General features: G+C 68.8%; 42 protein-coding genes and 1 pseudogene. 23 read left to right on the top strand and 20 right to left on the bottom strand.

Translation table 11 applies throughout. The annotated features are described in order from the left end of the window. The 4 genes from A5697_RS18290 to A5697_RS18275 form a co-directional block, all read left to right on the top strand. Positions 1-2481 (top strand): discoidin domain-containing protein (locus A5697_RS18290; protein ID WP_156673353.1); only part of this gene is annotated, 2481 nt, incomplete at its 5' end. Between the two features lie 87 nt (positions 2482-2568). Then, positions 2569-4011 carry a lipase maturation factor family protein gene (locus A5697_RS18285; protein WP_068011605.1) on the top strand — a complete coding sequence of 481 codons (1443 nt, stop codon included), beginning with the start codon at positions 2569-2571 and terminating at the stop codon, positions 4009-4011. A 128-nt stretch (positions 4012-4139) separates the two neighbouring features. Further along, complete coding sequence (locus A5697_RS18280; protein WP_068011604.1) at positions 4140-4568, top strand: hypothetical protein; 429 nt, start codon at positions 4140-4142, stop codon at positions 4566-4568. Positions 4569-4619: 51 nt separating this feature from the next. Further along, positions 4620-4991 carry a hypothetical protein gene (locus A5697_RS18275; RefSeq protein ID WP_156673352.1) on the top strand — a complete coding sequence of 124 codons (372 nt, stop codon included), beginning with the start codon at positions 4620-4622 and terminating at the stop codon, positions 4989-4991. Between the two features lies 1 nt (position 4992). On the opposite strand, the gene A5697_RS18270 is transcribed toward A5697_RS18275, so the two are convergent. Next, positions 4993-6639, bottom strand: coding sequence for an acetolactate synthase large subunit (locus A5697_RS18270; protein WP_067947566.1), 1647 nt, complete (start codon positions 6637-6639; stop codon positions 4993-4995). Between the two features lie 79 nt (positions 6640-6718). On the opposite strand from A5697_RS18270, the gene A5697_RS18265 reads away from it, so the two are divergent. After that, positions 6719-8137 (top strand): NADP-dependent succinic semialdehyde dehydrogenase, encoded by a 1419-nt coding sequence (locus tag A5697_RS18265; RefSeq protein ID WP_067947564.1) that lies wholly within the window; start codon positions 6719-6721, stop codon positions 8135-8137. A gap of 5 nt (positions 8138-8142) precedes the next feature. Here the strand turns inward: A5697_RS18265 and A5697_RS18260 are convergent, their stop codons facing one another. The 3 genes from A5697_RS18260 to A5697_RS18250 form a co-directional block, all read right to left on the bottom strand. Further along, entirely contained in the window at positions 8143-9084 is a 942-nt protein-coding gene (locus A5697_RS18260; protein WP_068011603.1) for a R2-like ligand-binding oxidase, read from the bottom strand. Continuing rightward, a complete protein-coding gene (locus A5697_RS18255; protein WP_067947561.1) occupies positions 9081-9773 on the bottom strand; it encodes a TetR/AcrR family transcriptional regulator in 693 nt (230 codons plus the stop codon). Before A5697_RS18255 ends, A5697_RS18260 begins: the two co-directional genes overlap by 4 nt. A gap of 109 nt (positions 9774-9882) precedes the next feature. Beyond that, positions 9883-11589, bottom strand: coding sequence for an acyl-CoA dehydrogenase family protein (locus tag A5697_RS18250; protein ID WP_068011602.1), 1707 nt, complete (start codon positions 11587-11589; stop codon positions 9883-9885). 125 nt (positions 11590-11714) lie between these two features. On the opposite strand from A5697_RS18250, the gene A5697_RS18245 reads away from it, so the two are divergent. From A5697_RS18245 to A5697_RS18225, 5 genes are all read left to right on the top strand, one after another. Continuing rightward, complete coding sequence (locus A5697_RS18245) at positions 11715-12695, top strand: phosphotriesterase (RefSeq protein WP_068011601.1); 981 nt, start codon at positions 11715-11717, stop codon at positions 12693-12695. Continuing rightward, positions 12688-14169, top strand: coding sequence for an AMP-binding protein (locus A5697_RS18240; protein ID WP_068011600.1), 1482 nt, complete (start codon positions 12688-12690; stop codon positions 14167-14169). The genes A5697_RS18245 and A5697_RS18240 overlap by 8 nt, the downstream gene beginning before the upstream one ends. Positions 14170-14452: 283 nt before the next feature. Continuing rightward, positions 14453-14752, top strand: coding sequence for a hypothetical protein (locus tag A5697_RS27315; RefSeq protein WP_231972102.1), 300 nt, complete (start codon positions 14453-14455; stop codon positions 14750-14752). 1183 nt (positions 14753-15935) lie between these two features. Next, positions 15936-16349 carry a hypothetical protein gene (locus A5697_RS18230; protein WP_067947554.1) on the top strand — a complete coding sequence of 138 codons (414 nt, stop codon included), beginning with the start codon at positions 15936-15938 and terminating at the stop codon, positions 16347-16349. A gap of 243 nt (positions 16350-16592) precedes the next feature. Then, on the top strand, positions 16593-17069 hold the full coding sequence (locus A5697_RS18225) for a YbjN domain-containing protein (RefSeq protein ID WP_068011599.1): 477 nt from the start codon (positions 16593-16595) through the stop codon (positions 17067-17069). On the opposite strand, the pseudogene A5697_RS18220 reads toward A5697_RS18225, so the two are convergent. Beyond that, positions 17066-18305, bottom strand: a pseudogene (locus tag A5697_RS18220) (acyltransferase family protein). The gene A5697_RS18225 and the pseudogene A5697_RS18220 sit on opposite strands and share 4 nt — an antisense overlap. A gap of 120 nt (positions 18306-18425) precedes the next feature. Here A5697_RS18220 and A5697_RS18215 point away from each other — a divergent pair. After that, positions 18426-19703, top strand: coding sequence for a DUF3068 domain-containing protein (locus A5697_RS18215; protein WP_197501059.1), 1278 nt, complete (start codon positions 18426-18428; stop codon positions 19701-19703). Between the two features lie 8 nt (positions 19704-19711). Further along, positions 19712-21412, top strand: a complete 1701-nt coding sequence (locus A5697_RS18210; protein ID WP_068011597.1) for a hypothetical protein — start codon at positions 19712-19714, stop codon at positions 21410-21412. Here the strand turns inward: A5697_RS18210 and A5697_RS18205 are convergent. Continuing rightward, positions 21396-22550: a glycosyltransferase family 4 protein gene (locus A5697_RS18205; protein ID WP_068011596.1), complete on the bottom strand. Its 1155-nt coding sequence runs from the start codon at positions 22548-22550 to the stop codon at positions 21396-21398. The genes A5697_RS18210 and A5697_RS18205 overlap by 17 nt on opposite strands. 144 nt (positions 22551-22694) lie before the next feature. On the opposite strand from A5697_RS18205, the gene A5697_RS18200 reads away from it, so the two are divergent. From A5697_RS18200 to A5697_RS18190, 4 genes are all read left to right on the top strand, one after another. Next, positions 22695-23462 (top strand): class I SAM-dependent methyltransferase, encoded by a 768-nt coding sequence (locus A5697_RS18200; protein ID WP_068011595.1) that lies wholly within the window; start codon positions 22695-22697, stop codon positions 23460-23462. Between the two features lie 95 nt (positions 23463-23557). Then, the gene (locus A5697_RS18195; RefSeq protein WP_067947532.1) at positions 23558-25027 is read left to right on the top strand and encodes an aldehyde dehydrogenase; all 1470 of its coding nucleotides are present in this window, start codon (positions 23558-23560) and stop codon (positions 25025-25027) included. Positions 25028-25324: 297 nt separating this feature from the next. Further along, complete coding sequence (locus A5697_RS28610) at positions 25325-25456, top strand: hypothetical protein (RefSeq protein WP_255360740.1); 132 nt, start codon at positions 25325-25327, stop codon at positions 25454-25456. 89 nt (positions 25457-25545) lie between these two features. Next, complete coding sequence (locus A5697_RS18190) at positions 25546-26112, top strand: TetR/AcrR family transcriptional regulator (protein WP_067947586.1); 567 nt, start codon at positions 25546-25548, stop codon at positions 26110-26112. Between the two features lie 4 nt (positions 26113-26116). Here the strand turns inward: A5697_RS18190 and A5697_RS18185 are convergent, their stop codons facing one another. The 6 genes from A5697_RS18185 to A5697_RS18160 all read right to left on the bottom strand — a co-directional run bounded on the left by A5697_RS18185 (position 26117) and on the right by A5697_RS18160 (position 32353). Beyond that, entirely contained in the window at positions 26117-26413 is a 297-nt protein-coding gene (locus tag A5697_RS18185; RefSeq protein ID WP_067947530.1) for a hypothetical protein, read from the bottom strand. Beyond that, on the bottom strand, positions 26410-27903 hold the full coding sequence (locus tag A5697_RS18180; RefSeq protein ID WP_067947526.1) for a class I adenylate-forming enzyme family protein: 1494 nt from the start codon (positions 27901-27903) through the stop codon (positions 26410-26412). Before A5697_RS18180 ends, A5697_RS18185 begins: the two co-directional genes overlap by 4 nt. A gap of 60 nt (positions 27904-27963) precedes the next feature. Continuing rightward, positions 27964-28740, bottom strand: a complete 777-nt coding sequence (locus A5697_RS18175; RefSeq protein WP_068011609.1) for a crotonase/enoyl-CoA hydratase family protein — start codon at positions 28738-28740, stop codon at positions 27964-27966. Between the two features lie 119 nt (positions 28741-28859). Continuing rightward, entirely contained in the window at positions 28860-30269 is a 1410-nt protein-coding gene (locus A5697_RS18170; RefSeq protein WP_067947524.1) for a wax ester/triacylglycerol synthase family O-acyltransferase, read from the bottom strand. A 44-nt stretch (positions 30270-30313) separates the two neighbouring features. After that, positions 30314-31495, bottom strand: coding sequence for an alpha/beta hydrolase (locus A5697_RS18165; RefSeq protein WP_068011594.1), 1182 nt, complete (start codon positions 31493-31495; stop codon positions 30314-30316). A 189-nt stretch (positions 31496-31684) separates the two neighbouring features. Then, the gene (locus tag A5697_RS18160) at positions 31685-32353 is read right to left on the bottom strand and encodes a methyltransferase domain-containing protein (protein ID WP_067947522.1); all 669 of its coding nucleotides are present in this window, start codon (positions 32351-32353) and stop codon (positions 31685-31687) included. 290 nt (positions 32354-32643) lie between these two features. Between A5697_RS18160 and A5697_RS18155 the strand changes: the two genes are divergently transcribed. Further along, entirely contained in the window at positions 32644-33543 is a 900-nt protein-coding gene (locus A5697_RS18155) for an alpha/beta hydrolase (RefSeq protein WP_067947521.1), read from the top strand. 7 nt (positions 33544-33550) lie between these two features. On the opposite strand, the gene A5697_RS18150 is transcribed toward A5697_RS18155, so the two are convergent. The 3 genes from A5697_RS18150 to A5697_RS18140 are packed head-to-tail and all read right to left on the bottom strand — an operon-like array spanning position 33551 to position 37074. Next, on the bottom strand, positions 33551-34855 hold the full coding sequence (locus tag A5697_RS18150) for an amidohydrolase family protein (protein ID WP_068011593.1): 1305 nt from the start codon (positions 34853-34855) through the stop codon (positions 33551-33553). Beyond that, the gene (locus A5697_RS18145) at positions 34849-36039 is read right to left on the bottom strand and encodes a CoA transferase (protein ID WP_068011592.1); all 1191 of its coding nucleotides are present in this window, start codon (positions 36037-36039) and stop codon (positions 34849-34851) included. The genes A5697_RS18150 and A5697_RS18145 overlap by 7 nt, the downstream gene beginning before the upstream one ends. A gap of 18 nt (positions 36040-36057) precedes the next feature. Beyond that, on the bottom strand, positions 36058-37074 hold the full coding sequence (locus A5697_RS18140; RefSeq protein WP_068011591.1) for a MaoC family dehydratase: 1017 nt from the start codon (positions 37072-37074) through the stop codon (positions 36058-36060). Positions 37075-37296: 222 nt separating this feature from the next. On the opposite strand from A5697_RS18140, the gene A5697_RS18135 reads away from it, so the two are divergent. Then, positions 37297-38457: an acyl-CoA dehydrogenase family protein gene (locus A5697_RS18135; RefSeq protein WP_067947513.1), complete on the top strand. Its 1161-nt coding sequence runs from the start codon at positions 37297-37299 to the stop codon at positions 38455-38457. 112 nt (positions 38458-38569) lie between these two features. Beyond that, the gene (locus tag A5697_RS18130) at positions 38570-39013 is read left to right on the top strand and encodes a CD225/dispanin family protein (RefSeq protein WP_067947511.1); all 444 of its coding nucleotides are present in this window, start codon (positions 38570-38572) and stop codon (positions 39011-39013) included. A gap of 7 nt (positions 39014-39020) precedes the next feature. Here the strand turns inward: A5697_RS18130 and A5697_RS18125 are convergent, their stop codons facing one another. Together A5697_RS18125 and fadD4 are read right to left on the bottom strand one after the other, a co-directional pair. Then, positions 39021-39968, bottom strand: a complete 948-nt coding sequence (locus A5697_RS18125) for an enoyl-CoA hydratase/isomerase family protein (protein WP_067947510.1) — start codon at positions 39966-39968, stop codon at positions 39021-39023. A gap of 3 nt (positions 39969-39971) precedes the next feature. After that, positions 39972-41489: a fatty-acid--CoA ligase FadD4 gene (gene fadD4, locus A5697_RS18120; protein WP_068011590.1), complete on the bottom strand. Its 1518-nt coding sequence runs from the start codon at positions 41487-41489 to the stop codon at positions 39972-39974. Positions 41490-41728: 239 nt separating this feature from the next. Between fadD4 and A5697_RS18115 the strand changes: the two genes are divergently transcribed. Beyond that, positions 41729-42760, top strand: a complete 1032-nt coding sequence (locus A5697_RS18115) for a sensor domain-containing diguanylate cyclase (protein WP_231972103.1) — start codon at positions 41729-41731, stop codon at positions 42758-42760. Here the strand turns inward: A5697_RS18115 and A5697_RS18110 are convergent. From A5697_RS18110 to A5697_RS18100, 3 genes are all read right to left on the bottom strand, one after another. Further along, positions 42757-44586: a phosphoenolpyruvate carboxykinase (GTP) gene (locus tag A5697_RS18110; protein WP_067947508.1), complete on the bottom strand. Its 1830-nt coding sequence runs from the start codon at positions 44584-44586 to the stop codon at positions 42757-42759. The genes A5697_RS18115 and A5697_RS18110 overlap by 4 nt on opposite strands. A 148-nt stretch (positions 44587-44734) precedes the next feature. Next, complete coding sequence (locus A5697_RS18105; protein ID WP_068011607.1) at positions 44735-46312, bottom strand: hypothetical protein; 1578 nt, start codon at positions 46310-46312, stop codon at positions 44735-44737. Next, complete coding sequence (locus A5697_RS18100) at positions 46309-47403, bottom strand: hypothetical protein (protein ID WP_068011589.1); 1095 nt, start codon at positions 47401-47403, stop codon at positions 46309-46311. Before A5697_RS18100 ends, A5697_RS18105 begins: the two co-directional genes overlap by 4 nt. 170 nt (positions 47404-47573) lie before the next feature. Between A5697_RS18100 and trmB the strand changes: the two genes are divergently transcribed. The 3 genes from trmB to A5697_RS18085 all read left to right on the top strand — a co-directional run bounded on the left by trmB (position 47574) and on the right by A5697_RS18085 (position 52056). After that, positions 47574-48365 (top strand): tRNA (guanosine(46)-N7)-methyltransferase TrmB, encoded by a 792-nt coding sequence (gene trmB / locus A5697_RS18095; protein ID WP_231972101.1) that lies wholly within the window; start codon positions 47574-47576, stop codon positions 48363-48365. Positions 48366-48374: 9 nt separating this feature from the next. After that, positions 48375-49079, top strand: a complete 705-nt coding sequence (locus A5697_RS18090) for an NYN domain-containing protein (RefSeq protein WP_067947573.1) — start codon at positions 48375-48377, stop codon at positions 49077-49079. Between the two features lie 61 nt (positions 49080-49140). Beyond that, positions 49141-52056, top strand: coding sequence for an MMPL family transporter (locus A5697_RS18085; RefSeq protein WP_068011588.1), 2916 nt, complete (start codon positions 49141-49143; stop codon positions 52054-52056). Positions 52057-52061 lie beyond the last annotated feature (5 nt).

Genomic DNA, 52061 nt, shown 5'->3' with positions numbered 1-52061 from the left:
CTGGCGGGCTTTGTCGCCGACAGCGGACTGCGTCCGCGCTACCCGGCCGTAGAGGTTTACCGGGTGGAGGTCGCCGGTGATCCGGGCGCCCCGTACTTCGCGGACGTCGACCGGTTGCCCCGGGTGGACGGCGGACCGGAGGCGCTGCTGCGCCTCGACGAGCGGCGCCGGCTGCAGGGCCTGCCGCCGCTGGGCCCCGCGCTGATGACCGCCGACGCGCGCGGCGCCGGATTGCCGGTGCCCTCGGTGACCATCACCGACACCCCGGTGGCCCGCGAGACCGATTACGGCCGGGTGGACCAACATTCGTCGGCCATCCGGGCCGCGGGCGACGCACGGCATACCTACAACCGGGTGCCCGACTATCCCGTCCCCGGGGCCGACTTGGTCGTCGGCGCCTGGAGCGGCGGCCGGATCACCGTGTCGAGCTCGTCGTCGGACTCCACCGCGATGCCCGACGTCGCGCCGGCGACCTCCCCCGTCGCCGCCATCGACGGCGACCCGGCGACCGCGTGGGTGTCCAACTCGCTGCAATCGGCGGTGGGCCAGTGGCTGCAGGTCGATTTCGACCACCCGGTCACCAACGCGGCGATCACCCTGACACCCAGCGCGACGGCCGTCGGCGCGCAGGTGCGCCGCATCCTGATCGAGACCGCCACCGGCAGCACCACCTTGCGGTTCGACGAGCCCGGCAAGCCGCTCGCCGCCGCGTTGCCCTACGGCGAGACGCCGTGGGTGCGGATCACCGCCGCGGGCACCGACGACGGGTCCCCGGGCGTGCAGTTCGGCATCACCGACCTGTCGATCACCCAGTACGACGCGTCCGGATTCGCCCACCAGCTCGACCTGCGGCACACCGTGCGCGTCCCGGGGCCGCCGCCCGGCGCGGCGGTCGCGGGCTGGGACCTGGGTTCCGAGCTGCTGGGCAGGCCGGGCTGCGCGTCGACGCCGGAGGGCGTGCGCTGCGCGCCGTCCATGGCGCTGACACCCGAAGAGCCGGTCAATCTCAGCCGGACGCTGACCGTTCCGGCACCGATGTCGGTGACCCCGTTGGTGTGGGTGCGGCCGCGGCAGGGGCCCAAGCTGGCCGACCTGCTCGCCGAGCCGAACACCACCAGGGCACGGGGCGACTCCGACCTGGTGGACGTCCTCGGCTCGGCGTATGCGGCGACCGACGGCGACCCGGCGACGGCATGGACGGCACCGCAGCGGGTGGTGCAGCACAAGACCCCGCCCACCTTGACGCTCACCCTGCCGCGGCCCACCGAGGTCACCGCGCTCCGGCTGGCGCCGAGCCGGTCGGCGTTGCCCGCCCATCCGACGATGGTGGCGGTCAACCTGGGCGACGGCCCGCAGGTGCACGCGTTGAAGCCCGGTGAACCGCAGACACTCCCACTGCATCCCCGGGTGACCGACAGCGTCACCGTCAGCCTGTTGGACTGGGAAGACGTCATCGACCGCAACGCGCTGGGTTTCGACCAGCTCAAGCCGCCGGGGGTGGCCGAGCTGTCGGTGCTCGGTGCCGACGGCACCCCGATCGCGCCCGCCGACGCTGCCCGCGATCGCACGCGCGAGATCGCCGTCGACTGCGATCACGGCCCGGTCATCGCGGTCGCGGGACGGTTCGTGCACACGTCGATCAGCACCACCGTCGGCGCTCTGCTCGACGACGAGCCCGTTGCGGCCCGGGCGTGCGACCGCGACCCGATCGCGTTGCCGGCGGGGCAGCAGGAGTTGCTGATCAGCCCGGGCGCCCAGTTCGTCGTCGACGGCGTTGCGCTGTCCCCGCCGGCCGCGGCCGCCGCCGCGCCCGGCCCCGTCGGGGTTCCGGCGTGGCGGGTGTGGGGCCCGGACCGTCGCGAGGTGCAGGCTCCGCCGTCGGCCACGTCGCGGGTGCTGGTGGTCCCGGAAAGCATCAACCCCGGATGGGTGGCGCGCACCAGCGCCGGGGCGCGGCTGACCCCGGTCGCCGTCAACGGGTGGCAGCAGGGCTGGGTGGTGCCGCCGGGCGATCCCGGCACGATCACGCTGACCTTCCCGTCCAACGCGCCGTACCGGGTGGGGCTGGGGTTGGGGCTGGCCTTGCTGCCGCTACTGGCCATGCTCGCGCTGTGGCGCACCAGAGGCAGGCCGGCCGACGACGCGCCCGCCCAGCCGTGGCGGCCGGGGCCGTGGGCGGCGGTCGCGGTGCTGGCCTGCGGGGCGGTGATCGCCGGCGTGGTCGGGGTCGTGGTGGTCGGCGGCGCCCTGGGCCTGCGGTACGCGCTGCGCCGCCGGCGCGTGGACGGGGCCACGATGGTCCTGAGCGCGGGCGGGCTCATCCTGGCCGGCGCCATGTTGTCGCGGCATCCCTGGCGGTCGGTGGACGGCTACGCGGGCCATTCCGCGAATGTTCAGCTGCTGGCGCTGATTTCGCTCGCGGTGGTCGCCGTTTCCGCGGTGACGATGGGCGATGCGGCGGGCCGCGCCCGCGACGAATAGCGGTCGGGGGTATTGGCTGACGGTTTACCGGCTGCTTGACTGGATATGCGGGTCTGTGTGACCGCCACCGTCCAAGGAGTTACGGCCATGGGCTGGTTTTCCGCTCCCGAATATTGGCTCGGCAGACTGGTGCTCGAGCGGGGCGCCGCGGTCGTCTACCTGCTCGCGTTCGTCGCGGCCGCGGCGCAGTTCCGGGCGCTCATCGGGGAGCACGGCCTACAGCCGATTCCGCGGTTCTTGGCCGGGCAGTCGTTTTGGCGGGCGCCCAGCCTGTTTCATCTGCGTTATTCCGATCGCCTGTTCTCGATGGTCTCCTGGTTCGGCGCCGCGCTGTCGGCGGCGATCGTCGCCGGCGCGGCCGACGCGGTGCCCGTCTGGGCGGCCATGCTGATGTGGCTGGCGCTGTGGGTGCTCTACCTGTCGATCGTCAACGTCGGGCAGACCTGGTATGCGTTCGGGTGGGAATCGCTGTTGCTGGAGACCGGTTTTCTGCTGATCTTCCTCGGCAACGACCAGGTGGCGCCGCCGGTGCTGACCTTATGGATGGCCCGGTTGCTGCTGTTCCGAGTGGAATTCGGCGCCGGGTTGATCAAGATGCGGGGCGATCCGTGCTGGCGCGACCTGACGTGTTTGTACTATCACCACGAAACGCAGCCGATGCCCGGGCCGTTGAGCTGGTTCTTCCACCATCTGCCCAGGCCGCTGCACCGAATCGAGGTGGCGGGCAACCATTTCTCGCAGTTGGTGGTGCCGTTCGGATTGTTCGCGCCACAACCGGTGGCCGGCATCGCCGCCGCGATCATCGTCGTCACCCAGCTGTGGCTGGTGGCGTCCGGTAACTTCGCCTGGCTCAATTGGGTGACGATCTTGTTGGCGTTCAGCGTGATCGACGACTCGTGGGTGGGTTCGGTTGGTTTGCATGATCGTCCGGCGTTCCCGGCGACGCCGGTGTGGTTCGCCGCGTTGGTGATCGCGTTCGCGGTGGCGGTGTTGTTCATGAGTTACTGGCCGGTGCGCAACATGCTGTCCTCACGGCAGCGAATGAACATGTCGTTCAACGCTTTTCACCTCGTCAACACCTACGGCGCGTTCGGCAGCATCGGGCGCGTCCGCCGCGAGGTGGTGATCGAAGGCACCGAGGACACCCGCCTCAGCGACCAGACGGTGTGGAAAGAATACGAATTCAAGGGCAAGCCCGGCGGCGTGCGCCGGCTCCCGCGCCAGTGGGCGCCCTACCATCTGCGCCTGGACTGGCTGATGTGGTTCGCCGCCATCTCGCCCGGCTACGCGCAGCCATGGCTGACCCCGTTTCTGCAGCGGCTGCTGCGCAACGATCGGCCCACGCTGCGCCTGCTGCGGCACAATCCATTTCCGGATTCACCACCGCGCTATGTGCGTGCGCAGCTCTACGAGTATCGCTTCACCACCCCCGCCGAACTGCGCCGCGAGCGGGCCTGGTGGCATCGGACACTGATCGGTGGCTACGTCCGGCCGCTGGCGCTGAAGACGGCGACGTCACAGCACGGCTGACCGAGGCCGTGTCGCCATCGTGGGGCGAGGGCGCGAAAGTTTGCCAAATGCCCATCGAACTGAACGTCGACGGTGTATAGCGGTCACTGTGAGCTACGTAGGTATTAGCTCAGCAGGAGGATGGGACCATGGCCACCACACGGATGATCGGCGCAGCCGCCATGTTCGCCGGTTTGGCTGTCGTCACCGCTGGTGCCGCGTGGGCCGACACGACGATGAGCGGCCACTACACCTGGACCTCGACAACCCCTCGGGGCTCGGCGATGTCCGGCGACTACTACTTCACACCCTGCGGCGACGGATGCGCTTCGGTGGCAACCACACCCGGTGGACAGGCCGTTGCCCTGGCGCGGCTGATCAACGGGCAATGGACGATGGAAGGCACCTGGGCCATCCGGTGTGCCGACGGTAGCTCCGGTCCCAATGAGCCGTACCACCACACGTGGGATCCGAATACCCTGGAAGGCACCAGCACCCTGACGTATAACGTGCCGGCCTGCGGCCACCCACCGGGATATCAACAGACCAATCACCTTCAACTCAGGCAGGTGCCCTGACGCGAAATGCCAGTCTTGTCAAGGACTTACGCCACGGTAAAGGAGTCGAGCATGAGAACAGCCCTCGTAGGGTTGGCAACGGTGCTGGCCCTCTCCGGCTTCCTGTGGACCGCCGACCTGATGCTGGGCGCCGGCACCGCCCACGCCGTCTGCTCCACGAACAACGGCGGCAACCAGCCGCCGGAGTGCGCCCCGCCCGAGGGACCGCCGGGCTGCTACACCTCACACATCTGCAGCCAGATGTGGTGCCCGAACCTGGGCGAACTGCGGCGGATGCCGGACTGGGACAGAAACGTCTGCCACACCTATTACTTCGCGCCCGACTCGGGCCTGCCCGCCCTGATGGTCCAGGGACAGCCGCCGGGATTACGGCTGCCGCCCAACACCGGCGTCTGCCCGCCGCTCGCCTGGATGTGCCCGTGAATTACAGCGTCTCGTCCAGCTCGCCGAGCCGGTCGGTCAGCCGCAGGTTCTCCGAGTAGTCGACCGGGCAGGAGATCACCGACACCCCATCGTCGTCGAGTGCGGCCCGTAGCGTCGGCAACAGTTCCTCCGCACTGTTGATCCGATACCCCTTGGCGCCAAAGCTTTCCGCGTAGGTCACCACATCGGGGTTGCCGAACTTCACGTAGTAGTGGGCGCCGAGCTCGAGATCCATTTTCCACTCGATCAGGCCGTAACCGCCGTCGTCCCAGATCAGCACGACCAGTGGTATACGCTCGCGGACGGCGGTCTCGATTTCCTGCGAGTTCATCAGGAACGCGCCGTCCCCGACGACCGCCAGCACCTTGGACTCGGGACGCGCCAACTTGACACCCAGCGCGCCGGGTAACGCAAACCCCATGGTGGACAACCCATTTGATACCAGGCAGGTGTTGCACTCATACGTCGGGTAGAGCCGCGCCATCCACATCTTGGTGGCGCCGGTGTCCACCAGGACGACGTCACTGCGGCCCAGCGCGGCGCGGGTATCGGCCACCACCCGCGCCGGAGCGAGCGGATAGCGCGAATCCTCTTGCCCCCGTGCGAATTCCTCGGCCAGCAGGCCGTGGCCGGGCACCTCGGGATCGGCCTCGTAGGCGTGGCCGTCGAGCCCGTCGGTCAATGCGTCCAACGAGGCGCTGATGTCGCCGATGATCCCGACGTCCACCGAATAGTGCGCGTCGACCTCGGCCGGGAACCGGTGGATGTGGATGATCTTCTTGTCCGCCTGCGGGTTGATCCGGACGGGGTCGAACTCCTGCAGCTCGTACCCGACCGCAATGACCACGTCGGCGTTGTCGAAGCCGAAGTTGACGTAGTCGTGCCGCATGAACCCCAGGGTCCCGATGCTGTTGGGATGGTCGTCGGGCATCACGCCCTTGCCGTGGAAGGTGTTGGCCACCGGGATACCGAATTGCTCGGAGAACCGGACCAGCGCCGCGGTCGCGTTGCCGCGGGCGGCGCCGTGCCCGGCCAGCACCACCGGCCGCTTCGCCTGGCGCAGGATGTCGACCGCGCGCTCCACCTGACCGGGTGCGGGCGCATCGGGGCGGACGACGTTGCGCGGCAACGGCGTCAGGTCGTAGTCGGTCTCGTCGGCGTCGATGTGCTCGGGCACCGCGAGGTAGACCGCCGCCGGGCGTTCGGTCTCGGCGACCTTGAACGCCTTGCGGAACATCTCGGGGATGGCCCGCGCCGTGGGGACCCCGGCCGCCCACCGAGTGATGGGCGCGAACATCGACACCAGGTCGACGTACTGGTGCGACTCCTTGAACTCCCGGTCGTGGCCCACCTGCGCGGAGATCGCGACCAGGGGGGTGCTGTTGGTGGTGGCGTCGGCCACGCCGAGTTGCATGTTGATCGCGCCCGGCCCCAGGGTGCTCGACACCACCGCGGCGCGGCCGGTCACCCGTCCGTACATCTCGGCCATGAAGGCCGCGCCCTGCTCGTGCCGGGTGAGCACGTAGCGGATGCTCGACGACGCCAGCGCCTGCACGAAGCGGATGTTCTCCTCCCCCGGCAGCCCGAAGACCACGGAAAGGCCCTCGTTTTCCAGGCACTTGACCATCAGCTCGGCGGCTTTACTCATCCGGCACCTCCCTCGAGGGAACGATAGTGGCAGGCTGGGTGTTGGAACTTTTACCAACCCCGAAGCGAAGGATGTCAGCGTGCCCATCGCCACCATCAACCCGGCTACCGGCGAGACAGTCAAAACCTTCACCCCGGCAACCGACGAAGAAGTCGATGCGGCCATCGCCGCCGCCTACGCCCGGTTCCAGGACTACCGCCATAACACCACCTTTGCCCAGCGCGCGGGGTGGGCAAACGCCACCGCCGATCTGCTGGAAAAAGAGGCCGACGACGTCGCCGCGATGATGACCCTGGAAATGGGCAAGACCTTGAAGTCGGCCAAGGCCGAAGTGCTCAAGTGCGCCAAGGGCTTTCGCTATTACGCGGAGAACGCCGAAAAGCTGCTGGCCGACGAGCCGGCCGACGCAAAAGCGGTCGGCGCCAAGCGGGCCTACACCCGCTACCAACCGCTCGGCGTGGTCCTGGCCGTGATGCCGTGGAACTTCCCGCTGTGGCAGGCGGTGCGGTTCGCCGCACCGGCGCTGATGGCCGGCAACGTCGGCATCCTCAAGCACGCCTCGAACGTCCCGCAGACCGCGCTCTACCTCGCCGACGTCATCGCCCGCGGCGGGTTCCCGGAGGGCTGCTTCCAGACACTGCTGGTCTCGTCCAGCGCCGTCGAGCGCATCCTGCGCGACCCGCGGGTGGCGGCCGCCACCCTGACGGGCAGCGAGCCGGCCGGGCAGTCGGTCGCCGCCATCGCCGGCGACGAGATCAAACCCACCGTGCTCGAGCTCGGCGGCAGCGACCCGTTCATCGTGATGCCGTCGGCGAACCTGGACGAGGCCGCCAAGACCGCGGTGACCGCGCGCGTCCAGAACAACGGCCAGTCCTGCATCGCCGCGAAGCGGTTCATCATTCACACCGACATCTACGACGCGTTCGTCGACAAGTTCACCGAGCGGATGCAGGCGCTCAAGGTCGGCGACCCGACCGACCCGGACACCGACGTCGGGCCCCTGGCCACCGAGTCCGGCCGCGACGACATCACCAAGCAGGTCGACGACGCGGCCGCGGAGGGCGCCACGATCCGGCTCGGCGGCAAGCCGCTCGACGGCCCGGGGTGGTTCTACCCGCCGACGGTGGTCACCGACATCACCAAGGACATGGCGCTTTACACCGAAGAGGTGTTCGGCCCGGTGGCGTCGATGTACCGGGCGAAGGACATCGATGAAGCGATCGAGATCGCCAACGCCACCACGTTCGGGCTGGGCTCCAACGCCTGGACCAACGACGAGGCCGAGCAGCAGCGCTTCATCGACGACATCGAAGCCGGCCAGGTCTTCATCAACGGCATGACGGTGTCCTACCCCGAGCTGGGGTTCGGCGGCGTCAAGCGGTCTGGTTACGGCCGCGAACTCGCCGGCCTCGGTATCCGCGCCTTCGTCAACGCCAAGACCGTGTGGGTCGGCGACGTCGACGCCGGGGACGCAGCCGGCGGCAGCAAGGTCGAGTAACCGCCTCAGGCGGACGCGGCCGCCAGGGCCTTCTCGTCCTCGTCGGCGAAGGTGTCCTCCAGATGCAGCGGAGAGTAGTCGAGGTCGATCTCTTCGAGCGGCCGCCCCCGCGCGCTGGAGATGGTGCCGAAGCGCCGCATGCCCTTGTCGGACGCGTACTGCATGAACTCGTCCACCGAGAGGCCGAAGGGCATCGGGTCGTACAGGGAGAAGCCCTCTTCGATGAGGCGCAGCCCCAACGGCATGAGCTCGTTCATGCGTGTTTCGAACACGCCCCAGTTGGCATCGTCGGCGGCGACGTGGCGACGGCAGGTGAAGGTGCCCCACGCCATGTGGCGGCGCTCGTCGTCGCCGATGCGCCGGACCAACTCCTGCATGCCGGGCAGGATGCCGCGCTCCACGCAGATCTTGTGCCAACCGAAGTAGCCCGTGAGCGCCAGCATGCCTTCGACCATGTGGTTGTAGGTGACCGAGGCCCGCACTTGGGCGGCCGGTGACGGGTCGACCGACAAGGCGTTGAGGCAGTCGGGCAGCTCCTCGTAGAAGATGGTCCGGTAGGTGGGGATGTCGTCGAGGTACTGGTGCAGGTCGTCGGTGACGCCGACGGCGTCGAGCCACATGCGGAACACCTGAACGTGCTTGGCTTCCTCGAACGCGAACTGCGTCAGGTACATCTCGTCGCCCAGCCGGCCCTCGACCCGCATCGCGGACATGAACGGCTGAATGTCCTCGGTGACCGCTTCCTCGCCGGCGATGAATTCCGCGCACAGCCTGATGGCGTAGTGACGTTCGTCCTCCGAGAGCTCCTCCCAGTCGGCGCGGTCGCGGGAGAAGTCGATGTCAGCCGGGTCCCAGAACTTCGCGTTGCCGCCGGCGAACAGCCGCAGCGGCAGGCTGTCCCAGTTGAGTCCCCCTCGAACCATCGAGTTCGTATGCGTGCGTGTCATGAGACCTCCTCGGATCGTTGTGGGGCTGACTGGACGGGCGGGCGCGCTGACGCCGCGAAGGCGGCGGCCAGCACACCGACGAGCCGGCGCACGGCCAGGGCCGGCTGCTCCGGGGTGGGTTCGTCGAGCCCGAGGATCGGGTCCAGGCCGCGCATGTAGGGCGCCAGCGCCAGGTGCGGAAAGATCAAGAGCAGCAACGACATCAGCGCGTCGGTATCCGAGTCGGCGCGCAGATCGCCGCGCGCCTTCGCGTCCCGAACGAGGGGCCGCATCACTTCCAGGTAGTGCCGGTGGATGACGTTCTGCACGCTGACGCGGGCTTCGGTGTCGACCTCGAGGGTCGCCGCGGCGTGCAGCGCGCGCTCGTGCGGGTGGTCGGCGAAGTAGGCCACCCACGCGTCGAGCCAGTCGGTGAGGAAGTCGAAGAACGGCCGGCTCGGGTCCAGCTCCTGGATGCGGTCCTCCATGTACGCGCGCACCCGCTGGCTGGCGATGTCGGCGATGAAGGCGTACAGGTCGCGCTTGTCCGCGAAGTACTGGAACAGGCTGCCTTTGGCGACACCGGCCCGCCGCGCGATGACGTTGAGGCTGCCGCGGGAGAACCCGTGCGCCCCGAACTCGTGTTCCGCGGCTTCGATGATCGCCGCCCGTCGGGCGGGGTCGACCCGCCCCCAAGTCACCGTTGGCAATGCGCCCCCTAACGTCGATGACCACTGGTCATATTACGGTGAGCTGCGTCACAGTCAAGGGTAGGCGCATCGCTTGCGGCCGAGCATCACGCCAGCGTGGCGTTCGCTTCTAAGGCCGCATCTGGTACGCGCCGTTGAGGGGAAGGATGTGCTCCTTCCAGATCTGCGCATAGCAGGAGGGGTCGTGCACCGGGCGGCGGATCATCCGCGTCGCGAATCGGGCTTGGTCGTCCGTCGTCGCGGGTTTGCCGCTCAGCTCCACGGCATAGCCGTTGAAGTCGCGGACCAGCACGGCGAAGATCTCGTCGATCAACGTCTCGTCGACGTCGGACAGCGCGGCCTCCTCGAGGATGAGCTGCGCGTAGGGCACCGTCGCGAACAACTGGCCCACGGCGAACGCGAAGTCGACGTCCCGCTGCTGCGCGGCATCGGGGGTCGCGCTGGCCAGCATGTCGGCGAGCACGTCGATCTGCTTGCGCAGCAATGCCACGTTGGGCAGGTGCCCGAAGCCGTCGAACGGCGCCCGCCAGTCGTGGAAGCGCACCTTGCCCAAACCCCCGGTCGGTCCTTGCGCGAACAGGAACGTGTCATCGGCCGCGTCGTCGCGCCGGCCGATGATCGGCAGGTCGGCGTTGGGGGCGAACAGGAAGTTGGGCATGAACTTGGCGAGCAGCCCGATGTTGATGTGCACCGTGCCCTCGAGCCTTGGCAGCAAACCGATCTCGCGGGTCACGGCCTCGAAGAAGGTGTCCTTCTCCACCCCTTTGGCGGCGATCACGTCCCACAGCGCGATGACGACCCGCTCCCCTTCGCTGGTGATCTTGGCCTTGGTGAGCGGGCTGTACAGCAGGTAGCGCCGGTCATCCGCCGAGGCGCCGCGCATGTAGTCGCAGGCTCGGGTGGCGACCAGCCTCATCGCGACCAGCCGCAGGTAGGCGTCAGTGAGCAACCGCCGCACATGGCTGAAGTCGGTGACGACGGTCCCGTACAGGACGCGGTTGGAGGCGTGGGTGACCGCCTCGTACATGGCGTGGGTGCACATGCCGACCGCGCCCCAGCCCAGGTTGTACTTGCAGACGTTGACGGTGTTGAGCGCGGCGTGGAAGGCCCCGGGACCGCGATGCAGGATGTCGGCCTCGGTGACCGGGTAGTCGCGCAGCGCGTAGTTGGCGACGTAGTTCTGCGAGTTCACCACGTTCTTGATCAGGTCGTACCGGTCGTGCTGGGAGTCGGCGGCGAAGAACACATACTCGTCAGATCCGGCGATCTTGCCGAAGGTGGAGACCATCCGCGCCACGTTGGCGTTGCCGATGTAGTACTTCTCGCCATTAGCGACCCAGCCGTTCTCCGACGGCGTCAGGATCATGTCGGTCTGGTAGACGTCGGCGCCGTGGGTCTGCTCCGACAGGCCGAAGGCGAACACCTCGCCGGCCTCCAGCTGCGCGGCGGCCTTGCGCTTGGCGTCGGTGTTGTCGCTCATCCAGATCGGGCCCAAACCCAGCGCCGTGACCTGGAAGGGGTACCAGTAGCTCAGCCCGTAGAAGCCCACGATCTCGGCGAACTCGCTGATCCGGTAGGTGTCCCAGCGGCAGGCATCCGCTTCTGAGGCACCGTACTCGGACGGCGTCAGCAGCGAGGCGAAGATGCGCTCGCGCCCGATGTGGTCCAAAAAGTCTGAGTACCACACCCGTTCGTGATCATCGGACTTCAGCCGCGCCTTGCCCCGCGACTCGAAGAAGTCCACCGTCGCGGCCATGATCTCCCCCGAGCGACGGTCTGGATATTGACGTTGCAGATGGTTGGGATTGAGCAGCATGACGGGGCTCCCGCGGGGTTCCGGTTCGGACGAGGGTGACGGTACTGCACCGCCGGGGCCGTCGGGGCGGACCGGAATAAATCGGCACTGTTGTCCGACCACCGAGTCGACCTAGCATCAGTCCCGTGTCAGAACTCAATACCGCCCGCGGCGCCATCGATACCTCCGACCTCGGCGTGACGCTCATGCACGAGCACGTGTTCATCATGACCACGGAGATCGCCCTGAACTACCCCGAAGCCTGGGGCGACGAGGAACGCCGGGTGGCCGACGCCGTCGACCGGCTCAACGAGCTGAAGTCCCGCGGGGTGGACACCATCGTGGACCTCACTGTGATCGGGCTCGGCCGCTACATCCCGCGCATCGCGCGCGTCGCCGCGGCCACCGACCTGAATATCGTTGTGGCGACCGGGCTTTACACCTACAACGACGTGCCGTTCCGGTTCCACTACGAGGGCCCGGGCGGCATGTTGGACGGCCCGGAGATCATGACGGAGATGTTCGTCCGCGACATCGAGCAGGGCATCGCCGACACCGGCGTCAAGGCCGGGATCCTCAAGTGCGCCACCGACGAGCCGGGCCTCACCCCCGGCGTCGAGCGGGTGCTGCGCGCCGTCGCCCAGGCGCACAAGCGCACCGGGGTGCCGATCTCCACGCACACCCACGCCGGGCTGCGGCGCGGGCTCGAACAGCAGCGCATCTTCGAAGAGGAGGGCGTCGACCTGACCCGGGTGGTCATCGGCCATTCCGGTGACAGCACCGACATCGGGTACCTCGAGGAGCTCATCGCCGCGGGCTCGTATCTCGGGATGGACCGTTTCGGCCTCGACGTGATCTCGCCGTTCGAGGAGCGGGTGAAGATCGTGGCACAGATGTGCGAGCGCGGGCACGCCGACAAGATGGTGCTCTCGCACGACGCCAACTGCTATTTCGACGCGCTGCCCGAAGAGCTGGTTCCCCAGATGGCGCCGAATTGGCATTACCTGCACATCCACAACGACGTCATCCCCGCGCTCAAGGAGCGCGGCGTCACCGACGAGCAGCTGCACACCATGCTGGTCGACAACCCCCGCCGCATCTTCGAGCGCCAGGGCGCATATGAGTGAGCCGGTCGCGCCGATCGGCACCCAGATCGCCGCGCTGGCCCAACTCGCGCCCGACGAGCCCGCCGTCACCTGTGACGGGCTGACGCTCACCCGCACCGAACTCGACGCCTCCACGAACCGGTTGGCCCGCGCCTACGCCGACCGCGGCGTCGGCGTAGGCGACTACGTGACCATGGTGCTGCCCAACTCCGTGGAGTGGATCCAGGCCGCGGTGGCGTGCTGGAAGCTGGGCGCGGTGCCCCAGCCGCTGTCGGCGCGGTTGCCGGACGCGGAGCTGCAAGGGCTGCTGGAGCTGCGGCCGCCGGCCCTGCTGGTGGGCCGCGAGCATCCCCAAATTCCCAGCGTCCCAGCCGGTTTCACCCCCGGCCCGGAATGCTCCGACGCGCCGCTGCCGGAAGCGGTGTCGCCGGTGTGGAAGGCGATGGGGTCCGGCGGCAGCACCGGCCGGCCCAAGCTCATCGAATCCGGCGGTGACAGCCGGATACCGGCCGCCATCGGCTATCCCCTCGGCGCGCAAGAGGGCGACACCACCCTCGTCCCGATCCCGTTGTCCCACAACACCGGTTTCACCACCGCGACGCTTGCCCTGTTGATGCGCCATCACCTGGTGTTGATGAGCCGGTTCGACCCGGAGCGGTTCCTGCGGCTGATCACCGAACACCGCGTGACCTTCCTGACCACGGTGCCGACGATCATGCAGCGGGCGCTGCCCGTCTACCACGCCGATCCCGGGTCCTACGACCTCTCATCCATCCGGCGGTTCTGGCACATGGGGGCGCCGTGCCCGCCCGCCGTCAAGCAGGCGTGGATCGACCTGCTTGCGCCGGAGAAAGTCTGGGAACTCTACGGCGGCACGGAATTACAGGCGCTCACCTTCATCTCCGGCGACCAGTGGCTGACCCACCGCGGCTCGGTGGGCGTGGTGGTTGCCGGCGAGATGAAGGTGCTCGACGACGACGGCAACCCCTGCCCGCCCGGCGTGGTCGGCGAGATCTACATGCGTCCCGGCGCGGGCAGCGCGCCCACCTACCGCTACGTCGGCGCCACGGCGAAGAGCCGCGACGGCTGGGATTCCCTCGGCGATCTGGGCCATTTCGACGCCGACGGGTTCCTGTACCTTTCCGATCGTCGCGTCGACATGTTCACCGTCGGCGGCCGCAACGTGTACCCAGCCGAGATCGAAAATGCGTTGTCGGCACACCCGGACGTGTTGTCCTGCCTCGTGGTCGGCGTTCCCGACGTCGATCTGGGACAGGTGCCCTACGCGCTGGTGCACGCGGCAGACGGTTCCACGCTGGACGCCGCCGGGGTGCTGGAATTTCTGCGCGAGCACCTCGCGGCGTACAAGGTGCCGCCGACCCCCGACTTCGTCGAATTCGTCGACGCCCCGTTGCGTGACGACGCCGGCAAGGCCCGGCGGTCCGCGGTGCGCGCCGAGATCGTCGCCCGCCTGCAGGCGGCGGAAGCGAGCTGACGTCTGTAGTGCGCCCCACATCGGCCAGAGAATTGGGCTGTTTCGCGCTCGGTGTTTACGAGCTACGCGCTAGATGGTCACCAGTTTGCATATTCGGGGGTTCGGCGTCTCTCACCCTGGTGCGCCATGCCGAAACGGATACACGGCACAACCAGTCGCTCAGTAGCCAGCTTGGCGGATTAACGAGCTGAAAGGTCCCGCGCACGCTGCGAGATGAGGCGGCAATGCATGAGCGGTCACGGTGACTGGCCCACACCGACGTCGGTTGCCTAAACTTTCGCTCGTGCATGAGATATTACGGGTGCATACAGCGGGTTTGCAGGCGATGGCCACCCGCTGGGCCGCCTCTGCTGAGGCACTAAACGCGACGGCGTCGCCGGCCAATCTCGGCTTTTCGTGGCAGCCCAGCACGGCCGCAGTCAATGCCGCCCACGCCGAAGTCACTGTCTTCTCCATGGCATTGGCCACGCGGGTAAGTTCTTGCGCTGCGCACGTCGCTGAAGCAGACACCCGCTACCTTGCCAACGAGGCTCAAGCGGCTAATCGTCTGGCCTCTGTGATGCAACCGGTGACCAGCGTGTAGCGATGGCCGCGATCGCAGGGGTTCCTGGGCTGTCAGCGCTGTTAGCCTGGCCCACTGACCATCTCACGGATGCGGCCGTCCAATGGGAGACCGTTGCCGAGCGCAGCTATGCACTGTCCCACCAGGTCTGGCGGGAAGCCGTCTCGGTCGATTGGCGAGGTGAAGCCGCCGATGCGGTGCGCGTCACGACGCACGCCGACATGCGAACCACCAGCGCGGCAGCCGACCAGCTACAGGCGGCGGCCCGTGTCGCGCGCAACGCATCCTCGGATTTGCACGTGGCCCGCTCCCGCCTCCGCTATGCCGTACAAGTTGCCCAGAGTGCGGGATACGAGGTAGGCGAGGACCTTTCGGTTACCGATCGCCTGAGCGGCGGATCGACCGCACAGCGAGCAGTTCGCCAAGGCGAAGCGCAAACACTCGCCAGCGATATCCGTCAGCGCGCTGCCCAGCTCGTCGCACTGGACCAACAGGTCGCTGGCAAGATTTCCACCGCCCTAGCTGGCATCGGCGCCAGTTTCCCGCGACACCCAGCCCTTGGCAGTCCACCGAAAGACAGCCACGTTTACAGCGTTGACAACCACACCTTTAAAGATGACCCAGCCCGGCCGCCATGGGAGCCACCGCCACCGCCATACCCTCAAGGACCGCCTGCAGGCCCAGGATTGCCACCTGAAGGCCTTCGCCCACCTGTCGAAGGACCACTGACCACAGGACCAGCTAGTAAGCCGAGTGTCGCGTCGAAAGGTGGCCAGAGCTTGTGGGACAAGGACGGTGGCGAGTGGCGATACGACCCCGGCCAGGATTCACGTCACTACCCGCATTGGGATTACAACCCGCACGCACAGAAATTTGATCAGTGGAGAAACGTCGGAATCAACGACCTCCCAACCCATAAGGAAGGGGTAGCTCCGCCGCGCTCGGGCACGGTCGGCACCCCGCCCGCCGCCCCAGCCCCGCAACCCGCACCCCCTGCGCCTAAACCACCAGCGCCAAAGCTCGGTGAGGGGCCGATGATTGGCGGCGGACCCTCCTTCGGACCACAAGTAGTCCCGCCTCCCCACGCCCATCCGCACTGGCTTGGTGAAACCAACATCGAAGAATGGGAGGAAGGTCCGGCCGGCAGCCACTAACACAATCTGGCCATTACGATCTTGTTTAACGGTGAGAAAGCACGGTGCTTATGAGCCTGATCTATGCCGAACTGGCCGAGAAGTTGCACTTCGGCGATGACGCGGTGTTGTTGGCCATGGACGACGCCGGGGTAAGTGAAGTGCGGGCCGCGGTGACCCAAGCGGCGCAGCATGGTTCGGCTCAACTGGACCATGGTGCGACGATTCACCAGTTTTTCATCGAACCCGGCGCAGCTGAGGTTGAGTTCCATGAAGGTCTCGTGGTTTGGCGGCTCGATGCCGCCAAGGCGGAGGAAATCACGGTATTGCTGGACTCAATGGTCGACTCTGGAATCCCCGAAGGCCACCACTATGTGGATATCTCCAAGCCTGCAGACATGCTCGTCCTCTCGCGAAACGAGTACCCCCTGAACCTTCTACCTCCCGAAGCCGTATACCCCCCGCCCGCCCATTCTGCTTTTTGAGGACCGTCGGGTCGGCAGCTACTACGTCTGCCTCGCCGAGATCGCGAACACGCTGGGGCACACGGCCGACGTCTCGGTCCTGGATTCGGTTGGCGTGCAGGCGTTCTGCATGACCCGGGGCGGACCACAAGGTGCCCTATAACGTCGAGTTCGTCCAGCAGACCTGCGGTCGCAACAAGCCGACTCGCAAGCGGCCTGACACGCGCCAAGAATTCTCCAAGCCTGCGGGCTCATCATCTGGCAATGCAGATCGAACCGCTGAGTACCGAGCTGATCGAACGCTACCTGCGATCGCGTGAGTTGCGCTTCTTCCGCAGCGATGACGGCGAGGAGTTCATGATGCTGCCCAGCTACGAGCGCGGCAAGCTGCACGTGAACCTGCGTATCAACGGTTTGCGGCGCGATGTCTTCGAGATCTCGATCAGCCCCGCCGGGCACTACCCCGCCACCGAGCGGACGCGCCTGATGGAGTTGGTCAACGACTGGAATCGCGAAACCCATTGGCCCAAGGCGTTTGTGCGCGAGACCGCCCGGCCCAGCCATGTCAGCGTGGTCGGTGAGAACGCTTACCTGCTGAGCGACGGCATCCACGTCGAGGGGCTGGGTAACCTGGTCCGATCCACCGTCGAGTACGGTGCCGATCTGTTCCAGAAGATCGAGCGCGCAGTCTGCCTGCCGTCCGCCGACACTCTGGAAGAGTGGATGGACCGTACCGGCTAGGGCGCGATCGCGTCCGCCTCGGCGTCCACGGCGTCTGCGGTTTCGGCCGGCCTTTCGCGTTTCTCCCAGTGCCGCAACGCTTCCCGGCAGGGCGACTCTACCAGCCCGTAGCTGACGGCGGCGATCGCCCAGCCGAAGACCATCGTCAGCGCCAACACCGCGGGCATGCGGCCGGTGAACGCGAACGTCCCGAGCACCGGGAACACCATGGCCAGCGCGGCCAGATGCCACACGAACAGGCCGTAAGACCACCGGCCCAGCGTCACCATGCCGGTGCTGCCCAGCAGCCGGTGCGCGGTGTCGACCCGGTCCAGCACCAGTGGGGCGACGAGCGCGAACGCCACCAGCGAGCCCGCGGCCGTCTTCACCGCGAACTGGGTGGCCGTGCCGGGAATCAGGCCCTCCGGGCCCGCCAGCGGGGAGGCCGCCAGCAGGTAGGCCAGCACGGCGACGGCGGCCATCGGCACCCGCCGGCGAGCGCAGCGGTGCGGCAGGCCGACCGGGCTGTGGACCCATTCGGCCAGCAGCATGCCCGCGGCGAACCAGGAGAAGAAGGCCGGCGGCCAATTGAGCGGGTTGGTGCCGGATCCGGAATGAATGGGCACCCAACCCCAGGCCCAGCTCAGCGCCGCCAGCGAGGCGATCGTCGGCACCCGCGCGCCGACCGGCAGCCGCCGCGCCAGCAACGCCAGCAGCGGCAACGCCAGGTAGAAGCTCACCTCGACCGAGAGGCTCCACATCTGGGTCAGCCCGCCGGTCAGGGTGAGCGGCACATAGATCTGGGTGAGGGTCAGGTTGGCCAGCCACACGGTCGGGCTGGCGTGATCCGCGTCGGGCAGCAGCGACAGGATCACGACGACAGCCACCACGTAGGCGGGCATGATGCGCACCACCCGAGACCGCAGATAGTGGCCGGTGCGGGGACGCGGTCCCAGGCCGCGTGCCGCCGCTGCGTGGCCGCGCCACAACAGGAAACCCGACAGCGCGAAGAACACCGCGACGGCGAGATCGAAGCGGCCGAAGAGCCGGCCGGGGACACCGCTGGAGTGCCCGGTCTGGAAAGCGACGTGCGTGACGACCACGCCCATGGCGGCGCAGGCGCGCATCCCCTCCACGGCGGGCAGGAAGCTGCGCGTCCCGCCCACCTGCCGGCCATCGGTCATCCCCACAGTCTGCATCTGATGGGTGGGGAGAACGAATGGGTACACCCGAGGCACCCGTGCGCGATAGCGACAGGTTCGTAAGCCGAGGCCTTACGTTCTGCTGTTAGGGTCGAACGGGTTTGCCTCGGTGCTTGCTCAGGTCGGGGCGGGTCGCGGCTGACGGCGCAAGAGAGCACTAGGAGGGCACAGCAACGTGAACCGAGCAGTCATGTTGCGGTTCGCCGCATGCGGGATCATCGGTCTCGGGGCCGCCCTGCTGATCGCCGCGCTGCTGTTGTCGACGTACACCACCAGCAGGATCACGAAGGTCCCGCTCAACATCGACAGCACGCTGATCAGCGATGGCACCGGGACCGCGCTGGACTCCGCGTCCCTGTCGACCGATCACGTCGTCGTCAACCAGAACGTCCCCCTGGTCTCCCAGCAGCAGGTCAGCGTCGAGTCGCCCGCCAACGCCGACGTGGTCACGCTGCAGGTCGGAACCTCGGTCCGGCGCACCGACAAGCAGAAGGACAGCGGCCTGCTGCTGGCGATCGTCGACACCGTCACCCTCAACCGCAAGACCGCGATGGCGGTCTCCGACGACACCCACACCGGCGGCTCGGTCCAGAAGCCGCGCGCGGTCAACGACGAGAACCCGCCCACCGCGATGCCCCTGCGGCACGACGGGTTGTCCTACCGGTTCCCGTTCCACACCGAGAAGAAGACGTACCCCTACTTCGATCCGATCGCGCAGAAGCCGTTCGACGTCAACTACGACAGCCAAGAAGACGTCAACGGCCTGACCACCTACAAGTTCACCCAGAACATCGGCTACAACGCCGACGGCAAGCTGGTGGCCCCGGTGCCGTACCCGTCACTGATGGCCGGCAACGAGGACGCCAAGCAGACCACCTCGGCGGCGATGTGGGGCGTGCAGGGCGGCGACCCGAACGAGCAGATCACCATGACCCGCTACTACGCGGCACAGCGGACCTTCTGGGTGGACCCGGTCTCGGGCACCATCGTCAAGGAGACCGAGCACGCCAACCACTACTTCGCCCGCGACCCGCTCAAGCCGGAGCTGACGCTGGCCGACTACAAGGTCACCTCCAACCAGGACACCGTGGAATCGCAGGTCAACGCCGCCCGCGACGAGCGCGACCGGCTGTCGCTGTGGTCGCGGGTGCTGCCGATCACCTTCACCGCGGTCGGTTTGATCGCGCTGGTCGGTGGCGGCCTGCTCGCCTCGTTCAGCCTGCGGACCGAGAGCGCGCTGACCGATCCCGGCCTGGACCGGGGTGACCAGGACTTCTTCGGCCGCAGCGGGCTCGAGGAGCCGGTGCCCGGCGCCGAGGCCGAGACCGAGAAGCTGCCCACGCAACGCCCCGGCTCGCGCGACGAGCCCGGCGCGGGCGCGCCCACTCTGGGCTCCGATGAGCCGCCCGAGTCGGGGCCGCCCGAGCCCGCCGGTCCACCCGAACGGGAATAGCCGGCCAGGTGCGCTGGACCCGACCCGGGTACGCGTTGGTCTTGGCGCTGCTGGTGGTCGGGCCGCTGCTCAAGCCCGGTTACCTGCTGCTGCGCGACGCGGTGTCCACGCCGCGGTCGTTTCTCTCCGATACCGCGCTGGGCTTGACGTCGGCGCCACGGGCGACACCGCAAGACTTCGCGGTGGCGCTGGCCTCACATGTGCTGGACGGCGGCGTGGTGGTGAAGGCGCTACTCATTCTTGGGCTCTGGCTCGCGGGATGGGGCGCGGCCCAACTGGTCGCCACGGCGCTGCCCGACGCGGGTGTGGCCGGCCAGCTCGTCGCGACCACGCTGGCGATCTGGAACCCCTATGTCGCCGAGCGGCTACTCCAGGGCCATTGGAGCCTGCTGGTCGGCTACGGCTGCCTGCCCTGGGTTGCGGCGGCGATGCTGGGGCTACGGACGGCCTCCGGCTCGTTCTTCGGGTTGGTCTTCTGGATCGCGCTGGCCGGGCTGACGCCGACCGGTCTGCTGCTCGCCGCGACCGTCGGGCTGGTGTGCGTGGCCGTATCCGGCGGCGGCCGGTCCCGCCGGGTGTGCGCCGCGGTGACGCTGGGCGCCGCGCTGGTCGCGGCGCTGCCCTGGCTGACCGCGTCGGCGCTGGGCCCGTCGTTGCCCTCCCACACGGCGGCGAACACGCTCGGGGTGGCCGCGTTCGCGCCGCGCGCCGAGCCGGGTCTGGGCACCCTCGCCAGCCTGGCCAGCCTGGGCGGGATCTGGAACGGCGAGGCGGTGCCGATCTCGCGGACCACCGTGTTCGCGGTGGCGTCGGCCGTGGTGCTGCTGGGCGTGGTGGCGGTCGGGTTGCCGACGGTGGCGCGCCGCCCCGCGGTGCGACCGCTGGTCGTGCTGGCGGCCGCGGCCGTCCTGGTTCCGGCCGGGCTGGCGACCGGCCCGGGCCTGCACCTGCTGGGCGCGCTGGTTGACGCCGCGCCCGGATTCGGTGTGCTGCGCGACGGGCAGAAGTGGGTGGCGCTCGCGGTGCCGGGCTACGCGTTGGCGGGCGCCGGTGCGGTGGTGGCGCTGAGCCGGTGGGTGTGGCCGGCCCTGACGGCGCCGGTGTGCTGCCTCGCGCTGATCTTCGCGCTGCCCGACCTGGCCTGGGGGGTCTGGGGCCAGGTGTCGCCAGTGCAGTACCCGCGCGGGTGGGCGGCGGTGGCCGCCGCGATCAACGGCCAGCCCGCCGCGGTGGCGGTGTTGCCGGCCGGCACCATGCGGCTGTACTCGTGGTCGGGCCGGGCGCCGGTGCTGGATCCGTTGCCCCGCTGGGTGCGCGCCGACGTCTTGAGCACGGGCGACCTGGTGATCTCGGGGACGGTCATCCCGGGCGAGGGCGCCCGGGCCCGTGCGGTGCAGCAGTTGCTGCTGGCCGGGCCCGACCCGTCCGCCCTGGCCGCCGCCGGGGTGGGCTGGCTGGTCGTGGAGTCCGACACCGCCGGGGACATGGGCGCGTCCGCGCGGACCCTCGATGCGCTGACGCCGGTCTACCGCGACGACGACCTCGCGCTCTACCGCATCGGCGGCCACACCGCCGGGGTGTCCGCCTCCGCCCGCGTGGCGACGCTGATCGCGCATCTGGCGTGGCTGGCGGCGCTGATGCTGGGCGGCGCCGGCGCGGCCGTCGGCGCGTGGCGGCGTCGGCGGATTGGTGCTACACCACGCCGCTGACCGGGTGGCCGGTCCGCACGGCATCCAACACCGCGCGCATGGCGTCGGCGCTTTGCCGCCATGAGAATTCACCGCTTCGGGTGTGCGCCTTGGCGCCGAGTTGATCGCGGAGCACGGGGTCGGAGAGCACCTCTTCGAGACGATCCACCAGTTCGGCGTGGGTGTCCACCAGGATTCCGGTCACCTCGTCGACGATCGAGTCCGACAGACCGCCCGAGGACCGGTAGCCGATAGTCGGCACCCGATGCTGGGCCGCCTCGACGACCGCCAGGCCCCAGCCCTCCTTGCGCGACGGCAGCAGTTGCACCCAAGAGCCTTGCAGCACATGGTGTTTGGTCACGTCATCGACGTGGCCGTGAAACGTCACCGCGTCGGAGATGCCGAGCCGATGGACGTGGTCGACGAGCCGCTGTCGCCACCAGCCGTCGCCGACGATGTCGAGGTGCAGGCCCGGCATGCGCGGCCGCAGCTGCGCGACGGCCTCGAGAGCGTCTTCGATCTGCTTGTGCGGCACCAACCGCGACAGGACCACCACCCGCGGCGTGGCGGCGCGCGGGCCGGACAGCGTGCGCGCCGGGGCCTCGTCGAGGCCGTTGCGCACCACGGCGATCCGCGCGTTGTCGACCCCGAGCGTCACCAGGTCGCGCGCCGACGGCAGCGACACCGTCACGTACTGGTTGCCCCGGTTCAGCCACGGAGACAACGTCGACTCGACGAACCAGCCGAGCCGGCCCAGCACCGGCCCGGCCACCGGCCACTGCTCGCGGTGGCAGTGGTGCACCAGCACGACGACCCGCCGGCCGTACACCAGCCGGGCGAGGAACGGCAGGCCGTTCTGGGTGTCGACGACCACGTCGGGCCGCACCCGCCGCAGCGGTCCGAGGCCCAGCCGCGCCGCCGCCATCGCGAGTAGAGCCCAGACGTAGACGGAATACCGGCCGCCGGCGCGGTCGATGCGCACGCCGTCGACCACTTCGCGCCGTGGAGCCCCGGGGTAGCGGGCGGTGCGCAGCGTGACATCAATGCCGGACGCGGCCAGCTGCGCGCCGATGCGCTGCAAGTAGGCTTCGCTGCCGCCGCCCTGCGGGTGTCCGGTATCGCGCCAGCACAGCAGGAGCACGGAGCGCAGACCAGACATCACCGGTCAGCCTAGCCCGGTGACCTAGCCCAGCGGCGATGCGCTCGCGGGGGCGGCCCGTTCCTTCACTTGGGCCACACTGGCCTCCGCCGGGGACGGACTAGAACTGCCCGACGGCGCGCCCGCGCTGCGTAGGGTTGGCCGGTGGCCGTGACTGACGTCTTCGCGCGCCGGGCGACCCTGTCGCGCGCGCTGCGGCTGCTGTCGGAATTCCGCTTCGAGCAGTCGGAGCCGGCCCGGTTCTACGGCGCGCTGGCGGCCGATACCGCGGCGATGGTCGGCGACCTGTGGCTGGCCGCGACCGGCGAGAGCCCGGCCGGCCGCACCCTGCTCGACGTCGGCGGCGGTCCCGGCTACTTCTCGGCCGCGTTCGCCGACGCCGGAATCCGCTACGTCGGCGTCGAACCCGACCCGAGCGAGATGCACGCCGCGGGACCCACGCCCGCGAACGGCGCCGGGAACTTCGTCCGCGCCTCGGGCATGGCGCTGCCGTTCGCCGACGACTCGGTGGACATCTGCCTGTCGTCCAACGTCGCCGAACACGTGCCGCGGCCGTGGCAGCTCGGCACCGAGATGCTGCGGGTGACCAAGCCGGGCGGGCTGGCCGTGCTCTCCTACACCGTCTGGCTGGGCCCGTTCGGCGGGCACGAGATGGGCCTGACCCATTACCTCGGGGGCGCCCGGGCCGCGGCCCGCTACGCCCGCAAACACGGACATCCGGCGAAAAACAACTACGGGTCGTCGTTGTTCGCGGTGTCGGCGGCCGACGGCCTGCGATGGGCCGCAAGCACCGGGGCCGCGGTGGCGGCATTTCCCCGCTACCACCCCCGATGGGCGTGGTGGATGACCGCAGTGCCGCTGCTGCGGGAGTTCCTGGTCAGCAATCTGGTGCTGGTCCTGCAACCCCAATAGTGAAACGTGTTCTCGTTTCGCGTCGGCTTGGGTAGGGTTGCGCCCATGCGCGCCGGCGACGATGCAGCGCGGAGCAATGAGGAGGAGCGGCGCAGATGGCCGACAGCAAGACCGAATACGACAAGCTTTTCATCGGCGGCAAGTGGACTGAGCCGTCGACCGACGAGGTGATCGAGGTGCGCTGCCCGGCCACCGGCGAGTATGTCGGCAAGGTGCCGCTGGCGGCGGCCGCCGACGTCGACGCCGCGGTGGCCGCGGCCCGCGCGGCCTTCGACAACGGACCCTGGCCCACGACCCCACCGAAGGAGCGCGCGGCCGTCATCGCCAACGCGCTCAAGTTGATGGAGGAGCGCAAGGACCTGTTCACCCAGCTGCTGGCGGCCGAGACCGGCCAGCCGCCGATGGGCGTCGAAACGATGCACTGGATGAGCTCGATCGGGGCGCTGAATTTTTTCGCCGGCCCCGCCGCCGACCAGGTCAAGTGGAAAGAGGTCCGCACCGGCGGCTACGGGCAGAGCATCGTCTACCGCGAGCCCATCGGCGTGGTGGGCGCGATCGTCGCGTGGAACGTGCCCCTGTTCCTGGCCGTCAACAAGTTGGGCCCGGCGCTGCTGGCCGGCTGCACCGTGGTGCTCAAGCCGGCCGCCGAAACCCCGCTGAGCGCAAACGCTTTGGCTGAGGCCTTCGCCGAGGCGGGGCTGCCCGAGGGTGTGCTGTCGGTGGTGCCCGGCGGGATCGAGACCGGCCAGGCGCTGACCTCCAACCCGGGAGTCGATCTGTTCTCCTTCACCGGCAGCTCGGCGGTCGGCAAGGAGATCGGCCGCCGCGCCGCGGACATGCTCAAGCCGTGCACCTTGGAGCTCGGCGGGAAGTCGGCGGCCATCGTCCTCGACGACGTCGACCTGGCCGCCGCGATCCCGATGCTGGTGTTCTCCGGGATCATGAACACCGGACAGGCCTGCGTCGCCCAGACCCGGATCCTGGCCCCGCGCTCCCGCTACGACGAAATCGTCGACGCGGTAAGCGCTTTCGTGCAGGCGCTGCCCGTGGGCCTGCCGTCGGACCCGGCCGCCCAGATCGGTTCGCTGATCTCCGAGAAGCAGCGCGCGCGGGTCGAGGGCTACATCGCTAAGGGCATCGAAGAGGGCGCGCGGCTGGTGTGCGGCGGCGGCCGCCCCGAGGGCCTGGACGGCGGCTTCTTCGTGCAGCCCACGGTCTTCGCCGACGTCGACAACAAGATGACGATCGCCCAGGAGGAGATCTTCGGGCCCGTGTTGAGCATCATTCCCTACGACACCGAGGAGGACGCGATCAAGATCGCCAACGACTCGGTTTACGGCCTGGCCGGCAGCGTGTGGACCACCGACGTGGAACGCGGCATCGCGGTCTCGGAGAAGATCCGCACCGGCACTTACGCGATCAACTGGTATGCGTTCGACCCCTGTTGCCCGTTCGGGGGTTACAAAAACTCCGGCATCGGCCGCGAGAACGGCCCCGAAGGTGTCGAGCACTTCACCCAGCAGAAGAGCGTGCTCATGCCGATGGGCTACACGATCGACAGCTAACGCTCCGCACGCCGAGCGCGCACTCACCGCCAGGGATCAGCAGGAACCTCGCGGTGGGTGCGCGCTCGGCGTTTCGCTTTTGACGGCTGTGCCCGCCGCGGCGAGGCATGACCCGCAAATTATGCAATAAAGCATAGAAACCTGCTTGTTACACGACCGTCAATCAGCGTTCAGGCCCTCTCGCAACGACGTTTCCCGTGGTTCGACGTTTGCATAGGGAATAGATTTGCTTACTGGACCGCTGTCTTATATGCTTCTAAGCATAATCATGGGCTGCACTTAGGCCGGGAGAGAATCATGTGGATCATCGAGCTGAACATCGGCGGCTATCAATTCACCCGCGAGATGCCCGACCTCAAGCGCCGGAATTTCCGCTTCAGCCCCCGCAGCATGCATTGGCCGGTACTGCGGCATTCACACGCTGCATGACGTTAGCCACGGGAGGCACGAGAGTGGCGACCACGAGCGAAACGACGCAAGACCTCACCCCGACGAAGCGCGGCGGCACGCGCAGGAAAATGCTGGCCAGTGCCGCCGAGGTGATGCGTGAACGAGGCGCCGCGGGAGTGACCATCGATGCGGTGCTCGCGCGCAGCGGCGCACCGCGCGGCTCGGTCTACTACCACTTCCCCGACGGCCGCAACCAGATCCTGATCGAGGCGCTGCGGTATTCCGGGGATTCCATCACCGCGATGATCGACGACGCCGCCGAGCAGGGCGCCCGGGTGCTGCTGGCCAAGTTCGTCGAGTTCTGGGAGCGTCTGCTGACCGAGGATGGGTTCAACGCCGGCTGCCCGGTGGTGGCGGCGGCGATCGGCTCGGACGACGACGACGCCCAGCTTTCCGCCGAGGCCGGTGCCATCCTTGGCCGCTGGTGCGCGTCGCTGACCCGGGCGTTCACCCACGACGGATTCGACGAGCCGTGCGCCGCCTCGCTGGCGGTGATGTCGATCGCGGCGCTGGAGGGCGCCATCGTGCTGTCCCGCTCGACCGGCAGCATCGACCCGTTGCGTCAGGTCGGCGATCAGCTCGAATTCCTGATCAAGGCAAGGGAATTCGTGCTCCGCAACAATATCGGGGAGTAACTCCTCAGTCGCTGGCAGGCAGCGGCTTGACCTCTTTGAGCTGCAGCGCGGTCGCACCGACGCTCAGGCTCCCGGCACCCGGCTTGGTCACCAGCACCTCGGCACCGGTCTCGTCGACGTAGCGCTTGCCCATCACGGTGCCCTCGGCAAAGGCCGGGTCCAATTCGCCCGAACGCTCGGCGCCTATCGGCACCATAGGCGCACCGCCACAACGCAAGTCGTCGAGGCTGTCGGCGCTCCTGACGACGATCACCTGCGTGTCACACACCTGGCTGGCCAAGCGGGTTCCGTTCTTGATCATGCCTTCAGCCCTTCTAGCATCTCGATGATCTCCCGGCGAAGTACCTTGCCGGTGGGGGTCGTGGGCAGCTCGTCGCGAAACACTACCCGGTCCGGGGTTCGCGACCCGCGCAAGCTTTTCCGGACATGCTCGCGCAATTGCTCCGGATCCGGTTCCGCGCCGGGGCGGGGCACCACCACCGCGACGATCGCCTGGCCCCACTGCGGGTCCTCGACACCGACCACGGCGACATCCCGCACGTGCGGGTGCTCCACCAAGACCTCCTCGAGCTCGGCGGGCGCGATGTTCTCACCGCCGCGGATGATGGTGTCGTCGCTGCGGCCGCCGATGAACAGGTAACCGTCCTCGTCGAGCATGGCGATGTCTTTGGTTGGGAACCAGCCGTTTTCGTCGAGCACCGAGCCGATCCCGGTGTAGCGGCCGGAGACCTGCTCGCCGCGGACGAACAGCTCGCCGGTTTCACCCGGCCCGAGCACGTTGCCGTCCTCATCGCGGATCTCGATCTCGATGCCGGGCACCGGTTGCCCGACCGACGCCAGCCGCCTGGCGACCTGCGGCGTCTCCGCGGCCTGCGCCGCCCGGTGGTCGTCCGGGGTGAGCACCGCGATGGTCGAGCTCGTCTCGGTCAGGCCGTAGGCGTTGACGAAACCCACGTCCGGCAGAAGTTCGAGGGCCCGGCGGACGAGTGGCAGTCCCACCTTGGACCCGCCGTAGGCCAGGTTGCGCAGCGACGGCAGCTCGTGGCCGCCGGCCTCCAGCGCGGCAACGATGCGGTCCAGCATGGTGGGCACCACGGTCGCGGTGGTCACGTTCTCGGCGTTGATCAGCCGAACCCATTCCTGCGCATCGAAATTCGGCAGGTAGACCATCTTGCGCCCGGCGTACAGGTTCGACAGCGCGGCCCCCACCCCGGCGATGTGATAGGGCGGCACGCAGATCAGCGCGGCGTCGCTCTCGGCGGCCGACTCGAATTCCACGGTGCCGGTCACGTAGCTGGTCAAGTTGTTGTGCGACAGTTCGACGGCCTTGGGTTGCGACGTGGTGCCCGAGGTGAACAGCACGATCGCGACCGAGTCCGGGTCGGCAAACTCCGCGGCCGGCTCGTTATCGCGGGCGGCCGAAAGGAATTCGTCGGTGGTCATCAGCCGCGCCGCAGCGTCGCCGACCATGTCCCGGTAGCGGCTGTCGACGATCACCAGCGGCTCGGGCAGGCGGCCGACGAGCGCCTGGATGCCGTCGGCGGACAGCCGGTAATTGATCGGGGTGAAGGGCAGCCCGGCGCGCGCGGCGGCGAAGATCAGCACCGGCAGCATCGCACCGCCGGTGCCCACGTAGGCGACGTGCCGGGCATTCGATCCTGCGATCACCCCGGCGCCGCCGTCGGCGAGATCGCTGAGCTGCTGCGTCGTCAGCCGTGTGTCGCCGGAGACCACCGCCGTCCGCTCGGGATTGCTCGACGCGGCCATCTCGAGCAGCAGCGAAATGCTCATCCTCGGTCTTTCCGGTTCCTCAGCGGTTTACAAAACTACGCCATAGTGTAACTCGGCCGCTTACGTGCCCGTCCAGCGCGGTGGGCGCTTCTCAGCGAAGGCGATCGCGCCCTCTTTGGCGTCGTTGGACGCGAACACCGGCGCCAGCAGCTTGTTCTGCTCGGCGAACATCTCCTCGGGGCTCCAGCCGCGCGACTCGACGATGATCCGCTTGGTGGCGGCCACCGCCAACGGCCCGTTGGCGGCGATCTTCTCGGCCAGCGCGATGGCCTCGTCGAGCGCCTTGCCCGGCTCGGCCAAGACGTTGACCAGCCCCAGCTTGTGCGCACGTTCGGCCGGCAGGTTGTCGCCGGTGAGCGCGAGCTCCATGGCGATCGCGGACGGGATGCGCTGCGGCAGCCGCAGCAGACCGCCGCCACCGGCGACCAGCCCGCGCTTGACCTCGGGGATGCCGAAGGCGGAATCCTTGGACGCGACGATCAGATCGGTGGCCAGGGCCAACTCGGTTCCGCCGGCCAGGGCGTAGCCCTCGACCGCCGCGATGAGCGGTTTGACGGGCGGGCGTTCGGTGAAGCCCATGCCGCGCCCCTGGACTATGGGGAGCTCGCCGCGCGCGAAGGCCTTGAGGTCCATGCCCGCGCAGAACGATCCACCGGCGCCGGTCAGGATGCCCACCGAAAGACCCGGGTCGCCGTCGAGCCGGTCGACGGCCTCGGCCAGGCCGTTGGCCACCGCGGCGTTGACCGCGTTCTTGGCCTTCGGCCGGTTGATCGTGATGATCAGGATCCGATCCCGTTGTTCGACCAGGACTTCGGGTTCGCCGGCTTCTTCGCTCACGGTGCTCACGTGCCGCACAGCTCCTTAGGGGGTAGGGATGGCTGCTTATCCGACCGATGGTAACGGTCCACGGAAATGGCATTGGCACCAGTCGAGAGTCCCGTTTCCGGGAACAGTCCTCAGGCCGGCGCCATCGCGGCTTCAATGACGGTGAGGTCCTCGGAAAGCCCTGCAGCCCTTCGTATTTCGATGAAGTCGGCGACCATGGCCTCGGTCACCTCGTGTGGATCCTTGAGCGTGGCACCGTCGGACAGCACCGAGATGTTGAGCTGGTCGACGTAGCTCCAGACGGTGATGTTGAGGCCGCTACCGGCGGTCAGCGGGCCCACCGAATAGATCTCGGTGACCAGCGCCCCGCCGACCCGCCCGCGTTCGCGCGGTCCAGGCACGTTGGAGATGTTCAGGTTGAGGATCTTGTTGTGCCCGTCGCGCCCAGACGCCCACCGGAAGAACGCCTGCGTGGGCGCGGGCGGCATGTAGGCCGCCCAGCGGCTGACCAACTCGGGCCCCATCAGCTGGTTGCTTTCCTTGGCGGCGATGGCGTTCTCGTGAGTGCACCGCACCCGCTCCAGCGGATCGTCGGAGTCGGTCGGCAGGCCCACCAGCACGCCGGTGAAGCGATTGCCCGAGATCCGCTCGGGCGAGAAGTCGAAACTCATCGGCACCGACGCCAGCAGGGGCACAGCCGTGCCGTCGTAGCGCAGCAACAAGGTACGTAGGGCACCGGTGGCCATGGCCAGGACCATGTCGTTGATCGTCGCCCCGAGCCGCTTGCCGGTTTCCTTGACGTCGGCCAGCGCCAGGGTGGCGGTGGCGAACCGGCGCTCCGCGTTGATCTTGTGGTTCATGAAAGTCGGTGGCGGTTCGAACGGCCGGCTCAACTCCGGTGACAGCTTGCGCGAGCTGCGCCGGACCCGGCCCAGCCCCTGCGCGGTGTAGCGGATATTCGCGGGGATCCGCCCGACGTGGCGCAGATGATCCGCGAACGCCGAGCCCATCAACTGCCGGGTGGTGGGCGCCGGGTCCGACACGTATGGGCCACCCTCCGGCCCGGGCTGCAGGTCCATGCCGCGGGCCATCAGGTTGGCCGAGGCGACGCCGTCGGCCAGCGCGTGGTGGATCTTGCCCACCACGGCGATCCGGTTGTTCGCCAGGCCCTCGATGAAGTACATCTCCCAGAGCGGGCGGCTGCGGTCCAACGGTGTGCTGGCGATGCGCCCGATGGCCTCGTCCAGCTCGCGCCGGCCGCCGGGCGCGGGCAACCGCATCGGGCGAATGTGGTAATCGAGGTCGACCTCGCAATGCTCCCGCCACATCGGGTGGTGCAGCTGGAAGGGGATCTCGACCAACTGGTAGCAGAATGGTTCGAGCTTGCCCAACCGGCCGCGGATGACTTCGCGAAACGCCTCTACGCCGAAGTCAAGCCGATCGGAATCGAGTTCGATCACAGCGGCTTTGATGGTGTGCATGTGCACGTTCGGTGTCTCGCTGTAAAGCAGAACCGCGTCCCACCCGCTCAGCCGTTTCACCGCTGCCCCTTACCCATAAAGGGACCATACTCAGCAGCGGCAGTTCAGATAACCTCTTTGGCCGCGTTTGTCTTGGTGCGATAGACCTGGTTGAGGAACAGCGAAGTCGCGTGCGCCGCCGCGCCCGCGCGCTCCCCGTCGATGAGGTCGTACCCGTGGCCCGCGCCGGGCAACTCGAGGTAGCCCACCATCGAATGCGAGACCGCCCGCATCCGTTCGACGAAGCTGCGCGCCTGCTCGACCGGAATGACGCTGTCCTTGCTGCCGTGAATCACCAAGAACGGCGGCGCATTTCGATGCACACGCGCCATCGGCGACGCGTCCCGGAACACCTGGGGGTGGCGGTCCATCCGGCGCTGGACCACGACCCGCTCCAGGAAGTCGACGAACCGGTCCCGCTCGCGGGTCGACCGGTCCTCCCAGTCGTAGCGACCGTAGATGCCGACGACGGCGTCCACCGAGGTGTTGGCCCCTTCGGGCAGCTTCGCGTGGTACTGCGGGTCGTCGGGGGTCAGACCGGCCAGTGCGGACAGGTGCCCGCCGGCGGAACAACCCGCCACCGCGACGAAATCGCGGTCGCCGCCGAACTTGTCGACGTTGGCGCGCGCCCACGCAATCGCCGTCTTGACGTCGATGATGTGCCGCGGCCAGCGGTGGTGCGGGGCGACGCGGTAGTCGATCGCCAGGCAGACCCAGCCCTGCTCGGCCAGCCGGGACATCAGGGCCGAACCCTGGCCCATGGCCTTGCCGTGCACCCAAGCGCCGCCCGGGACGAAGATCAGCACCGGCGCGGGGTGCGCGGGCAGGTCCTTGCGGCGCCAGACATCGAGCACCTGAGCGGGGTGGTCGCCGTAGTGAACCGCGCGGCGGTGGAGGTAGCGGCGCTGACGCATCGCCTCCCAAATCGGGGGCGTCCGTCCCGCCGTGGGCCATTCCAGCTCCAGGTCGGCGGCCGACACGATGCCCCGCAGCGCCGCGACGGAGAGGTCCTGAAGGCTGACGTCGTCACCGCGGATCGCTTCGGCGGCGTCCTTCGCCTGACGCGGCTTGGTCATTCCGGAGAAGAATTCGGGGGCGTGCCGCGCGCCCCAGATGCCCATCGCAGTGAGGCCACCCAGCGGTTCGAGGTGCTTACCGACCACCGGCAGCGAAGCACCCGCCGCGCTCAAGGCCAGCGCGTAGTCGCCGGGACGAGCCCGCAGCAACCATTTCGCGCACGATGTCATAGGCGGCCTCCTTGCCGTGGTGTTAGGGCAGCGTACCCCCGGCCCCGGGTCCGAAACTGACGTTTGCGTCGACGCGACAGCCGACATTCGAAAGTCACCCGGCCAGCGATTGCTCGGTGCGAATACCGGCTGCTATAGAGCCACTGTGGAATTTGCTGTCGACGCGGGCGGAGGCCGGTCGCGACACGCTCACATCGCCGCCAGGCAGGCGATCACCCGCCCGCCGATCAGGCGGACGCCGGTCAGCGTCAAACCGACCTGCGCGGCGAGCGCGGCGGCGCTGTCCACGCCCACCGACGCCCACCGGAACCAGGGCCCGATCTCGCATGCGGACTCCAGCCGGACCCAGCGCGAACGGATGCCGATGTTCTCGGCGTCGAACTCGGCCACGCAGTGCCCGCCGCGGGCCAGCAGCTCGGCGGCCCGCCCCAGGATGCGGCGCGGGTCACCGCCGAGGCCGACGTTGCCGTCGACCAGCAACACCGTCTGCCACGACCCCATCGCGGGCAGCGGGTCGAACACGTCGCCCAGCAGGACCGGCGCACCGCCGCGGCCCGCCAACCGGATCGCGGCCACCGAGCGATCGATGCCCAGGGCCGGTATCCCCCGCTGAATCAGCCGGGCGACCAACCGGCCGGGCCCGCATCCCAATTCGATGGTCGGCCCGGTGCACATCTGCGTGACGGCTTCGTCGAAGACTTCGTCGAAGGCGTCACCAGATCCATCACCGGGACACACGTCATCGGGACATCGCACGCCCAGCCAGCGGTGGGCCGGCAGCGGTCGCAGCTCGCCGTCGTCGTGGCGAATCCAACATCGCTCGCCGTCGAGCGCCCGATCGTAGAGATGCCCCAGCATTCACGTCCCTCGCGTCGTGCCCGGCCGGGCGGTCCACGCTCGGTCCCGGTGAGGGACGTTGCGACGACGAAACGCTGGCGCGTACCGTCCTCGCCAGCATTCCACCGATACCCCGATATATGTTCGGCTAATCCACCGCCATTGGAGCACGCACCCCGGCACCGAATGGTTCATTCGCGATCGCTTCGCAGAAGTCCGGTCCCCGCGGTCACGTTGCCTCCCCGAAGTCTGAGCGCCGCATATCAGAGATAGCAGGTCCTCGAGCACTCCGCGTCGGCGATACTGATGCGGTGCCGAACACCGATGTTCACCCCGACCTGCAGCGGATCGCCCGTTTCGCCCCGCGCCGAATCGTCGGCCCCCGCACCCTGCCGATCATGCGGGTGGCGATGGCCGTGCGCGGGCGCCTTGGCAAGCCCGTCCGCGACGTCGAGGTGATCACGCTCGGTTCTGGGGCCGGTGTCCGGCTGTTCCGGCCGGCCGGCGTGGCCGAACCGACCCCCGCGCTGTTGTGGATTCACGGCGGCGGTTACGTGATCGGCACCGCCGAGCAGGACGACCGGCTCTGCAGCGCGTTCAGCCGGCGGCTCGGCGCCACCGTCGCGTCGGTGGAATACCGCCTGGCGCCCGAACATCCATATCCCGCCCCGCTGGAAGACTGCTATTCGGCGTTGACGTGGCTGGCCGCCTTGCCCTCCGTCGACCGGTACCGGGTGGCCATCGGCGGCGCGAGCGCCGGCGGCGGCCTGGCCGCGGCCCTGGCGCTGCTGGCCCGCGACCGCGCCGAGGTGAGCCCGGCGTTTCAGCTGCTGACCTATCCCATGCTCGACGACCGCAGCTCGGCCACCGCCCGCAAGTCCCACTATCGGCTTTGGGACAACCGCAGCAACGAGTTCGGCTGGTCGGCGTACCTCGGCAACGCCGACCCGCAGGTCGCCGTGCCGGGGCGCCGCGATGACCTGAGTGGGTTGCCGCCGGCCTGGATCGGGGTCGGCACGCACGACCTGTTCCACGACGAGGACCTGGCCTACGCCGAGCGGCTGACGGCCGCCGGGGTGCCGTGCCACGTCGAGACCATTCCGGGCGCCTTCCACGGCTTCGACCTGATCATGCCCAAAGCTCAAGTTTCGCAGCGGTTTTTCGACAGCCAGTGCGCCATTCTGCGTTCCGCGCTCGCCGCCGCGCCGTGATCGCCGGTCACATCGCGAAGTAAACGAGCTCGCCGCCGATGATGGTGGCCGCCACCATGCCGGCGTCCAGCTCGGCCAGCGCCGTCTCGGGCGGCTCGCTCAGCACACAGAGGTCGGCCGGCTGTCCGACCGCGACGGCCCGAGTCCGGCCCGGCCGCTCGGGCTCCCCCAGGAACATCGTCAAAGCCTTTCGGGCAGAGACACATTCGTTGGCGTTGAGGACGGTGCCGCTGAGCGTGGTGCGGTAGACCGCGGCGCGCATCGCCGTCCACGGGTCGCCGTGCCCGAAGGGCATGTCGGTGGAGAGCGCCACCGGCACCGTCGCCTCCAGCAGGGAGGCGACCCGCCACAGCTGAGGATGCTCGGCGGCGGGCACATCGGCGAGGTAGTGATCGCCGCGCTCGGCGACGAAGTTGGGCTGCGTCACCACCGTGACCCCCAGGCCGGCCAGATCGGCCAAGTTGTCCTGGGGCACGACGGCGGCGTGCTCGATCCGATCGCGGGGATGGCTGCCGCCCGCCCGCAGGGCCGCGATGGTGACGACTAGTTGGGCCGCGGTCACGCAGTGCACGGCGACCGGCCGGTCCGCGTCGTGCTGCCCGGCGATCCAGTCCGTCAGGGCGTCCAGGTCGAGGCGGTCGTCGTGCAGGATCTTCTTGCCCGGGGACAGGAAACTCGGCCGGGGCCGGAACTCGCCGCGCCGGTGCGCCACCATGAGCGACACCATGTCATCGACGTCGAGGTCCGGGGTGGCGTCGGTGACGCCGGTGACGCCGGTCGCGGTGATTCGCCGGCTCAGTTCGGCGAGGTCGCTTTCGCGCCGCGCCAGCAGGTCCGACCAGCCGTGGTCCGCGCTGCGCAGGCGCCCGTCGGGATGGTCGGCCAGCCCGACCCGGCCCAGCGCCTCGGAGTTGAGGATCCATAGCGCCCCACTGCGGTGCTGGATACGCACCGGGGCGCTGCGAACCATCGCGTCGAGGGCGCTCCGGTCCAGGTCGCCGGCCACCGACTCGTGGTAGCCGACGGCACGAATCCACCCATCGGGACCCGGCGTCGCATTCGACAGCAGTTGTGTCAGTTCGGCTTTGGTGCTGACCCCGGGCGGCCCGACGAGGAACGAATCCAGCGCGGATGCCGCCGAACGCACATGCACATGGTGATCATGCAGGCCGGGCAGGACGGTTCCGCCACCGGCGTAGAGCACGCCCTCGCCCCGCTCGGCGAGCAGGCCGTCACCCATTTCTTCGATCTGGTCGCCGACCCGGAGATCGGTGATCGTCCCGTCCAGCAGCGTGGCACGCCGAATCAACATGGCGCGCAACCTCGTTCGTACACCATTGCGCGCACAGCCCGGTTGTCGGCGCCCAGCCGCGCCGCGGGCCGGCCCGGCGGCGGAACCCGCGGGGGCGGGGCGGGCAGATCCGAGAGCGACGCTTGGGTCGGCAGCGCCGCATAACCGGCGGCGACGGCGGCCATCGAGACCTCGACCAGCTCGCCGCCACCGCGGCCCAGCGATTCGGCGACGGCCCGAGCGGCCTCCAGCCCCGTCAGCGGATCGGCGATGGCGTCGCCGCAGAACACCGGTCCGTCGGCGGCGACGCCGACCAGGCCGCCGCCCACCGCCGCGTCATCGCCGAACGCCGGCCTGCCGTCGGCATATCCTGTGATGCGCAACCAGATTCGGCCCCTCCCCGGCGAAAGATCGTCGGGTCCCAGCCGGCGCCGCGTCAGCGCCGCGGGGCGCGAGCCCTCGATCACCACATCGGCGGCGGTGAGCAACTCACGCAATTCGGCGGCCTGGGCGTCGAAATCGACACAGTACGAGAGCTTTTGACCGTTCATCCAGTCGAAAAACGCCGGGTTTCCGCCGCGGGTACCGTCCGGGCGGCGCGGGCTCTCGACCTTGACGACGGTAGCGCCGGCGCACGCCAGCAGCTGGCCGCACAGGGGGCCCGCCCACATGGAGGAGAGGTCGGCGACCAGTAACCCCGCGACGGCGCGCGCCGGTCCGCGGCCGCCCCACGGCCGTGTTCGCGGCGCGGCGGCCGTCGCTTCACCCAGACCCGCCGCGGGGATGTCGAGCAGCGTCGCCCGCTCGACGATAGCGCGGACCGGTTGCGTTGTGGCCCAGTGCCGCAACGCCGGCCACGGCTCGCAGGCGATCTCATCGGTCTGCACCAGCGCGGGAACGGCGGCGGCGTCGTCGGGGCGCGACAGCGTGATCGCACACCAGCCGTCGGCGGCGGCCAACAGCCGGGTGGCCCCACCGGCGGACAGCCGGCCGCCGCGGGTCAGGCCCAGCAGCGCGGCCCGCCCGGCCAGCAGGCCGGTGGCATCGACGGTGATGCCCCAGCGCTCTGCGACGGCCGCGGCCACCCGCCGGGCGTGGGTCAGCACGTTCGCGCGGGAGAAGTCGGGCGGCCCGTCCGGCAGGCCGGTCAGATAGGCCAGCCCGCTGCTCCCCCACATCGACGTAGCCGAGCTCACGTCCCCCATTGTGCTCGTGTTGCGCCGCTAAAACTGCAGCGCGCTGAATCGCCAGTCCAGCACCGCGCGGTCGGGTTCACCCGCGACGTCGCTCGCGGCGTAGACCAGTGCCCGCAGCCCCAGCACGCCCCCCTGGCCGGTCGGCGCGGCGGACTCGACCTGCAATTCGCTGTAGAGGGTGTCGCCCTCGTGGACGGGACCGGTGTGGTCGCAGGACTGCCAGCCCAGCACCGTTGCGAGGTTGGGCAGCAGCCTGCTCGCCTGCGCGAGTGCCAGCCCGATGGTATGCCCGCCATAGACCAGCCTGCGCCCGCTGACCCGCGAATCGTGGTGAGTGGCAGCGATATTCATGGTCAGCCGGGCCAGCTCGGGTGCGCTGCTGACCACGTCGGCCGTGCTGTGCAGCACCGCACCGGCCAGGTCGGGGTGAAAGTGCGGACCGGGCACCTTGGTCCGGAACACCTCGCCGTCCCAGTGCGCGGTCGGATCATGGGCGGGCCCCGGTATGTCGGCGCCTATCGCCGACAGGTCGTCGGCGGGCCCCGCGCCGGGGTCCCAGCCCGGGCTCGCGGGCAGCATGGCGCACCGGTAGAAGTCGAGGACCAGCCGATCGGCCTGGTCGATCGTGATCATCCGCAGCGCCGCCAGCCCTGTCGGCGCCCGGCCCGGCTTGGGCGAATTGGCCCGCAGCCCAACCACTTCCGTGCGGGTGTAGATGGTGTCGCCGATGACGGGGAACCGGTGAAACGTAAGGCCGCGGTAGAACAGGTTGGCCTTGACCCGCTGGGTGGCCGGCGTGGACTGGCCGATCGCGACGTCGCACACCAGCGCCGGGTGCGCCAGCGGTCCCGGCACGCCGGTCACGGCGGTGCACAGCACGGCATCGCACGCCAGGCGCAGCCGGTCGCCCACGATCGCCTGGTGCGCCGCCGCCAGCCCCGAGGACAGCGTCGCAGCCGGCGCCCAGTCGAAGACCTGGCCGACCGAGAGGTCGTCGAAGTACGGCCCGCCGGGGCGGATTCCCGCATACCCGTCACTAGTCACAACGCCACATGCTGGCAGGGTGTGGAATCGAGGGTCAACCTCGTGGTGATCGCGAGCGCGGCGAAGCCGGGCGAAGCGGGTCGCCACCAACAACTGCGTGGCGATCGCGAGCGCGGCGAAGCCGGGCGAAGCGGGTCGCCACCAACAACTGCGTGGTGATCGTGAGCGCGGCGAAGCCGGGCGAAGCGGATCGCCACCATCGACGCTGGAGGGTGATAGCAGGTGACTGACGAAGAGGACATGTTGGTGGCCACGGTGCGGGCGTTCATCGACCGCGACGTCAAGCCGACCGTCCGCGAGGTCGAGCACGCCAACACCTATCCCGAGGCGTGGATCGAGCAGATGAAGCGGATCGGCATCTATGGCCTGGCCATTCCGGAGGAATACGGCGGGTCGCCGGTGTCCATGCCGTGCTACGTCAGGGTCACCGAGGAGCTGGCCCGCGGCTGGATGAGCCTGGCCGGCGCGATGGGCGGGCACACCGTGGTGGCCAAGCTGCTGGCCCTGTTCGGCACCGAGGAGCAAAAGCGGGCCTACCTGCCGGTGATGGCGTCCGGGGAACTGCGTGCCACGATGGCGTTGACCGAACCGGGCGGCGGCTCGGACCTGCAGAACATGACGACGACGGCTGTGCCTTTTGCGGGCGCGGACGGCGCCCCTGGCGGCCTGCGGATCAACGGCTCGAAGACCTGGATCAGCAACGCGCGGCGGTCGGGGCTGATCGCGCTGCTGTGCAAGACCGATCCGAATGCCACGCCCCGCCACCGGGGCATCTCGATCGTGCTCGTCGAGCACGGCCCCGGCCTCACGGTGTCCCGGGACCTGCCCAAGCTGGGTTACAAGGGCGTCGAATCCTGCGAGCTGTCCTTCGACAACTTCGTGGCACCCGAGTCGGCGGTGCTGGGCGGCGCGATGGGCGAAGGCTTTTCGCAGATGATGAAGGGCCTCGAAACGGGCCGCATCCAGGTGGCCGCCCGGGCGCTGGGTGTCGGCACGGCGGCGCTCGAGGACGCGCTGGCCTACGCGCAGCAACGGGAAAGCTTCGGCCGGCCGATTTGGAAGCATCAGTCGGTGGGCAATTACCTGGCCGACATGGCGACCAAACTGACCGCCGCCCGTCAGCTCACCCGCTACGCCGCCGAGCGCTACGACAGCGGCGAGCGCTGCGACATGGAAGCCGGGATGGCCAAACTGTTCGCCTCCGAAGTGGCGATGGAGATCGCTTTGAACGCCGTGCGAATTCACGGCGGCTACGGCTACTCGTGCGAATACGACGTGGAACGCTACTTCCGCGACGCGCCCCTGATGATCGTCGGCGAGGGCACCAACGAGATTCAACGCAATGTCATCGCCGGGCAGTTGGTCGCACGGGGCGGCATCTGAGCGCGAGACCGAATGTGCGGGCTTGACGTCGGCGTGTGCTGTATCCTTGCCTGACTTCTCAGCAAAGCTGCGCGGAATTAAAAGTTACTGCGACGAAAGAAAGTCGGCTGCCATGAGTTATCCCCCAGGGCCCTACGAAGGCTCACCGGAATGGCAGGGTCAGCAGCCGGAATGGCAGGGACAGCCGCCGCCTTGGCAGGGCCAGCAGCCGGGTTGGCCGGGCCAGCAACCGGGTTGGCAGCCACCGCAGCCGGGCTGGCCGGGCCAGCCGGAGCCGGAGAACTACCTCGTCTGGGCCATCCTGTGCACCGTGCTGTGCTGCCTGCCGATCGGAATCGTGTCGATCGTCTACTCCACCAAGGTGTCCGGACTGTGGGCCCAGGGGCGGTACGCCGAGGCGCAGGAGGCCGCCAACAACGCCAAGAAGTGGGCCATCATCGGCGCCGTCGTCGGCGCGGTGTTCGCGGTGATCATGGCGATCCTCTACGTCGCCATCGGCGTGATCGCCGTCTCGAATATGCCGTCGACCACAACCACCACGTATTCCGGCTTCTGACAAGGCTTTAGGCGTCAGCAGCGTCGACCAGGCCCCAGGCCAGCGCGGTGCCGACGTCGATGGTGCGGCCGGACAGCACGAGATAGGCGGTGCGCCACCGGCCGATCCGGCGGGTGACGCTGAGCGTCCCGCCTGCGCCGGGTATCAGCCCCAGCTGAAGTTCGGGTAGCCCGAACACCGCATCGTCGCGCGCGGTCACCCATCCGCAGAACGCCGCCATCTCCAGCCCGCTGCCCAGCACGCGGCCGTGCACCTCCGCCCGGCAGGCGCGGCCGAGCCGGGCGGTCAGCGCATCGAGCGCCAGGGCCGGACTGTGCCGGGTGCGGGCCAGGTGCGCGCTCGCCGGGTCGGCGAAGGTGCCGAATTCGGCGAGGTCGCCACCGCTGCAGAACGACGGTCCGTTGCCGCTCAACACAATCCCGGTCACCGACGGGTCGAGTTGCGCGACCGTCAGGGCCTCCAGCAGCGCGGCCCGGGCGTCGGTGGAAAACGCGTTGTGGCGTTGCGGGCGGTTGAACGCGATACGCAGCGTGTCCCCGTCGCGGTGGGTCCGCACCGGCTCGGCGATGTCGGGCACGCTGGCCGGACCGCGTTCTTGCAGCCAACGCGCGAACTCGGGACCCGCCTGCAGAGTCGAGTAGGCCAGCGACTCGGTCACCACCGCCGGTAGCGCGGGCCCGCCCGCGTCGACCCCGCGCAACACGTCGTCACAGACGCTGCTGGCCTGCGGCCAGCGCCGGCAGCGCGCGGTCAGCTCGGCCAACGCGCCGGGCACCGAATCGACGGTGACCACCCGGCGGTCGTCACAGCGGTCCTCGGTCAGCGTGAAAGTCGCCACCTGAAGCCATGATTCGCAGCGGGCGAGGTCGGCGGCCGCGCCATGGGCCAGGATCACCCCCGGCGGGGATGCCGGGCCGGCATCCGGGGGGCTCGACAGGTCCAGCACCCGGAGCATGGGTCACACCGAGTATTTCTCGATCAGCCCGTTCTTGTAGAGCTTGCCGGTGTCGGTGCGCGGCAACTGCGCCTCGAACGCGATCGAGCGCGGACACTTGTAGTGCGCCAAGCGGTCTCGCAACCACGTCATCAGCTCGTCGGCGAACTCGTCGGTGGCGTCGGCCGGGTCGACGGTCTGCACGGCCGCCAGCACCCGCTGCCCCATCTCGTCGTCGGGGACGCCGAACACCGCCGCGTCCAACACCTTCGGGTGTGTGACCAGAAGGTTCTCGGTTTCCTGCGGGTAGATGTTCACCCCGCCCGAGATGATCATGTGGTGGCGCCGGTCGGTGAGGTAGAGGTAGCCCTCGTCGTCGACGTAGCCGATGTCGCCGACCGTCGTCCACCCGCGCTTGTCCCGGGACGCAGCGGTTTTCGCGTCATCGTTGAGGTATTCGAAGCTGTAGCCGCCCGCGAAGTAGATCTCGCCGGGATGGCCCGGCGGCAGCTCGTTCCCGTTCTCGTCCAGGATGTGGATCTCACAGGCCATCGGCTTGCCGACCGAGCCAGGATGCGCCAGCCACTCCTCGGCGCTGATCAGCGTCGACCCGATCGCCTCGGAGGAGGCGTAGTACTCGTCGACGATCGGCCCCCACCAGTCCATCATCTGCTTCTTGATCTCCACCGGGCACGGCGCCGCCGCGTGCATCACCCGTTGCAGACTGGACAGGTCGTACGAATTACGCACCGCCTCGGGAAGTTTCAGCATTCGGGTGAACATCGCCGGGACGAACTGGCCGTGCGTGACGCGGTGCCGCTGGATCGCGTCGAGGCAGCCTTCGGGATCGAATTTCTCCATGACCACCGTGGTGACCCCGCCGGCCTGCGCGCTCATCGACCACACCGACGGGGCGGTGTGATAAAGCGGCGCCGGGCTCAGATAGATCGAGTCCGGGTTCATCCAGAAGCTGACCAGGGCCGACATCATGCCGGGCGCCTCGGACGGCGGCACGTGGGGCAGTTCGCGTTTGATGCCCTTGGGCCGGCCGGTGGTGCCCGACGAATACTGCAGCAGATCGCCCTCGCGTTCATCGTCGATCGGGGTGTCCGGCTCGCCCGCAACGCATTCGGGGTAGCGCTGCCAGCCATCGAGATCGTCATCCGCGATCAGCAGCAGCTCGGGCAGGCCCCCGGGAAGATGCTCGGCCAGGTTCTCACACGTCTTGCGCAGCGCCGCCGATCCGATGATCGCCTTGGCGGCACTGTTGTCGACGATGTAGGCGGCCTCGGCCGCGGTCAGGTGGGTGTTGATCGGGACGTAGTACAGACCGCTGCGGCGCGCCGCCCACATGACCGCGTGCATGTGTTCGTTGTTCTCCATCAGGATCGCGACGGCGTCGCCCTCGACGAGGCCGGCCCGCCGGAAATAGTGCGCCAGCCGGTTGGCCCGCGCCTCCAGCTCGTCGAAGGTGATGACCGTTCCGGACGGGTGAAGAATGACGGCGGGCTTACCGGCGCCGAGGTACTCGCGAATCTGCATGCGCAGACTGTACCGCCGAAAAACTTGACGGGTGTCAAGTGGTCGTGGCCGCCGGACCGATCGACCGGATCGGCGCAGGTGCGGCCCCGATCCGGGTAAGGTACCGTGCCGTGACGACGCCGGCCTCACACCCCGGCCGGTCTCCTACGGAGGTGTGCATGGACGCCGAGCGCCTCCCCGCGCCCGCGCCATGCTGCTCCGCCACCGATCGGCTCGGCGTCTACGACTACGTGGACGGCATGGAGCGCCTGCTCGAGGCGGTCCAGGAATTGTCGTTGGCGCGCAGCCTGTCCGAAATCCAGCGCATCGTCCGGTCGTCGGCGCGCGAGCTCACCGGCTGTGACGGAGCCACGCTCGTGCTGCGCGACGACGACAAGTGCTATTACGCCGACGAAGACGCCATCGCCCCACTGTGGAAGGGCAGCCGCTTCCCCATCGAAGCGTGCATCAGCGGTTGGGCGATGCTCAACCGCGAGGCGGCGATCATCCCGGACATCTATCGGGATCCGCGTATCCCGCAAGGGATTTACCGCGCAACGTTCGTCAAGAGCCTGGTGATGGTGCCGATCCGCAAGCTCGAACCGATCGGCGCGATCGGCAACTACTGGGCCCACCGGCACCCGCCGTCCGAGCAGGAGATCCGGCTGCTGCAGGCGTTGGCCGATTCGACGTCGATCGCCATGGAAAACGTCCAGCTCTACGCCGAACTCGAACAGCGGGTCCGCGACCGCACCGCTGCGCTGGAAAGTGCCAACGAGGAGATCAGTCGGCTCTCCGTCACCGACGAACTGACCGGGCTCAACAATCGGCGCGGCTTCTATCTGCTGGCCGAGCAGAAGCTGCGCGGAGCGCACCACCTCGGGCACAACTGCGTGCTCGCCTTCCTGGACGTCGACGGGCTGAAGCGGGTCAACGACGAGCAGGGGCACGATGCGGGCGACGCCCTGATCAAAGACGTCGCCCAGGTGCTGCGTAGCGTGCGGCGCGAGTCCGACATCGTCGCGCGCCTAGGCGGTGACGAATTCTGCGTCATGGTCACCGAAAGCGACAGTGGGACCGCGGCGGTCAAAGACCGGCTCGCCGAGGCGTTCCGCTCCTTCAACGAGACCGGCGGGCGGCCCTACCACCTTTCGGCCAGCATCGGCCTGGTCCAGGCACCCGTCGCCGAGCACGCAACCGTGGACGAACTGCTGGCCCGCGCCGACGAACTGATGTACGCCGAGAAGAAGGCCAGCCCCGATTCGCGGCGCGCGGAGGTGGGCTCGACCTAGTCGGCGTCGGCCAGGCGCTGCTTGAGCGCCTCGAACTCGTCCTTGACGCCCGTGGGCAGCTTGTCGCCGACGAACTCGAACCACTCTTCGATCAGCGGAAGCTCCTGGCGCCACTCGTCGGGGTTGACCGCGAGCGCCTTCGCGACGTCTCCGGGTTCGACGTCCAAGCCGTCCAGATCGAGGTCCGCCGCGGTCGGCACGATGCCGATCGGGGTGTCCTGGCCACCGGCCTGGTGCTCGATGCGGTCGACGATCCACTTCAGCACCCGGCTGTTCTCGCCGAAGCCCGGCCACAGGAACTCGCCCTTCTCGCCGCGGCGGAACCAGTTGACGAAGAACACCTTCGGCATCTTGGACTCGTCGGAGTTCTTGCCGAGGTCGAGCCAGTGCTGGAAGTAGTCACCGACGTGGTAGCCGAGGAACGGCAGCATGGCCATCGGGTCGCGGCGCACCGTGCCGACCTTGCCCTCGGCGGCGGCGGTCTGCTCGCTGCCCATGGTGGCGCCCATGAACACCCCGTGCTGCCAGTCGCGGGCCTGCGTCACCAGCGGCACCGTGGTCTTGCGGCGGGCGCCGAACAAGATGCCCGAGATCGGCACGCCCTGCGGGTCGTCCCATTCCGGGGCGAGGATGGGGCATTGCGACATCGGGGTGCAGTAGCGCGAGTTCGGGTGGGCGGCCTTGGTTTCCGTCTCGCGGATGTACCAGTCGTTGCCCTTCCAGTCGATCAGGTGATCCGGCTCGCCCTCCAGGCCTTCCCACCACACCTCGTCGTCGTCGGTGAGCGCGACGTTGGTGAAGACGGTGTTGCCCGCGGCGATCGTGCGCATGGCGTTGGGGTTGGACTTCCAGTTGGTGCCCGGCGCCACCCCGAAGAAACCGAACTCGGGGTTGACCGCGTACAGCCGGCCGTCCTTGCCGAACCGCATCCAGGCGATGTCGTCGCCCAGGGTCTCGGCGCGCCAGCCCGGAATGGTGGGCTGCAGCATCGCGAGGTTGGTCTTGCCGCACGCCGACGGGAAGGCCGCGGCGAAGTAGTACGCCTTGTTCTCCGGGGAGATCAGCTTGAGGATCAGCATGTGCTCGGCCAGCCAGCCCTCGTCGTGGGCCATCGCCGACGCGATGCGCAGCGAGTAGCACTTCTTACCCAGCAGCGCGTTGCCGCCGTAACCGGAGCCGTAGCTCCAGATCTCGCGGGTCTCCGGGAAGTGGGTGATGTATTTGGTGTCGTTGCAGGGCCACGGCACGTCCTGCTGCCCGGGCTCCAGCGGGGCGCCCACCGAGTGCAGCGCCTTGACGAAGAACCCGTCGTCGCCCATTTTCTCCAGGGCCGCCTTGCCCATCCGGGTCATGGTGCGCATGGACACGACGACGTACTCGGAGTCGGTGATTTCCACGCCCAGCTTGGGGTCGTCCGCGCCGAGCGGGCCCATGCAGAACGGCACCACATACATGGTGCGGCCGCGCATGCAGCCGCGGTACAGGTCGGTCATCAAGGCCCGCATCTCGGCCGGTTCCATCCAATTGTTGGTGGGGCCGGCGTCGATCTCGCGCTCGGAGCAGATGAAGGTCCGCGACTCCACCCGCGCAACATCGGACGGGTCGGACAACGCCAGGTAGGAGTTGGGGTGCTTCTTCTCGTTCAGCTTCGTGAACGTGCCCGCCTCGACCAGGTGGGCGGCGAGCCGATCGAACTCTTCGGCGGAACCATCCGTGAACACCACGCGCTCGGGCTGAGTGAGCTCGGCGACCTCCCGTACCCACGACAGCAGCCCCTGATGCTTCGTGGGTGCGGTGTCCAATCCGGGAATGGTCGCTGAGGTCATCGAAGTCTCCTGAATTCTTCTGCGTACTCGGGCTGCTTTGGGTGCCTATCGCGTATGCGGTCGCCCACACAACGGTTGACATGGTGGCGTTAACTACAGGTTATCGTGAGGACCTTGTCGTGTAAGTCTCGGGCAGGTATAAGCCTTCTCACAACAACGATTCAGAAGCTCCGGCAGAATCGCCATCACCGCTCCTAGAAGCCGGTTTTTGGTTTGCCTCGGTTTCGCCGTCTTTTTTCAGCTCCGAGGCCGAATGGTCAGTAGGAGATATACCCGCTTCACCCAGTTCTGCACGCACGGCGTCCAGGGCCGCCAACACCGTAGGCATCTCCTTCTCCCTGGCGGCGGCGGCCCGCGACGCGGCCATGGCGTGCGCGCGCAGCTCGCGGTCGATCGCGCTGACCTGGCCGCTCACCTCGGCGTTCTCCACCTCGTCCTGGGCCAGTACCGCCTTGCTCAGCACCGACTCGGCGACCAGGACGCGGGTCGCGACCAACTCTTCCGTCACCGACCGCAGCGAAGAGGTCACATCGCCCGCCCAGCGGTCCAGCAGCGCCCGGTCGCGCAGCAGGCTCCGGATGTTGACCACCAGCAGCGTGACCGCCAGCCCGATCGCCACACACGTCACCGCCGCGACGACGGACAGCGCTGGACTGAGCCGAGCGGCCGGCCCGCTCAGCAGCCGGCTCAGGGTCAGCGCCACGCCCAGGCCGAACCCGGCGCCCAGCAGCATCATCAGCCAGGTCTCGTGCCGCCGCGATTTCAGCGGGGGCGGCGGGACGTCCACCGTCGGCAGCACGTCGACGGCCGGCAGGGTCGTCGCGACCCCCACCACCTGCGCGACATCCGCGAGGTGGGTGGCGGTGCCCTCGTTCACTTCGGCGACCACCTCGTCCAACCGGCCACGCGTGTGCGCCTCGAAGCCGGACATGTGGCGCCGGGACAACCCCGCGGCGTCTTCCTGCAGTTCGCTGCGCACCGACGAGCAACGATTGCGCGCGAAGTGGGACAGCTGCACCCGCGCCTGCTGAATCTGACCGCGCAACGTGATGGTGCGCTCGGTCTTCGCCTCGCGCCGCTGCCGCAGCGCCGTGCTGCGTTCGTCGCGCAGCGCGTCGACCCGTGCCCGCCGCCCGGCGCCGTCGGCGTCGCGGTCGAACCGCTGCATGACGGTCTTGAGCCGGAACTCCCACGCCCGCAGCCGGTTTCGGCGTGCGAGCTCGGAGTCGGCCAGTCGCGCCGACAGCGTCTGCACCAAGTCGTCGACGTCCTGCTCGCCGAGGTCGGGCAAGGCGGCCGCGCCCACCCATGGCACGTCGCGGTAACGGGGCGCGTGCGCGGCCAGCGTTTCGCGGTTGGCGGCCAGGACGTCGCGCCAGGCGCGATGCACGTCGATCTTGGACACCACCGGAACCACCACATCGGTGTGTGCGGTGGCGGCATCCAGTAGCGCGCAGTCGGATGGCGTGAGGTGGGCCGCCGCCGAGACGACGAACACCACCGCCGTCGGCGCCTCGCCCGGGCCCAGGTCCACCGACTCGACGAACTTGTGCTCCGGGAGCCGCTCGCGCAGCGCCGCGGCCACCGCGGTCACCCCGGCCATCCACGGTCCGGTCACCAGCACCACGTCGCGGCGGTGGATGGCGGGCGCATCCAGCTCCGGACCGATGCTCGCCACCAGCGCGTCGACTCGGGCGACCGGATCGTCGTGCTTGTCGCCGCTCATCGCCAGCCCCCCAGCGGCTCCCCGGGCAGCGACCCGCAGGCCTGCGACCACAGCCGCATCGATCCCCTGGCGATGTCGGCCCCACAGGCGCGGTGCAACTCGCTCGCCGACGCCCGGCTGTAACGCTGCCACCGCACCGCGCGCGGCAGGTGCGCGGACGGGTCGCGGTCCCAGTCAGCCGGTTCCACGTGGTCCGGGTCCAGCCCGGCCGCCTCGGCCAGGTCGACGGCGGCCGCCATCCGGGCGACCACCGTGTCGTCGCGGGACAGGAACCCGCTGATCGCCTCCGCGGATTCGCCCAAGCCGACCGCCAGCGCCTCCAACGCCGCGACGGCGTCCAGCACCCGCTGGTAGCGCACTTCGGCGCCGGCGATCGCGATGTGGGACAGCACGGCGTCGATACCGCTCGTCCGGCGCAGCAGGGCCCGCACCTGCGCGGCCGTCCGGCCCTGCCGTAGCGCGGCGACCGCGAGCGCGATGCCGAACAGGTCCAGGGTGTGCAGCAGGCGCAGCCGCACGTCGGCCGGCACCGGGTTGTCCGCCGCCATGAACCCTGCGAACGAGCCGTCGAGGGAGGCGGCCACCCCGGGGTGCGCGGCCAGCGTCCGCAGCGCCGACCACAGTGAGGCGTCCAGGTCGTCGACCGCGGCGACGGCGAGCAGGCCGGCCATCGGCACCATGGGCACGCCCACCAGGTCGGCAAGCTCCGCGCAACGCATCCGCGCTGCCGCGATCGGCCCATCCCCGCGGGCGAGGGACCCGGCCAGGTCCGCCTTGTTCAGCACCGCCACCACCGGGCGTCCGGCGGCGGTGATCGCGTCGATGTCCTCCGGCTTGACCACCTCGGCGGTCACGTGCACGACCACGTCGGCTTCGCGACCGCCGGCGGTCGTCACCGCGATCCCCACGGCGGCTCCGGCGCGGTCCAGCGCCCGCGCTACCGTGGCGCACCCGACGCCGCGGCGTCCCCTGATCAGCGAACGCAGGGGCGCGGACGTCCGCTCGGCGACGGCCGTCACGCGCGGGTCGGCGTGCCCGGCGGCGAACCGCGCCAGCGCGTCGACGAATTCCTGGTGCCCTTGTCCGTTCATCGTCCCCTCATGATCTGCCTTCGGTTCGATGGATCCGACCCGGGGGCCGGTCGGGTCCCACCGAATGGTGGCACTTACGTCACTTTGATGCGAGCCACCGTCTGACTGTTACCAGCTGAAGGCAACTGTTGGGTATCAATCTGGACCAGGGGCGGCTACATCACTCCTTTATGGGCCACCATGGACAAATGCATGCGCAACCCCGGGCGGGAGTGGTTCCCGACGCGCCTGAGGAGGAGTCGGACGACCGTCGCGGCCAGCGCTACCTTCCGGCATCGACCTTTCGCTCCCGAAGATCCGCGCTTTCCGACGCTCAGCGGCAGACCTGGGAACGGCTGTGGCCGGAGCTGGGCCTATCCCTGGGCTCTCCGGGCGGGGAAGGCGAGGGCGGCGGGGAGCCCCGGCTGGACACCCGCGCCTGGTTTGGCCGCCAGGCGCCGCTGGTGCTCGAAATCGGTTGCGGGAGCGGCATATCCACGCTGGCGATGGCCAAGGATGAGCCCGATGTCGACGTGATCGCGGTGGAAATCTACAAGCGGGGGCTGGCACAACTGCTGTGCGCGATCGACCGCGAGGGGGTCGGCAACGTCCGCTTGATCCGCGGCAACGGCGTCGAGGTGCTGCAGCGGCTGATCCCGTCCGGTTCGCTGACGGGCGTACGCGTGTTCTTTCCCGATCCCTGGCCCAAGGCCCGTCACCACAAGCGCCGGTTTCTGCAACCGGGCACGATTGGCCTCATCGCCGACCGGTTACTCCCTGGTGGTGTCCTGCACGCCGCGACGGACCACCCCGGGTACGCCGAACACATCGGCGAGGTCGGCGACGCCGAGCCTCGGTTGCGTCGCGTCGACCCCGGCGAGCAGCTGCCGATCTCGGTGGTGCGGCCGACCACGAAATACGAGACGAAGGCCCACGAGGCGGGCAGCGCCGTGACCGAATTCATCTGGCTACGACATGAGTAGGCGATGACCATGAGCCTGGCGGAAGAACAGACCGCTGCAGCTGAACCTTTGCCGGCGTTGCCCGACGATGCGCTCGGAAGCTTCACACCGCCGGGCGGACGTGTGTTGCTGGTGTGGGACGCGCCCAACCTCGACATGGGGCTCGGGTCGATCCTGGGCCGACGCCCCACCGCGCTGGAGCGCCCGCGGTTCGACGCGCTGGGGCGCTGGTTGCTGGCGCGCACGGCCGAGATCAGTGCCGGCCGGCCCGGTGTCGTGGTCGAACCCGAGGCCACCGTCTTCACCAACATCGCACCGGGCAGCGCCGACGTCGTCCGCCCCTGGGTGGACGCCCTTCGGAACGTGGGGTTCGCGGTCTTCGCCAAACCGAAGATCGACGAGGACAGCGACGTCGACCGCGACATGCTCGCCCACATCGAACTGCGACGTAGCGAAGGGCTGGCGGCGCTGGTGGTGGCTTCGGCCGACGGCCAGGCGTTTCGTCAACCGTTGGAGGAGATAGCACGCTCCGGGGTCACCGTTCAAGTCATCGGATTTCGCGAACATGCGAGTTGGGCGCTAGCGTCGGATACCTTGGATTTTGTCGACCTGGAAGACATCAGCGGTGTGTTCCGGGAGCCCTTGCCGCGAATCGGCCTAGATTCGCTGCCTGACCAGGGAGCATGGCTGCAGCCGTTCCGGCCGCTGTCCGCTCTGTTGACCGCGCGTGTGTGACACTGGCTTGAAAAACCGAAAGGTACCGTGCGGGTCGTTAACGATCCAGTAAGGAGCTTGCGTGTTCGCCTGGTGGGGTCGAACTGTGTACCGCTACCGGTACATCGTTATCGGGGTCACGGTAGCTCTGTGCCTGCTGGGTGGCGTGTTCGGGATGAGCCTCGGCAAGCATGTCACACAGAGCGGCTTCTACGACGAGGGCAGCCAATCGGTGAAGGCCTCGGTGCTGGGCGACCAGACCTACGGCCGCGACCGCACCAGCCACGTGGTGGCCACCTTCACGGCTCCCAACGGGCAGACGGTCAACGATGCGGCGTGGCGGGACAAAGTCGTCGGCGAACTCAACAAGTTCAAGACCGACCACCCCGATCAGGTCGTCGGCTGGGCCGGCTGGCTGGCCGCGCCCGACAGCACCAACCCCCTGATCAAGGGCATGGTCAGCGAGGACAAGAAGCACACCTTCGTGTCCATCCCCCTCAAGGGCGACGACGACGACACGATCCTCAATAACTACAAGGCCATCGCGCCGGGTCTGCAGAAGCTCAACGGCGGCGCGGTGGAACTGGCCGGCCTGGAACCGATCGCCAACGCACTGACCGGCACCATCGCGACCGACCAGCGTCGTATGGAGGTCCTCGCGGTGCCGCTGGTGGCCGTCGTGTTGTTCCTGGTCTTCGGGGGCGCCGTCGCCGCCGGCCTGCCGGCCATCGTGGGCGGGCTGAGCATCGCCGGCTCGCTCGGCATCCTGCGCCTGGTCGCCGTGTTCGGGCCGGTGCACTTCTTCGCCCAGCCGGTGGTGTCCCTGATCGGCCTGGGTATCGCGATCGACTACGGCCTGTTCGTGGTGAGCCGGTTCCGGGAGGAGATCGCCGAAGGCTACGACACCGAGGCCGCGGTGCGAAGAACCGTGATGACGGCCGGGCGCACGGTGACGTTCTCCGCGGTGCTGATCATCGCGTCCAGCGCCAGCCTGCTGGTGTTGCCGCAGGGCTTCGTGCATTCGCTGACCTATGCGATCTTCGCCGCGGTGGGGCTTGCGGCGCTGCTCTCGATCACCTTCCTGCCGGCCTGCCTGGGCATCCTGGGCCGCCACGTCGACGCGCTGGGGGTGCGGACCGCGTTCCGGGTGCCGTTCCTGCGGAACTGGAAGTGGTCGCGCGCCTACCTGAACTGGCTCGCGGACCGGCTGCAGAAGACCAAGACGCGCGAAGAGGTCGAGGCCGGCTTCTGGGGCAAGCTGGTCAACTGGGTGATGAAGCGACCGCTGGCCTTCGCCATCCCGATCGCGGTCGGCATGATCCTGCTGGTCATCCCGCTGGGCAACCTGTCGTTCGGCGGCATGAGCGAAAAGTATTTGCCGCCCAACAATTCGGTGCGCCTGGCCCAGGAGCACTTCGATAAGCAGTTCCCCGGCTACCGGACCGAACAGCTGACCATGGTGATCCAGAGCACCAACGGCAGCAAGGTCACCGACCAGCAGGTGGCCGACATCCGCAACCGGATCGCCGGGATCAACGGGTTCACCGACAAGCAGTGGCAGGAACGGCCGTGTCCGGCCATCGCCGGCAACCCCTGCGTCGCCGGCCCCAATGGAACGACCGTGCCCAAGGACGGCTCGGTGCGGGTGATCCAGAACGGCCTGGTCAACAAGAACGATGCCGCCAAGAAGATCGCCGAACTACGGGCCGTGAACCCCCCGAAGGGGCTCAATCTCTATGTCGGCGGCACGCCGGCCCTGGAACAGGACAGCATTCACAGCCTGTTCGACAAGGCTCCGCTGATGCTGGTGCTGCTGCTGGGCGCGACCATGCTGTTGATGTTCTTGGCGTTCGGATCCGTGGTGTTGCCGGTCAAGGCCGCGGTGATGAGCGCGCTGACGCTGGGCTCCACGATGGGCATCCTGACGTGGATCTTCGTCGACGGGCACCTATCGGGCGTGCTGAACTTCACGCCAACGCCGCTGATGGTGGTGGTGATCGCACTGGTTGTCGCCGTCGGATTCGGCCTGGCCACCGACTACGAGGTGTTCCTGGTGTCCCGCATGGTCGAGGCGCGCGAACGCGGTATGTCGACGGCCGAGGCCATCCGGATCGGCACCGCGACGACCGGGCGGCTGATCACGGCCGCGGCGCTGGTCCTGGCCGTCGTCGCCGGTTCGTTCGTGTTCTCCGACCTGGTGCTGATGAAATACCTGGCGTTCGGCCTGATGGCGGCCCTGTTGCTGGACGCCACCGTGGTCCGGATGTTCCTGGTGCCGTCGGTGATGAAGCTGCTCGGCGACGACTGCTGGTGGGCCCCGCGCTGGGCGAGGCGCCTGCAGAACAAGATCGGGCTGGGCGAGATCGACCTGCCCGACGAGCGCAAGCGGCCGACCCTCAACGGGCGCCCCGCTCGGCCCCCCGTGGCGGCCAGCCTGGTCGCCGCCACGCCGCGACCGCCGCACGACCCCACGCACCCCGCGGCCCTCGAGCCGTCGCGCGCGACCCGTCCCGGACCGGCCGAACCCAAGCCCGGCACGGAAGTGCCCGCGGGCGCGGCGTCGCGCGCTGCGGTGCCCCCGGCCGACGCCGCCAACACCACGCGTTTGCAGACCCGGCAGCCGACGGAGGCCAAGACGACGCGCCTCTCGGTGCCCAACGCCGCCCCCGCCAACCCGGCGCACCACCCGGCCCACGAGCGGCCGGCCAATGCCGCCCCGCCGGCGCCGGCGCGGGTCGCCGTTTTCACCGCGGGCGTTGATCTTTTCCGTGGCCGCGTCGGACTCGTTTCCCTCCGGCCGCGGGAAGGCGGTGGTGGGTTCGACGGTGTCGTCCTTGTCGTCAGAACGGTTGGGGGGCAACGGGATCGCCCGGGTTTCCCCGCCGGACGGTGGTACTGGCGGTGTGGTCGGCCCCGGGGCGGGGGGCCGCGCCAGCGCCGGCGTTCGGGCGGCGGCTTGTCCGCCCAGGACCTGCTGCGACGCGAGGGTCGGCTGTAAGCCTC

The organism is Mycobacterium sp. E3251 (assembly GCF_001666835.1).
Taxonomy (GTDB): domain Bacteria; phylum Actinomycetota; class Actinomycetes; order Mycobacteriales; family Mycobacteriaceae; genus Mycobacterium.
This window is presented reverse-complemented; position numbering and strand designations above follow the sequence as displayed.

Excerpts from the sequence above, each read along its gene's own strand:
- A5697_RS28610 (WP_255360740.1), top strand. The coding sequence starts at position 25,325 with ATGTGGATCATCGAGCTGAACATCGGCGGCTATCAATTCACCCGCGAG.
- A5697_RS18090 (WP_067947573.1), top strand. The coding sequence starts at position 48,375 with ATGAGCCTGGCGGAAGAACAGACCGCTGCAGCTGAACCTTTGCCGGCG.
- A5697_RS18225 (WP_068011599.1), top strand. The coding sequence starts at position 16,593 with ATGCAGATCGAACCGCTGAGTACCGAGCTGATCGAACGCTACCTGCGA.
- A5697_RS18105 (WP_068011607.1), bottom strand. The coding sequence starts at position 46,312 with ATGAGCGGCGACAAGCACGACGATCCGGTCGCCCGAGTCGACGCGCTG.
- A5697_RS18150 (WP_068011593.1), bottom strand. The coding sequence starts at position 34,855 with ATGTTGATTCGGCGTGCCACGCTGCTGGACGGGACGATCACCGATCTC.
- A5697_RS18260 (WP_068011603.1), bottom strand. The coding sequence starts at position 9,084 with ATGACACGCACGCATACGAACTCGATGGTTCGAGGGGGACTCAACTGG.
- A5697_RS18115 (WP_231972103.1), top strand. The coding sequence starts at position 41,729 with ATGGAGCGCCTGCTCGAGGCGGTCCAGGAATTGTCGTTGGCGCGCAGC.
- A5697_RS18275 (WP_156673352.1), top strand. The coding sequence starts at position 4,620 with ATGAGAACAGCCCTCGTAGGGTTGGCAACGGTGCTGGCCCTCTCCGGC.
- A5697_RS18205 (WP_068011596.1), bottom strand. The coding sequence starts at position 22,550 with ATGTCTGGTCTGCGCTCCGTGCTCCTGCTGTGCTGGCGCGATACCGGA.
- A5697_RS18195 (WP_067947532.1), top strand. The coding sequence starts at position 23,558 with ATGGCCGACAGCAAGACCGAATACGACAAGCTTTTCATCGGCGGCAAG.
- A5697_RS18280 (WP_068011604.1), top strand. The coding sequence starts at position 4,140 with ATGGCCACCACACGGATGATCGGCGCAGCCGCCATGTTCGCCGGTTTG.
- A5697_RS18190 (WP_067947586.1), top strand. The coding sequence starts at position 25,546 with ATGCTGGCCAGTGCCGCCGAGGTGATGCGTGAACGAGGCGCCGCGGGA.
- A5697_RS18285 (WP_068011605.1), top strand. The coding sequence starts at position 2,569 with ATGGGCTGGTTTTCCGCTCCCGAATATTGGCTCGGCAGACTGGTGCTC.
- A5697_RS18240 (WP_068011600.1), top strand. The coding sequence starts at position 12,688 with ATGAGTGAGCCGGTCGCGCCGATCGGCACCCAGATCGCCGCGCTGGCC.
- A5697_RS18160 (WP_067947522.1), bottom strand. The coding sequence starts at position 32,353 with ATGCTGGGGCATCTCTACGATCGGGCGCTCGACGGCGAGCGATGTTGG.
- A5697_RS18110 (WP_067947508.1), bottom strand. The coding sequence starts at position 44,586 with ATGACCTCAGCGACCATTCCCGGATTGGACACCGCACCCACGAAGCAT.
- trmB (WP_231972101.1), top strand. The coding sequence starts at position 47,574 with ATGGGCCACCATGGACAAATGCATGCGCAACCCCGGGCGGGAGTGGTT.
- A5697_RS18100 (WP_068011589.1), bottom strand. The coding sequence starts at position 47,403 with ATGAACGGACAAGGGCACCAGGAATTCGTCGACGCGCTGGCGCGGTTC.
- A5697_RS18165 (WP_068011594.1), bottom strand. The coding sequence starts at position 31,495 with ATGACATCGTGCGCGAAATGGTTGCTGCGGGCTCGTCCCGGCGACTAC.
- A5697_RS18185 (WP_067947530.1), bottom strand. The coding sequence starts at position 26,413 with ATGATCAAGAACGGAACCCGCTTGGCCAGCCAGGTGTGTGACACGCAG.
- A5697_RS18180 (WP_067947526.1), bottom strand. The coding sequence starts at position 27,903 with ATGAGCATTTCGCTGCTGCTCGAGATGGCCGCGTCGAGCAATCCCGAG.
- A5697_RS18230 (WP_067947554.1), top strand. The coding sequence starts at position 15,936 with ATGAGCCTGATCTATGCCGAACTGGCCGAGAAGTTGCACTTCGGCGAT.
- A5697_RS18145 (WP_068011592.1), bottom strand. The coding sequence starts at position 36,039 with ATGGGGGACGTGAGCTCGGCTACGTCGATGTGGGGGAGCAGCGGGCTG.
- A5697_RS18130 (WP_067947511.1), top strand. The coding sequence starts at position 38,570 with ATGAGTTATCCCCCAGGGCCCTACGAAGGCTCACCGGAATGGCAGGGT.
- fadD4 (WP_068011590.1), bottom strand. The coding sequence starts at position 41,489 with ATGCAGATTCGCGAGTACCTCGGCGCCGGTAAGCCCGCCGTCATTCTT.
- A5697_RS18250 (WP_068011602.1), bottom strand. The coding sequence starts at position 11,589 with ATGCTGCTCAATCCCAACCATCTGCAACGTCAATATCCAGACCGTCGC.
- A5697_RS18270 (WP_067947566.1), bottom strand. The coding sequence starts at position 6,639 with ATGAGTAAAGCCGCCGAGCTGATGGTCAAGTGCCTGGAAAACGAGGGC.
- A5697_RS18125 (WP_067947510.1), bottom strand. The coding sequence starts at position 39,968 with ATGCTCCGGGTGCTGGACCTGTCGAGCCCCCCGGATGCCGGCCCGGCA.